Raw genomic sequence first — 57,671 nt, 5'->3', positions numbered from 1 at the left:
TTAGAAGAGCGCAAGATGAATCGGCTGACGCCGATATTCACGACGCAGCTCGCTTCCGCTCCCGGTGAAGGTTTGCCGCTGCCTGGGCAACATGACAAAAAGACGGTTCATCCAAGTAATAGCGAGAAAGTGTTTAGCATGCACAGTCCCTTTTTTCAAGGTGAAACGGTTGCGCCATCCATAGCGGCGGGGAGCGTTTCATGCCGAGAAATATAGAGAAAGGCTATCAAAACATATACTTGCCAATATTTCGAGAAAAACCGCCTTGCCAATAGTCAAACCCTTAAGGTTTGTCCATCCAGCATATTGAAGACGGTTTTCTTTCCTTGGTTCTCTTCGCTTAAGCTTGATTATTGCTTTCGAACAAACAGAATTCCTCTGGGGTAACAGTCTTTATTGCCGTGCTGGCAGGTATTCGTTATTTGGGATTAAAAAGGGTCGGATAGGATATACGGGATATTTCAATTTTCTCTCGATCACATTCGTTGGTTACAACTGTGCAACAGTACTGACCTGTCATTCTGAGCTATTATATCACAACGAAGCAATAAATAGTAAAGCTAACTTGGGTTGCCAGAATAGCAAAAAGAAGCATCGCCCGCGCCACTTGCGGGCGATGCTTCTTATATGGCATCACGAACCTACGGCAAACCGATCTGACGAAGCTCCGCCTTGCAGATGCTTGTTCACTTCCATTCTCATCTCGTCGATGTCGAATGGTTTAGTGAAATGCATTAATGCGCCAAGGTCGGTCGCTTCTTTAATCATGTCAAGCTCTCCGTATGCAGTCATCATGATGACTTTAATTGAAGAATCGATGGCTTTGATATGCTTCAAGATTTCGAGTCCGTCCATGCCAGGGATCTTCATGTCGAGCAACACGAGATCCGGAGACTCACGTCTCACGATCTCCAGGGCAATCTTGCCGTTCGCAGCCTGGAATGTATTGTAGCCTTCGCTACTGAAAACTTCCAAAAGCAAGACGCGTATACCGTTCTGATCGTCGACAATCAATACCTTTTTCTTATCCAAGCTTCCTCAACCTCCCACGAATGATCGTCAAACTGCTACTCAAGGCGATAAGAATGATTTTCAGTCATTTTTTAATACATATTCGTGAGGGTAAAGGGATTTTCCTGCTATTGCATACAAAAAATTACTGAAAGGGAGAAAGTATGACACTGTTGTGTTCGCTTTGTCGGAAATTAACGTGAGCTTCTCTCCGAATAAGCAAGAGATGCTTGTACGAAACCTTTGAACAACGGCTGCGGACGGTTAGGTCTCGACGTAAATTCCGGATGGAATTGAACGGCCAAGAACCATGGATGCTCCTTCAGTTCGACCATCTCAACTAGACGACCGTCAGGGGAGGTACCAGAGATGATCAGGCCAGCCGACTCAATTGCTTCTCTATATTCATTGTTAAACTCATACCGGTGGCGATGGCGCTCGTACACCAGCTCATCTCCATATTCACGTGCAGCGATTGTCTCAGGTACGATCTTACAAGGGTAGAGACCCAAACGCATCGTTCCGCCCAAGTCCTCGATGTCCTTCTGATCAGGCAGCAAATCAATAACAGGATATGGCGTTGATGAATTGATTTCGGAGCTGTTGGCGCCTGCGAGTCCAGCTACGTTGCGTGCATACTCGATAACGGCAACCTGCATGCCGAGACAAATACCGAAGAACGGCACTTTAGCTTCGCGTGCATAACGAATCGCGCAGATTTTGCCTTCGATGCCACGATCTCCAAATCCGCCAGGAACCAGGATGCCATGAACGCCATTCAGCGCGTCCGCTGCATTCTCGTCCGTCAGCTGTTCAGCATCGACCCAGCGAATCTTCACTTCGGAATCAGCCGAAATTCCAGCATGACCAAGCGATTCTACGATACTGAGGTAAGCGTCGTGCAGCGCAACGTACTTACCAACGATTGCGATCTCCGTCGTGTTGTGCAACGACTTGACACGATCCACAAGGCTTTCCCATTCGCGCATGTCGGGTTGATCCGTTACAAGCTTGAGATGATTCACAACATATTCGTCGAGCCCTTGCTCACGCAACATAAGCGGCACTTCGTACAATGTAGATGCATCGCGGCATTCGATAACCGCATTCTCATCAATATCACAGAACAAGCCGATCTTGCGCTTCATGTCCTCGGCAAGCGGATACTCCGTTCGGCACACTATCACGTTAGGCTGGATACCGATACTGCGGAGCTCCTTCACGCTATGTTGCGTCGGCTTCGTTTTCACTTCGCCGGCCGCCTTGATATAAGGAATAAGCGTAACGTGAATATACATCACATTGTCGCGTCCGATGTCACTTTTAATTTGGCGAATCGCTTCCAGGAACGGCAAGCTCTCGATGTCGCCCACAGTTCCGCCGATCTCTGTGATCACGACATCGGAACCATGCTCCTTGCCCGCACGGAAGACACGATCTTTGATTTCATTCGTGATATGTGGAATGACTTGAACGGTACCGCCTAAGTAATCGCCGCGACGTTCTTTGGTGATCACGTTCGAATAGATTTTGCCTGTGGTAACGTTACTGTTCTTGGACAGGTTAATATCAATGAACCGTTCGTAGTGTCCAAGGTCAAGGTCCGTCTCCGCACCATCGTCTGTTACGAAAACTTCCCCGTGTTGATAAGGACTCATTGTTCCGGGGTCAACGTTGATGTAAGGGTCGAACTTCTGAATAGTAACTTTAAGACCTCTGTTCTTAAGCAGTCTGCCCAGCGATGCTGCGGTAATCCCCTTGCCTAGGGAAGAGACTACGCCGCCGGTTACGAATATATATTTGGTCACTGTGATGATACCCTCCATACTCCTATGTTAATAAATAGTTTACCCAATTCTCTTCCTTATTCTTCTGTTGCATCCATGCTTGCAACAAACACACGCGCAAGGCTGCCGCCACCGTCTATAAAACGGCAGGGCGACAGCCCCTTTAAACAAAAAAAGTGACACCCGTAGCTACGGGGGCACTTTTCTCTTATCGCATAGTTATGCGTATTATTGGTTAACCGAATCTGAAGCCCATGCAATAGTTTACTCTGCCTTAATAGGACATGTCAAGCATTACAACGAGCACTTTGCATTACTTATCGTCGTCATCGAAAGACTCATCTTCCTCGTCTTCGTCGCCGTCGGACTCCTCGTCATCTTCATCTTCTTCCGAGATGTCTTCTTCCTCAATCTCGATATCCTCTTCAACTTCGGCCTCTTCTTCAGCTTCTTCAAACTCTTCGGAGTCCTCGTCGTAAGCATCGTAATCCTCTTCCGCCGCGAAGTCGTCTTCTTCCTCTTCGGCGAACAGATCATCATCATCCAGATCGTCGTCGTCGTTAATAATGCGGGTACGCTTCGCGTTGCCCACTGGATCCTCGGAGCGCTCTACAGGATACCAGCGTTTCAGCCCCCACATATTGCTGCCGACGCAAGCGAACCTGCCGTCGATGTTGATCTCCGTATATACCTGAGCGATGAATTGATTGATGCCCTCTTGGGATAGACCACGAATCTTGGCGATCTCCATCATCAAATCGCGGTAGTAGTATGGCGTATTAGCCGCCTTGAGCACTTCGAACGCCAAGTCGACCATCGGCATTTCTTTCACGCGTTCTGGATCTAGCTTCAACGTAATGTTGCTGCCGCTCATATGGACACATCCTCTCTCTATGCACTGAAATGATGTACGCTGCCGCACCAGATTTATCCTCGGCAAGTCGATCGCCCCCGACCCTCGTCAGGCGGGTGCTCTCCCTGCGCACGCTTTAGTCACACTATAGTAAAACCTATTTCATTCGAAAAAGCAAGTGCAAGCCATCTAACCTGCATTGGGATGGCATCCAGGCCTCACAACATGTGCTAAAACATTAGGAAGCGCAACAAAAAAGCGAAGGGAGCCTCCCTTCGCTTTGACTGTATCCATCCGACTCGCGTCGGAGATGTAAGAGCGTACCCAGCTCTTCCTTCATCCTATGAGCGAATGCGGATTTTGCCACGGCCTAGCGCCTATTTATTTCAAAAAAGGCAAGTGGCTCACGCCGGATAAGGGTCCCCTTCATACAATAGTTCAGCAACGTCCTTCGGGAGGGGGATCCCTATTGAATATCGACGCCATGATCCAGTGGTTACTGCAATCGCGCGCAATCGAATCTGTAGAAACTTCACAACGAATCATAAGATTCAAGCAAGGCAGCGACTATAGAAAGTTCTTGCGAAAGCTGTCACACGACGACTCGCTCCGAACGCTTCGCAAGCTTGTCAGCCCCCTGCCAATCATTAAGGGCTTTACTTGTCCGTTGCCCGCTTCCGCTATTCTGGATTCGGCAGGAGGACAAGTATGGATGGAGAAGGACTGCCTCATCAGCGTCAGCCCATCCTCACAGAAGAAGCAAGGGCCGCTGGACAACGGCATGCCTTGGGGTGTACAGCAGGTTAAGGCTCCTCTGGCTTGGGGCATTACAACGGGACATCGGGTCAAGGTTGGTGTCATCGATACCGGCGTAGACTTCAATCATCCCGATCTCAAACATTCGTTGCTTAGAGGCATCAATCTGCTTAGCCGCAGCAAAATGCCCTATGACGACAACGGCCACGGCACACATATCGCAGGAACAATAGCCGCCTCAAACAGCATGCATGGCATGATTGGCGTCGCGCCACGGGCGCTTATTGCCCCCGTCAAGGCCTTCGACCACAACGGGAGCGCTTTCGTTTCCGACATTATTCTCGGCATCGAGTGGTGCGTCCGCAACGGCATGGATGTCATCAACATGAGCTTCGGCATGAAGAACAGAAGCAAGGCGTTGCTCGGCGCCGTCACGAACGCATATAATTCCGGAGTGATCATCGTCGCCTCATCCGGCAACGACGGCAAGCTCCGATACGTCGATTATCCCGCTCGGTATCCGCAGACCATATCTGTAGGTGCAACAAACAAATTTCGCAAAGTCGCTCCCTTCAGTAACCGCGGCGCAAGCATCGACATCTATGCTCCAGGTGAAAAGATCATATCTGCTTGGCTGCGCGGCAATTACAATGAGATGAGCGGTACGTCCATGGCGACCTCGCATGTCAGCGGAGCAATCGCCTTGCTATTGTCTCTATATCCTCAATTGAGCCCCGGCGAGATCAAAACCATTATGAAACGCTCCATGCAGCCGCTGCGCAGTGGAAAAAACCGCAATACCAATGCAGGCGAGCTAGACATCATCAAAATGCTTGCAGCCGCGGAAAGATTGTAACCCCATATCTGCGGCATGCATAGACAAAAGAACCTCCCGTTCCGCCGCTAGACGGAAATGGGAGGTCGCCATAAAGAAATCTGTATTTTTACATCCGTTCTGGCGCGGAAACACCGACCAGTCGGAGCACGTTCGCGATCGACAAGCGTACGGCGCCAAGCAAGGCAAGACGTGACAGCGTCTGCTCAGCGTCATCCGTGATTACACGTTCCGCGCGATAGTAGCTATGGAAATCAGCCGCAAGCTCATAGACATAACGGATCAGGCGATGAGGGGCGTACCCTGCAGCCGCTTCAGTGATTTCCTGCGGCAGCTCGCCGATCTTGCGAATGAGGTCAAATTCCACCTCACTGTCCAGTTTACTTAACGAAACGCTCGGTAGATCCGTCATGTCGATACCTTGTTCTTCGGCCTGGCGGAAAATGCTGCAAATCCGCGCATGAGCGTATTGTACGTAGAAGACCGGATTCTCGTTCGATGTCGAAATCGCCAGATCCATGTCGAAGTCCAGATGAGAGTCCATACTTCTCATGGTGAAGAAGTAACGGATCGCATCGATGCCGACCTCGTCCATCAGATCTTCCATTGTGACTGCCTTGCCCGTCCGCTTGGACATCTTCATCTTCTCGCCGTTCTGGAACAAGCTAACCATCTGCGCAATTAACACGGTAAGTTTCGCAGGGTCGTTGCCCAGCGCTTCCATCGCCGCTTTAACGCGAGGAATGTAGCCGTGATGGTCCGCGCCCCAAATATTGATCATCCGATCAAAGCCGCGCCCAAATTTATCGCGGTGATACGCGATATCGGGAGTCAAGTACGTATAGGATCCGTCGTTCTTCACGAGCACACGATTCTTGTCGTCGCCGAACGGCATGGTGGACAGCCAAGTCGCTCCTTCTTCCTCGTACACATGACCCGACGCCTTGAGCGCATCCAATCCTTGCTCTACCAGTCCATTCTCGTACAAAGAGGTTTCACTATACCAGACGTCAAAGCCAACGCGGAACCTTGTAAGGTCGCGCTTGATCTTGTCCAGCTCCTTCTCAAGGCCAAAGCTGCGGAAGTAGGCGAATCTCTCTTCAGCTGACAGCTGGAGGAGGCGATCCCCCTCTTGCTCGGACAAGCCTTTGGCGAAGCCGATAATATCCTCTCCGTAATAGCCGTCTGCCGGCATCTCCGCTTCTTGTCCAAGCGCTTGGCGATAACGCGCATCCAGTGAAAGCGCCAGATTCTCCACTTGCTTGCCTGCGTCATTAATGTAGTATTCGCGTGTAACCTCATAGCCGGCATAATCAAGCACATTGCAAAGCGCGTCGCCAACTGCCGCCCCGCGGGCATGACCAAGGTGAAGACTGCCTGTCGGGTTAGCACTGACGAACTCCACTTGCACACGCTGTCCTTCGCCCATGTTTATGCGGCCGTAGTTCTCTCCCGCTTCCAGCGCGCCGCGCACAACTGGGTATAGATAACTTTTGTCCATCCGGAAGTTAATGAAGCCGGGACCCGCGATCTCTGCCGACTGGATCGATGCGCTCTCTGTATCCAGAAACTCGATGATCGTTTCCGCGATTTGGCGCGGGTTACGTTTGGCAAGCTTGGTCAGCTGCATCGCGGCATTGGTCGCAAGATCGCCATGGGTCTTATCCTTCGGCACTTCAAGCACAAACGCAGGAAGCTGCTCACGCTCTGCCAATCCAGCTGCGACTACCGCGTCCGCAATCGCATTTCTAACCAGCTCGTACATCACTTCTAACACATTTACATTCGTATTCATCTTTCAAGCTCCTCCTGTATATGGAGACGAATATGGAACCGTCCCGATAATCGTTCTTCGACAAGCAAGCCGTATGACCATTCTAGTGTAAAAGGCAGTTCGGACGGCAAACCGTTCTCGTCGCTCTCCGCTCCGCCTCCCTCAATAGTCAGCACCGTCGTTTCCGTCTCGAGCTGAAACGACGTCATAGCAGAACGATAACTGCCGTTTCTGCGCTGGCCTGCGACGAATAACTGCTCCATCTTAACCGCACCGTTACGAGTGAGTGCAAGCTCTCCTCGCGAATATTTGATTAAGGTGCGTACCTCACCCTCAGCCTCTGCATACCGAACATATACGGATCTGGCCTTGCGAAACCATTGTCCGCTATAAGTCTCTATTATTTTTTCTCCGTCTTGGACACTCTCGAGCGTCACAACAACGTTTTTCCCGCTTGCTTCCATATCCGTCAGTACTCCCGCGTAATTCGAAATGTTATGTTACTACTATATACAGGAAGTGACGTAATTTCAACGCTATCCGATCGGTTCGGTGCCGACCGCGTAAGGCACAATCGCTTTCCATACCTCGACTCGGTCCTCTAAATTACGCATATATTTGGTCGGAATCGGGCTGGTAGACGGCAGCTTGAGCAAGGCTACCTCTCGAGGCAAGGCTTCCTGTCGTTTCCCGAAATATTTGCGAAACGTCTCATACGCCTTGCTACCATTAAAGGCGATGCAGGCAATGCCGGGATAATGCTCCAATAAGTCAGGGAAGTTGTTCGGGAGCTCCTCCTTAATGTTGGCATCCAAGCTCCCCTCCCTCTCGCAGGAATAAATAACATCCCATAACGCAAGTCGATGAGCCTGCAAAAAATCCAGCCTCTGATCATAATCCTTGTCGGGCGAAGCGAAGAGCGGAACCGGAATCGTCATGGAAGGGTCTGATGATAAGTCTCCAAACAGCGCATAAATCACGCGCCAGAAATAATTATGCAGATTACCGTAGAATTGTCCATGCTCCAACGACTTCACGCTGGGCGCGGTACCTGCAATTAACACGCGGGCCCTGCTGTCTATGATAGGCGGGAACGAATAAATAAGTTTACCGCTCATCCACTGCTCACCTCCAGTCCTTAAGTAGCTCTACCATACCCCTAATAGGTTTCTAGTTCAAACCTTAGCAAAGGTCACCATCACCTACGGATGTTGTTAACCAGAACAGTTATCCCCAACTTTACACACAATCTATCCACATATAGAAGGGAATTATCATTACATTATCCTTTCCTAAACAAAAAAAGACCACCCCGCACAAGCGGAATGGCCAGATTAACCGTTCACTTACACCAAATAAAACGAACGAAGTCTCTCAAGCTGGTCAGCTCCCAAACCAAGCCCCTTCGTCCAATACTCTTCAAAACTGCCGTAACGTGCGTCGATCTCCTCGAATGAAGCAGCCAAATACGCAGGGCGCGCTTCCGACAGCGCAAGCAAGACTTCGCGCTTCAGCTTGCTCATGAGTGCTGCGTGCGGATTTTGATCGATTCTGCCACCCAACATCCCCGCCTGGAATCGCTCGGAGAACTGGTTCGTGATCACATAATCCTTTAAAATAACTTCTCTGTCGACACCTAGCGCTTGAAGAATGAGCCCAGCGAGGAAGCCTGTGCGGTCCTTGCCAGCCATACAATGGAACAGGAACGGAGCCCCTTCAAGCTCTAGAAGCTTGACAAAGAAGGAAGCCGACAGCTCTTTGTTGCCGACCATATGCCGGTTCATGTGCACCAGCATGTTCTCGTCAATATCCTCCAGCTTCATCATCTCGTCAGGATTAGCAGAAGACATAAAGGAAAGCTGTTCATTGCGCTCATTGCCGATACGGGGACTAGGACTCTGCAGCAATTCTGCGTCCGTACGAAGATCGCAGATCCATGTGATGTCCAGTTGTGTCAAGTAAGCAATATCCGCGTCAGTTAAGCGAGAAAGATCAGCCGATCTGAACAATTTGCCCCACTTCACGTGACGTCCATCTGCTCCCTCGTAGCCCCCCATATCACGGAAGTTCAAGGCGCCAAGCAATGGCAAGATACGCTCCGCAACAGACACGACCCCAAGCTCGCCGAATTTGACAAAATAATATCCTCTCGTACCCGGATTGGGATCCTGGAAGACTAGCTCCTGCGCCTGTGTCACTACCGCCACCAGATGCGCTTGGCTCTCATCCAGCTCTGGACGCTCGCTACGGAAGATCCATACCTTCTCCGTATCGACTGGCGGATTCCAGCTAAGGCGAAGCGCAAGGCCGTCCAGTCGCTCCATGGTTACGACCGTTTGTACGGATTGTTTGATCTGTTGTTCTGTATTCATCATTATCGTCTCCCTCATCTAAGGCCCGCCTTCTAGCAAGCTGATATAGTTATAAACCTCTAAGAACGTCTCCGCATCTTCAGCTTTAGCCGATTAGAGATGAGCTCTACACTAAACACCATGGCAAAAATCACAATGCCAACAAACAACGCCTGATCAAACTTGTAGCTGCGCATTGCGTGGGACAATTCGAAACCGATCCCTCCTGCGCCTACCGCGCCAAGTATCGTCGACTCGGCTAAGTCTCCTTCGAAACGCATGACGCACCATGCAAGCAGCGCGGACAACGCGCAGGGCAGTACGCCTTGCAATACAATCTGCAGCCAGCTCGCACCCGTTGAACGTAGTGCTTCTATTACCCCGTCATCCACTTCCTCCAGCGATTGCGCGAATACCTTCACCAAGCTCCCTGTTGCTCCCACCATGATCGCGAGCACACCGGGAAGCGGTCCCATACCAACCGCAACGATAAAGATAAGCGCCCAAATCAGTGTCGGAATCGCCCTAAGAAGCGAAGCTGCGCCGCGAACAGCGCTTGCTACGGCAGGATGTGGCGTAATATTGGATGCTGCGAGAAAGGCAAGGAAGAAGGCTGATACGATGGCTAGAACCGTACCAAGTATCGCAACTTGAATCGATTCCACAGCAGCAGCTAGCACATGCTTCCATTGCGAAGCGTCCGGAGGGAACATCAGCGAGGCCGTCTTCGCCAGCTTCTCGGCGCCTGTGAACAGCCGTCCATAGTCCAGCTCCAACTGAATTAGACTAAAAACGAAGAATGCTGCTGCGAAAGCCCCTATCCAGCCAAGTCTTATTTTTCCTTTTTTCCCCTTGCCGGGAGTTACCGCCTGAACGACTCTGCCCATATCGGAATTCCGCTCCGGATATTGAACTGATGATGCCATTAGATGATCCTCTCCCTAATCCGGTTTGTCAGAAATTCTGTGGCGAGCACAATCGCAAGTACGAGCATAACCGCCATGCTCACTTCCCTATATTGGAATAGTTTAATGCCCGATTGGATGGCGAAACCAAGTCCGCCGCCGCCTACCATGCCGACGATCGTAGAAGCCCGCACGTTGATCTCGAGGTTAAACAACGACCAGCCTACGAAGCTTGGCAGAAATTGCGGCAATACAGCTTGCCCGATAACCTGCCAATAACTTGCTCCCGCCGCACGGAGCGCCTCGACCTGTCCCATGTCGATCTCCTCCAACGACTCCGCATAACATCGTACGAGCATCCCAATCGATACGATAACCAGTGACAAGGTGCCTACTAGATTACCAAGCCCAAAGGACGCCACAAGCAAGATCGTCCAAATAATGACCGGAATATTGCGGAACAGTGCCGAAAAAGCCCGCAGCCCGATCGCTATGGAAGGATGAGGAGACGTCGTAGCTGCGGCAAAGATGGATAAGAATCCTGCGATAATCGAGCCTATAAACATGGCTACGAAGCTCATATAAATCGTATCCAGCGCAGGCTTGATCAGACCGGGGAAACTCGCAGCATCCGGCGGCAACAAATCCCCGAACAGAAATCTCGCTCCGTCGCCAACACCGCCAAGCAGCGCCGTTCCCGTGAACCCTGTCCCTGATGCGGACCACACGCATAACGCCAGAAGCAGGACCAGAAACACGATAAGCTGCGACCGTTTCGACTTGCTTATACGAAGCAATTGTTCGCTCTTCATGCTGTCGCTCATGCTTATGCCGTCTCCTTCTGCGGGGCCGGGGCTTCTGCACGCTCTTGAGCGCCTTCCGCAGGCTTGTTATAAATAAGTGCGATCATTTCGTCCGTCAGCTCGTCAGGCGTACCATCGAAAACCTTCTGGCCTTTGTGGATTCCTATAATGCGCGTCGCATACTTCTTGGCCATGTCGACCTGATGAAGATTGCATAGGCAGGCTATGCCGTCTTCCTTACAGAAGGTATACAGACTGCGCATGACCGTCTCCGAAGATGCTGGGTCGAGGCTTGCGATTGGCTCATCAGCTAGAATCAACTGCGGCTTCTGCGCGAGCGCTCTGGCAATACCCACTCGCTGCTGCTGACCGCCGCTGAGTTCATCTGCGCGCTTATGAATCTGCTCGCTAAGTCCAACGCGCTCGAGCAGTCTGGTCGCCTCTAGTACATCTGGCTTGGCGAACAACCCTAACGCTCCGCGCCAACTGCTCATATATCCTAGTCGCCCATGGAGGACATTGGTTAGCACCGAAGACCGCTCCACTAGATTGAAGCCTTGGAAGATCATGCTGATCTCCCGCCGAATTTGACGCAGCTTACGGTTACCTGCTCCTATCGTTCGGGCGCCATGGAAGACGATTTCACCCGAAGACGGCTCCACCATCCGGTTCAGACAGCGCAGCAGCGTGCTCTTGCCCGCCCCGCTCGGCCCAATGACCGCGATGAATTCCCCCGCTTCTACCTTCAAATTAATGCCGGACAAGCCGACCGTTCCGTCGGGATACACTTTCTTAAGCTCTTCAACCTGTAGTAATGCCATCTTCTTATGTCCTCCATTTCACTTATATAAGTTCTACTTCAGCATCTCTTCCGGCGACATCTCAAGCAGCTTCGCGACCTCGCGAACGCCGTCGAAATCAGTGTCCTCTGCCGGGAAGAAGCCCTTTGCGCCCATTCCTTCGAAATATGCCGGATTTTTCTCCGCATAACCAAGCGCGAATTCGCGCATTTTGTCTACAAGATCTTGCGGGAGTCCGTTACGATAAGCCAGTGCTCCTCCGCCAGGGATCGGGTCGGATTCGGCAATGACACGTACATCTTCCGCTTTGATCAATCCCGCTCCCGCTATCATAGCCACACACTGATCGCAAGTTGCCGCGCCGTCCGCATCTCCGTTAGCAATCGCGAGCAGCGACTTATCATGACCGCCGGAGAAGGATACGTTAGCGAAGAATTCCGGCACTTGATCATTGGTTAGATTAAGGAGCTTCATAAGCGTCGCTCTTGGATAAAGATGGCCTGTCGTAGAAGCCGGATCAGCGAACAAGAAGTTTTTGCCCTTCAAATCCTCCACCGATTGAGCTGGCGAATCCTTAGGCACGACGATAACGCTGTGGCCTTCCGAACCCGGTCCGTTGTTCATCGCCGCAAGGAGTTTCGCGTCGCTGCGCTCTACCGCGATAATGTAGCCGAATGGACCGTATGTTGTTAAATCGATTTTGCCTGAGCGCATAGCTTCGATCATCATATTGTAATCTTCGCCTTGGAACGTCTCGACCTTGATGCCAAGATATTCGCCGAGATCCGTAGCGAATTGGTCTGCGGTTCTACTCATCTCCCCGTCCTCCATCGGCAAGCTGCCGATTCGAAGCACGGAAGGCCATTCCGACTTACTTGAATCAGCGCCGCCATTCGTGCTGCTCGTTTCTTTGTTGCTGTTCACATTCTCCGTGTTGTTACTTCCGCAAGCTGATACCACCATAATTAATGCAGTCATTAACGCAATCATTGTCCATAATTTCTTCTTCAACACGATACAGCCCCCCAAATGGTATTGCGTCCGATTCCCCGTCACGGCTTTGAATCCGTTAGACAAATGTCCGCTTTAACTGGTACGCAACTAGAATACAAGTTGAATGTAATTACAATGTTTTCGATATCTTGAGAATTTATTAAGCGGTGAAATGTCTTGATTGTAGCCAATAACCGCTGTTAAGATGGTGTTAACCAATTGTCGAAAGGAACGGTCCTATGGCATCTCAAGTTACCCAATCGCTTGTCTCGACGGCCTATACCACGCTTAAGAACCGGATTGTACGCGGGCAATTGCTGCCGGGAACACTGCTTTCAGAGAACGAGATTGCCGACGAGCTCAAAATGAGCCGTACGCCCGTGCGAAACGCAATTACTCATCTGGAGTCGGAAGGATTCGTCACTTCGCTTAAAAATCGAGGCGTTCTAGTCAAAGAGATTTCACAGAAAGAATCGATGGATATGTACGAGGCGGTCATGGCGATGCTTGTGTACACGCTGGACGTGAAGAGCGAACGCAACATTGTGCTAAACATGGAGAAGCTAGAGGAATTTCTTCATAAGCAGATTCAAGCGGAGAAAGCGGATGACTATTTGGCCTATATGCAGAACTCCATGCTGTTCATCAAAGCGATCGTATCTTCCATTAACAACTTGGCGATGCTGGCCTCGATGGAAAGCTACGTCGACAAGCTGGCAATGGCCGCATACATCAACTATCTGAACACGCCTTACATTAAACATTACTCCGCCAACAATCTCAATCGCTCCATCTTCGAAGCGCTGCAGCGGGGCGACGATGACGAAGCTAGGCGCATTGCCAAAGGCGCTTTCGCTTACGCTCGCACCCGGGCGCTGGATGCTGGACGGTTCTGATTTATCCTGAATGACTTCTTTCCAAGCAAAAAGGTGCAGCCTTCACATAGTGAAGATTGCACCTTTTTCTATTGTATGAACTACATCCGCTCGATCACGAACGAGAACGACAACGCCTTGTCGGCCGGGATCGTGTATGGCTCGTGCACAGGCGCACCCCAGCTGTCGTCGCCGCCGACGCCCATCTGCTTGCCAGCCACAGTGATTACGGTGTAATGGACTTCTGGCAGCTCATAGACATGCTGCGCATTCTCCAGCTCGAACGCCGTATAAGGCGAGATGCCGCACTCCACCGGCGCTCCGTCCGCGACAATTCGAATTCCGCGTCCCAGCGAATCCGCCACGTCTACGCGACGCACACCCGTGCGGTTGCCTGACTCCTGCGGCATGACATAGCCGGATACATTCTCCGCTGCCGTTCCGTAGAACTCGCCAAGACGCGCTCCTTGCGAACGATCCGCGTAGTTTTCCTCCGGCCCAAGCGCCAGCCACTTGAGTTGGTCGTAGTCTGCCGACACCTTGAAGGATACCGCAAAGATCGGCAGCTTCGGCAGGTCGGAGACCCCATTATAATGGGCTTGCACCCTTACACTTCCATCCGGTCGAACCGTATAAGCAATACGCGTCTCAAGCTCGTCACTGACGGAGAAGCGGAACCGATAAGCTATCGTAAACGATCCGCCATCCCCGTTCTCCTCCATGTCAATGCCTACGCACTTGCGAGCAAGACTGGCAGCATACCATGCGCCTGCGTCATAGCCCTGCGCATAACCTCTGTCATTGTCCGTCGTAGCGCGCCAGAAGAGCGGTGCCGGCGGCGACGCGATCATTTCGCGACCTGCGTAGTTCAATGAAACTAGACTCATTGCCTGCTTAGAGAAGATGATGCTGAAGTCTCGTCCCTTGACACCGATGTTCACATCGCCATGGATGACCTTCAGCTTGGCTCCGGTAACTGCCCCAGCATCCGGAATGACGCAACCGTCCGGTCCGCACACGTCCGCCGATGCGTCGCCGGCGACAATGAACAGCCCGCCGCCATCTGCTGCGCTCGCGTTGTCCTCCACACGGAACACATGCTGACCAAAAGCCATTTCATGTCCAGCATCCGCCCATAACGTGCTTTCCTTAAGCAAGAAGGACGCATCCAGCGCGTATTCGCCAGGCACCAGCTCCAGTGCAGCTTCGGCAAATTGCGCAGCAACGTAAGCTTCGCCGCCCGCTGCAACGTTAACCTGCTCCACGCGGCGCAAGAGCTCCTGCCCATCCGATGAGAGGACAAATACGAGATCAAGCGCTGCTGTATCTGCGAACAGGTTTTCGTTGCGAATCGTTACGCCGTCACGATCTACAACTAGCTTTAGGTTCTGATACAGGAACTTCACTTCCTGCATCTTAGGTGACTCCTTACGATCAGCGTAGACAATCCCGTTAGTACAGAAGCCGTAATCCGTTGGGCGATCGCCGAAGTCGCCGCCATACGCAAGGAACTCCTTGCCGTAACGATCCTTCTTATAAACCGATTGATCGATATAATCCCAGATGAAGCCGCCTTGGTACATCGGATATTTGCGCTCGAGATCCGTATACAAGCTCATGCCGCCAAGCGAGTTGCCCATCGCATGCATATATTCGCAGCTTATATAAGGTTTGTCCGGATTGTTGTCCAAATAATTGGCGATGTCCGCAGGTTTCGCGTACATGCGGCTTTCCATATCACTCGCTTCGGAGAAGGCGCGATCATAGAACACACCTTCATAGTGGACGAGTCGACCGCTGTCAACCGAACGGAAGTAACGCGCTACGTTAACAAGTACATCGCCTACGTACGACTCGTTGCCGAGCGACCAGATCACGATACTTGGATGGTTTTTGTCCCGCTCGTACATCGAGATTGCGCGGTCCATGACGATATCCTGCCACTCCGGCAAGCTTCCTGGAACGTTCCAGGACGGCTCAACGGCGCCCATCTTCTGCCACGAGCCATGTGTCTCCAGATTCATCTCGTCGATGACATACACGCCATACAAGTCGCAAAGCTCATACCAATAGCTTTGATTCGGATAATGGGACGTCCGCACCGCATTCATATTGTTACGCTTGATCGTCTGGATATCCCACAGCATGTCTTCCTTCGTAATGGCACGACCAGTGCGCGGATTAAACTCATGGCGGTTAACGCCTTTGAACACAATCCGTTTGCCGTTGATCGTCATGATCTTGTCCTTCATCTCGAAGCGACGGAAACCGACACGACTAGGAATCGCCTCGATCAGCCCGCCTTCCGCATCCTGAATCTCAACGATCAACTCGTACAAGTACGGAACTTCGGCGCTCCACAGCAAAGGATTGGATAATTCCGTTTCGAGCACAGCAGTCGCGCCATCTCCGATCATGACCTCCGATGAAGCCACAACCTCGCCATCGGCGTCATACAGATTCATAACCGCCTTCGCGCCTTGCTGCGAATACTCCCCAAGCTTCAACCCCGCGCGAAGCGATCCTTGCGTCAGACTTTCGTCCAGCTCCGCTCTAACGTCGAGATCATAGACATGAATAGCAGGAACGGTATACAAATATACCTCGCGGAAAATGCCGGAGAACCGCCAGAAATCCTGATCCTCCAGCCAGCTGCCCGTACTCCGCTGGAACACTTCGACAGCCAGCTTATTCTCCCCTTGGCGCACATACGCTGTCAGATCGAATTCGGACGGTGTAAAGCTGTCCTCCGAATATCCGACGAACTCGCCGTTAAGCCAAACATAGAACGCTGTCTCTACACCTTGGAATGAGATGCGTAGCGGCTGTCCCGCCATATCGGCCGGCAGATCGAACAGCTTCACATAGCTGCCAACCGGGTTGTCTTCCTTGGAGATAAACGGAGGACGAAGCGCCTCATGTCCATCCCACGGATACATGGTATTGACGTACTGCATCTGACCGTAGCCCTGCGTCTGAATATGACCCGGCACCATAATATCGCCCCAGCCCGCAGTACTGAAGTCTTCGCGGTAGAACGTTTCGGGACGCAGCGCCGGGTTGCCCGCATAATGGAACTTCCAAGCGCCGTTCAGCGAGTGGCGCATCTCCATCGGCACGCGGCTTCGCGCTTCGGCGATTGTCCGGTAATAGGCATGGTCTGAGTGCGCCGGCAGGCGATTGACCGCGAATACGTTAACGTCCTCCAGCCAATCCAGAGATGGATTGGCTGCGGTAATGATAGCTTGTTTGCTGACAACTTGCGGATTTAATGTCATGTAGGTCTCTCTCCCTTATAGAGGTGGTTCACACGAACAAGAACAGGAACCTATACCTTTTCTTACTTCACCGATCCCGTCATACCTGCGACAAAATGTTTCTGCATCAGGAAGAACACGATCGCTGTTGGCAAGGTAGCAATTAGAATAACGGTCATGATTACGCCGTAATCTGGCGAATAACTGGAGCCCAAATTCGAAATCAGCAGCGGAATCGTCCGCTTCTCAGGCGATTGTAACACAACAAGCGGCCATAGGTAATTATTCCAGCTCGACATAAAGGTAATAATGGCAGCAGCGGCGTAAGTCGTCTTCATTGTCGGAACGTAGATCCGCAAGAAAACGCCAAGCTCGGAGAGTCCGTCGATCCGACCTGCCTCCAACATATCACGTGGGAACATCTTCGTGCTTTGGCGGAAGAAGAAGATCAGGAACGCGGTCGTCATCGTAGGCAGAATAACCGAAGAAATCGTGTCGATCCCGATAAAAGGCATGGTCTGCGAGATACTGCCGAACATCCGGTAGAGCGGCACCATAAGCGCGGCGAAAGGAATCATCATGGATAGCAGCAGGATGCTGAATACAACATCCTTCGCTTTGCTGCGGTAAATTTCGAAACCATAACCCGCTAACGATGCGATGAGCAAAGCAAGAATCGTAGTTGTAACCGAAATTTTGGCCGAATTGAGGAGTGCCGGCACCAAATCGACTGTATCGAACACTTTGCTCAGATTATCGAACAGATGGCTGCCCGGAAGCAGGCGTCCTTGCGTAACATCCACCGACTTGTTCGTCGCGCTCACGATCATCCACAGGAACGGGAATATTGATACAATCGCGGACAAGCTGAGGAACACATACATCAGCGTTCTTTTTACATTACGCATTTTTTTCACCCGCCAATCTGAACTGTAGAATCGAGAAGATCACGATCAGAATAACGATCGCATACGAGACGGTCGCCGCATAACCAAAGTCCGGCGTATATTTAAAGGACAGGTTATAGATGTACTGGGACAGCGTCATTGTCGCATTACCCGGTCCACCCTTCGTGATGTTCATCACCTCATCGAACAACTGTAACGTACCAATTGTAGATGTAATAGATGTAAACAAGATGATCGGTTTAAGCAAAGGAACCGTAATACTGCTGAACTGTCTGAACGCGGAGGCTCCGTCGATTCGAGCAGCTTCATAGATGGAATGATCGATATTTTGCAGGGCAGACAGATAAAAAATCATGTTATACCCTGTCCAACGCCATGTGATGGCGATTATGATCGTAATTTTGGCCCAGAACGGATCTGTAATCCATTCGATAGGAGCGTTCACGATATGCAAATTTAGCAGCATCGTGTTAATGAGGCCGTCTGGCCCGAACAAGTATTTGAAGATAACCGAATAAGCGACCAAAGAAGTAACGGCCGGAAGGAAAATCGCAGTACGGAAAAACCCTTTGAATTTCAAGTTCTTGTCATTGAGCAGTACCGAAATAAACATGGCGAGCAAGATCATGATTGGCACCTGAATGATCAGGTAAATAAACGTATTCTTTAATGCAGTGATAAATGTAGCGTCCGACAGCAGCCGTGTATAATTGTCGATGCCGACAAACGACAGGTTTGTGCCCGTTCCGGATTGGAACGACATAATAAGCGCCTGTACCATAGGGTAGAAATAAAACGCGCATATCATGATGATAGCTATGGCTACGAAAGACCAGCTGATTGTGTTCGTCTTCGCTTTCAAATTCATGGTCCTTGCCTCCTCTATTCCAAAAAGAAACCTTGAAACAGACCGCTTGCCACATTATCGTCGGGCAGCAAGCGGCTGTCCAAGGTTCTTGTTCTCTGTGTGGTTGTTCAAAAAGCCCGCTTCCCATTACGATGCTTCTCTAGAAGTTTACTCGGCATCGAATTTTGAATTCAGCCGAACCTTCCGGTGCTCACGTAGCTCTGCTACGCTCCGCTCCTCATGTTCTAACTTCTTTCAAACTTCTCGGTACTGAAAACCGAACTTTTTGAACTTCGATTTTTATATGCTTACTTAAGCTGCGAATCGGCTTGTTTCTGAGCGTCAGCAAGCACCGCGTCGATCGCTTTGCCGTTCAGGAAGTTCTGCATCTCGACAACAAGGATGTCCTCGATTGCATAAGTGTGCATACCATAGTTGACATTAGGAATTTCTGCCGTCCACTTTGCAAAGTCTTGTACGATCTCTTGTCCGCCGAAGAATTCGTTCTTCGCTTTGTATGCTTCGCCTTCGGATGCCGGCTTGTAAGTGCCGATTGCGCCCATTTCAGTTACAAGTGTTTGGTACAGCTCTACGTCGCTGCCCAGTGTAGCGCCAAGGAATTTCGCAGCTGCTTCTTTGCCTGGCACGTTCAGAACGTACCACGAGCTGCCGCCAAGGCTGGATGCATGAACCGATTTCTCGTTGTTCAGCTTAGGAAGCGGAACGATTGCCCATTTGCCGGATTGATCTGTACCAGCCGTGATGGAAGGCGTGAACCAGTTGCCTGTTGGAACGGATGCTGCTTCGCCGCTGTTGTAGTTCGCTACGAATTGGCTCCAGTCGGAGTGGATCTTCACGATGTTGGAATCCATCATTTTTTTGTATGTTTCAAACGCTTCTTGCAGCTCTACGTTGCCAGCCAGGTTAGCTGTTTTGCCATCTTCTTTCAGGTACCAAGAGCCTGCGGATTGGATCATAACGCGCAGGATACCAAGGTCGTTCGGGTCAAGAGACAACATGTCTTTGCCTGTTTTTTCTTTAACCGCTTGGCCGATCTCGATGTATTTGTCCCAAGTGATATCTTGCATATCAGCTGCCGAGTAGCCAGCTTGCTCCAAATAATCTGTTCTAACGTACAAGCCCGTTACGCCGGAGTCGAACGGAAGACCGTAGTTTACGCCGTCTACACTTGTAGGTCCAAGCTTGTATTCTGCGAAGTCAGCAGCCTTGAAGCTGTCTGTCAGCGGGTAGAACATATCCGGATAAGCTTGCAGGAAGCTTTGTGCGCGGTAGTCTTCGATCAGTACAATGTTCGGAAGACCTTTTGTTGTACCCGAGCTCATGCCCGTGTTCAGCTTTTGAACGATGTCGTTTTGTGCATTTTCGATAATTTCGACGTTAATATCGGAATTATTAGCCGCGTAAGCGTCCTTCGCGAAGTTCATCGCTTTAATATTGAAGTTCGGATCCCATGCCCATACCGTAACATCCGTTGTTTCTGCAGCGTTGTTACCGCCTGTGTTGTTGCCTTCGTTCGTTGTGTTGTTCGTGTTCGAAGAGCAAGCAGCCGTTACGACCATCATGCCTGCGAGCAGAAGGGCCATCATTTTTTTCATCTGTTTCAGACCTCCGTTTTTATATGTGCTGAAAGCGTTTGCCGCTCCCTGATAACATCTTAGCACTGGGTCCATACATGGCGTTATGAGGATCTTTGTCTTCAATTGTCGGATTGTTATCAGTTGTCGCGATCTAGCCTTCAGCCATTTGGAGTATCTTTAGATTATTGGACAATTTTTATTCCCGAGCTGTAATTTCACTCATTTTCACTCACTTTCACTCATTTTCACTCATCAGAGGGATACGTATCTTAATTCGTGTCCCTTCTCCGGGTTCACTTGTTACCGTAACGCCATAGCCGTCGCCATATAACAATTTGATCCGGTCGTGTACGTTCTTGACGCCAATTCCGGTGAACAGCTGGCGCTTGCCCTTCTGCCTAGCGAGCTTTTCTTTGTCCCGGGCAGCCAGATCGAAACCATCGCCATCATCTACCACTTCGCATACGAGCGCATCCGCTTCCTTGGACGCCATGAAGTAGATGTTGCCGGTCGCCTTCCGGTTGAAGCCGTGGAAGAAGGCATTCTCGATGAAAGGCTGGATCATCAGCTTGGGCACATGATAACCCATACAATCCGGCGCTACAAAATAGTTCATCTTAATCCGCTCGCCATAACGAACATGATTGATGAAGACGTAATTGCGCATATTGACCAGTTCCTGGCTCATTGTAATGGTCTCACTGACATTGCCGATCGCATTCTGCAAGAGCGAGATCAGTGCGTTAATCGTCTCTGCCGCCTTCTCCTTACTTCCTTGCTGCACCATAAACTTCACCGATGCTAATGTGTTGTATAGGAAATGCGGGTTGATCTGCTGCTGGAGCGCTTCCAGCTCCGCGTTGCGCTGCTGCTTCTGCGTATGCACGAGCTCCTTCACGTATTCCTGCAACTCGTCCATCATGGAGTTAAAGGCTTGCCCCAATTGTCTGGTCTCGTAGCTTCCGTTCACGGCGACATGATGATCGAATTCGTATTTGGAAATCGTCGAGATTTGTTTCACCAGCCGCGATAACGATTTCGTAAGCTGTCTGGAGATCAAGAACACGATAATAAGCGCGATGCCCACTATCGCTAGGACGCTAAAAAATATAGTCCGGGTATCCGTAAGCTGTCCGATCGCCGCTTCTTTGTCTACCAAGTTAACGACATAAAGCCCCAAAGAGGGGAGGAATCTGGATAGGACGATTTGATCCTTATCCATAATATGTACATTCACAGAGGCCAGCGACTGCTCTTCCATTTGTTTGGCGTGTGCAAGCAGCTCCGGCGACTCCATGCCGAGCCATGCGTTGCGATTAGCCGATACGATAACACCGTTACCGTCAATAACCGCGACATCATTGCCTAGGCTCGTGAAGCTTGCATAGAAGTTCCTGAATTCCTTCTCTTTTATAGCAAAATACACCGCTCCATAGACCAAGTCAGATGTTCTGTCGATCAGCGCCTTAGAGACAACAATCGTGGGATCCATACCTTGTGTACCTGATCGTTCTTCATCGTCATACTGGTAATGAATTTGTTTGGGCTCCTCAAGCGTGCTCAGCACGATAGGATGTTGTTTCATCTGCTCCTCGCTTAACCGCCACAGCGACGTATCGGTTGAGAAGCTTCGGCCGTTAACACCCGTTACAAATATTCCGACCTCGTAGGCTTCTAAGCTAGACTGAATCCGCTTTGTTTGCTGCACCATATTATAGTTCGCACGCTGGCTCTCAAGCGAATCGCCGTTAACACCGGTTAATACACTCCGCATTGTGCCGCTCTGCTGCATACTATTGGCCGCGGTGACAACCGCATAATTAAAGGCATCCATGCTGCTCGTAATTTGAGCGATAATCTTGGAGTTTGTAATACTGAACGTCTGCATAAACACCCGCTCGGATGTACGGATTGTCGTCCAGGTTGACGTAACAGAAACCGCTATAATGCTAACGACCATAATGATAAACATTTTGAAGAACAAACCATTATATTTGAATCGATCGAACCATCTAATCATGACAAACCTTTCTCCTCGCCAAAAAATTGTCTGCGATATCGGCTTGGCGACAATCCGGTGGATTTCTTGAACACCTTACAGAAGTAGCTGTGATCCGAATAACCAACCATGCCGCTGATCTCGGAGATCATAGCATCTCCTTTGCGAAGCAGCTCCTCCGCCTTCTCGATTCGCACCTTGTGCAAATAGTCTACGAATCCCTCGTTATTGTGGGCGGAGAAGTAGCTGGATAGATAGGATGGATTAAAGTGAAAATGTTTGGCCATATCCGTAAGATTCAGCGGTTCCGCGTAATGCTCATGAATGTAGTCCAGCAGCTTCTTCATGTTGGCGTTGCCAGGCAACGATGCTTTGTCAGAAATACAAGCCTCGGCTTCGCCTATATACCCCTCCAAGCATGCCATTGCCTCAGAGGCAGACCTCGCGTCCTCTACCGCTTTGAAGTGACGGTATTTCCCCTTCTCGAGCTCTTGCACATCGTATGCCATATTGCCGAGCAGAACCGTAATATTAAAAATGACATTGCCCAAAAACGACTTGAATTCAAACACGTCCGTTGTATAGTCGGCTGCCATCGCCGTCGCGTGGCTTCTCAGATAGTCGAATGCCTGCTGGAAGTAGCCGCGCTTAATCTCCTCTGTAAAGCGGTTTAAATGAAAACTTTCCGCTTGCGGAGCAACGGGCGGCAAGCTTCCTTCTGATAGCAACGCTTGCTGGGGAAGGTAGAACGCAAATCTAAGCAGTTTGAGCAGCGAGCCGTTGTAGGTGGCATGCAGCTCTGTTAGCTCCGAGAATGGAGCGGTAATGGCGATTGGAACGGCTATGCCTGATGCCTTTAAACTCAAAGCCGCTATATTCGCAGCCTCTATCAGCTTGTCCACCAACAACTTGTTTATGTTAATAAGCAGCGCCCTGATTGGCCCCTCGGACGAAAGTTGACGCATAACAAGGGTCGACCCCGCATCCCTCCCGAAGCCTTCTGTCAGCAGCTCGCCTATCCGCTCGTTAGAAATCGTCTTCCCGCTCTCAAGCCCGCGCGAGTCAAATCCGAGCAGCACGAAATCAGGATGAGGAAATACAGAACGCAGCTCCTCCTGCTGGAATTCCACTTCGTATCCCGACATCAATCGATCGATCCTCCGATCAATCGAATTGTTGATGCCATCGTTCGTTACTTCCTTCGACTTGCCTCCTAGAGACGGGATTCGCTCCGCCGTCATCTTGAGCACCGTGAGCAAATGATTGAGGTCTAGCTTGGGCTTGAGGATATAGTCAGCAACGCCGCTCTGGAACGTCGAACGGACATAATCGAATTCGCCGAAGCTGCTCAAAATAATGATTTCGATTTCGGGATACTGCCCTTTAATTTGTCTTGTCAGCTCTTCGCCATCCATGACCGGCATGACGATGTCGGTAATTACGATATGAGGTCGCAGCTCCACGATTCGCTCCAGCGCTTCGAGACCATTGGATGCTTCTCCAACGATGTGGAACCCTTCTTGCTCCCAATCCATAAAGTGTTTGATCCCTTGCCTGATCAGAATCTCATCATCTACGATGAGCACTTTGCAATAATCGTTTGTCGTCATGCCAGTCTCCTGCCTCCCATGCATGGTGCCTTTGACACTAGTATAGCCTTTCTGTGAGATAACCGTAATAGCTTGGCCGCATGCCGGCGTGCTGCCAATGCGAAACAAAAGAGCCCGCTCGCGGCCATTAACGACCGTAAACGGGCTCTTCCCTATATCGCAGCCATATGTTTATTTCACTAAATCTTCGACAAACTTAGGCAATACGAATGCTGCGCCGTGTAGACGAGGCGTGTAATATTTGGTGTCCAGCTCTGGAATGGAGGATTCTTCAACCTGAAGCGGATCATATTTCTTGCTGCCCATCGTGAAGGTCCAAAGGCCGCTCGGGTAAGTCGGGATGTTAGCTCCGTACACGCGCACGATCGGGAATACTTCCTTCACATCACGGTTAACGCTTTGGATCAGGTCCGCCTTGAACCAAGGGTTGTCCGTCTGCGCTACGAAGATACCGTCTTCCTTGAGCGCTTCGAAGATTCCTTGATAGAAGCCGCGTGTAAAGAGGTTAGCCGCAGGACCAACCGGCTCAGTGGAGTCAACCATAATGACATCGTAGGCGTTCTTGTGATCATGAATGTGCATGAAGCCGTCGCCTACAAGCACTTCGACACGCGGGTTGTCCAGCTCGCCCGCAATGCTAGGCAGATACTTCTTGGAATATTCGATAACCTTGCCGTCGATGTCGACAAGGACTGCTTTTTTCACTTTAGGATGTTTCATGACTTCGCGAATTACGCCGCCGTCGCCGCCGCCAACTACAAGGACATGCTCCGGGTTTGGATGTGTGGACAATACCGGATGCGCAACCATCTCATGGTACACAAACTCATCCTTTACGGTAGTCATGACCATGCCGTCCAAGACAAGCATCGTGCCGAACTCTTCCGTTTCGATCATATCCAGCTGTTGAAAGTCTGTTTGTTCATTGACGTACGTTTTCGTAATTTTCGCCGTTATGCCGAAGCTGTCGGTCTGTTTCTCGGTATACCACATTTCCATGGCGTTAATCCCTTCTTTCCTTCAATGGTTCAACCTGTATTATAGTATTTCAAGCGGAAAATGCAACCTTTTGCACCCCCTTTACAAAAATAATGCTGATGAATAGCACGTGCCTCATTTTTCCATACTACTAATACGTATTCGAAATCACACAGCATGCAACTTCGAAGGGGGCCGGCAGCATGACCAAGTCACCGAATCAGAAAGGCCAGCGGCAGGGCAAGCTGCGCCGCTCCGCTATATTCCCTCGCCTCTCGGAACGCCTGCTCGCGCCTTGGCTTCGGCTGCGCAAGTGGTCGCTCCGGACAGGTATCGCCGCGCTTGTCTGCCTTGCGCTGTTGACCTTGTTCTATCTATTTGTAAGGTCGCAGACTTTGCCGGTTTCTACCGTCAGTCAAACCTCGCAGATGCTTGATATACAAGGCAATGTGATCGACACATTCCACGCTGGAGAGAATCGCCGTTCAGTGGTGCTGGCCGACATCTCCCACACATTGATCGACGCTACGCTTGCAATCGAGGATCGACGCTTCTACGAGCACTCCGGCTTCGATCTCAAAGGGATGGCGCGCGCCGTTGTCGTGAATGTGCAGAGCATGTCAACGCGCCAAGGAGCCAGCACACTCACCCAGCAGCTCGCACGCAACCTTTACCTCACCCACGAGAGAACTTGGCAGCGCAAGATGAAGGAAGCTATGTATACGGCTCAGCTGGAGATGAACTATTCGAAAGACGAAATTCTAGCCATGTATCTGAATCAGATCTATTACGGACACGGCTCTTATGGGATCGAAGCGGCGGCGATGATGTATTTTGACAAACATGCTTCCGAGCTATCGCTTGCCGAAAGCGCCATGCTTGCCGGGATCCCCAAGGGACCCAAATATTATTCGCCATATATGAACATGAAGAATGCCAAGGACCGGCAATACGTCATCCTGGAAGCGATGAAGGAAGGCGGATCCATCACGCAGGAGCAGGCGCAACAGGCATATGCCGAGCTACTGGATTTCGAGCCGCTCGGCTCATCTGAGCAAGAGGGCTTCGCTCCTTACTTCCGCGATTATATTAGAAGCGTCGCTGTGGACAAGCTCGGTATTGACCCGAAGCTGCTGAATGAAGGCGGTATTACGATCTACACCACTCTCGATCAAGAGGTACAGGCCGCAGCCGAGGAATCCATTAAGAATGGCATGCCGGAAAGCTCGGAGCAGCAAGCCGCGCTTATCGCCATTGACCCTCGCAACGGCTATATCAAAGCGATGGTCGGCGGACGCGATTATAAGAAGAATCAGTATAACCGCGTGTTCGCCAGCACACGTCAGCCGGGGTCTTCGTTTAAGCCGTTTCTATATCTGACCGCGATTCGCAGCGGCTTTATGTCGCCGATCTCCCGCTTCAAGAGCGAACCGACCGTATTCAGTTATGACGAGGGCCGCAAAACATACGAGCCCGGCAATTACGGAGACAAATATACCGGAGATTATATCGATATGCGTCAAGCCATCAGCGGCTCCGATAACATCTACGCCGTGAATACGATCATGACCGTCGGCGCAGACAAGGTTATTGAGACGGCGCGTTCACTTGGTGTTGACAGTCCGCTATCCGCCGTCCCGTCTCTCGCGCTCGGAACATCTCCGGTCAGTCCGTTCGAGATGGCATCGGCCTATGGTACATTCGCGAACGGCGGAACGCATGTAGAGCCTGTTGCGATTCTTCGTATCGAGGATCGCAAGGGTGCCGTCCTCTACGAAGCGAAGCCTGGCTCGAAGTCCGTTATAACACCCGCTGAGGCCTATGTAATGACCAGCCTGCTGGAGAGCGTATTCGACGATGGCGGCACGGCCCACCGGGTAGCCGCGACGATCAAACGTCCCGTCGCCGGCAAGACCGGTACGACTTCGACCGATGCCTGGCTCGTTGGCTACACGCCTGAGTTAGCAACCGCGGTCTGGGTTGGCTTTGACAAGGATCGGCTGCTCACCGTCGCTGAAGCCCACCGGGCTGCCCCGATCTTTGCGAATTTTATCGAAGGGGCGCTGGCAGCGGTACCCCCGAAGATTTTCCCTGTTCCTGCTGGCGTCGTGAACGTCTATATCGAGCAGGAGACCGGCAAGCTCGCGGCAGAGGGCTGCGCCGGCACACGGCGGATCGAGTCATTCCTCGCAGGTACCGAGCCGACCGAGATTTGCGGCATTGTTGCAACAGAAGGCGCGGGCAATAGCGGCGGAGCTGGCGACAACGGCGCCAAAGCCGACAAACAACGCTCGTGGTGGCAGGATCTGAAGCGTTGGTGGACCAACTAAGCGGTTTCAACGCAAGAGATTAAGTGTAGTTTCTTCTTATAGGATAGCCCGGGGCAACCGGGCTATTTGCATTTTTGAGTCTATATGCAGGAGAGTGATGGTCACAAATCCATTATTTTTTGTCCAATTTATGTGCAAATCGTGAATTTTCTTTGAACAAACGACATAATATGTGGTATAGTGTGTAATAAGTAAGCACTTACATGTAGTCAGGAGTGTTTCATATGACAACGAAAACAGCAACTATCAGCTCACTTGGCCCAACCAAATCAGACGTCAAACGTCTTGTGAATGTTATGACCCTCATTGCCTGGGGTATCCTCAGCATCGGCGTCATCCTTTGTCTCATCAACATGAGCCACTTCAGTGATAAGAACATCGGACTTATGGTCGGCATTGGTTTCCTGATCGGCAGCGTACACATTTATGTGATCGGTACGGCTATTAGCCTCGTCCATGCCTGGAAGGCTGAGATGGCGAAGTCCAACGATTCGTCAGCGGAATAGGCATATTCTTTATAATTTCATCTACACAAAACTACGCGCACTGAAGAAGCGAGGGCGTTTCCCATGCCTCGCTTCTTTTCGTGTGCTTGCTATATACATACCTTTGCACACTATAAGATACGTTAAAAATAGAATTATAGGGGATTTTGAAAAGAAAACATTTTCATATATTCATATTCAAAGAATTGTAGTAAAATAGTCTCAATGAAATAATTACGAATTTTACCTGTTACAGGTAAATAGGAGGATTTTATGGATAACGTACTCGTTAAAACAGGACTTACGTCTCAGCAATTATCTTTAGTACAAGGTGAAGTTGAAAAAAATAAGAAAAATGCAGCTGTTATGTATTTATTATGGTTTTTCTTTGGCTCACTCGGTGGACATCGCTATTATTTAGGAGATGTAGGTAAAGGCATCGCGATGACTTTAACTCTTGGAGGGTTAGGTGTTTGGTCATTAATTGATGTATTTTTCATTGGCGGTAGGCTGAGAATAAAGACTGAGCGTATGGAGCTTGATGTCATCAACCGCGTTAAAGCAATGACATAACCAATACGAAAGTAACAAGAAGAGGCGATGTTGGGGATTATCCCTGCATCGTCTCTCTTCTTTTATATAGACTCAAATATGAAGGCAATGGCTTTCAGTTGTTTCACAAGCCTACATAAAAAGGTACATGTTTAAGTGGATCTCAATCTCTACCCAATGGAAGAATGTCTCATATGTCTAACTCGTGACTGACTCGTGACTAATCTTTGTCGGAACTTCGTCAAATTGTTTACATTGTGCTGAACCCCCGTGTTATTCTCGCATGAATTTGTTACATTATTCACAAGCTAATCAAATCGAGGAGTGGAACCGCAATGAGACGTTATTATCGAATGCTGGCAACAGCGCTCTTCCTGGCGATGGTTGCCGTGATCTCGGGCTGCAGCAGCGAGCAGTATATCGTGCTTGACCCGAAAGGACCGATCGGAGGCCATCAGAAGGATCTGATCATCATCTCTACCCTGCTATGTGCCGTCATCATCGTACCTGTCCTGATACTGACCGCAGTCATCGTATGGCGTTATCGCGATCGTCCCGGCCGCAAGGCGCGCTACACGCCAGAATGGGAGCATAGCACCAAGCTGGAAGTCACCTGGTGGACCATTCCGATTGTTATCATCGTCGCGCTTGCCGTTATTACGGCTATCTACACATACAAGCTTGAGCCGTCTAAGCCGATCGAATCCGCCAAAGAGCCGATTACGATCGAAGTTACGTCTCTCGACTGGAAGTGGCTGTTCACGTATCCGGGCGAAGATATTGCGACTGTCAACTATATCAAAATACCTGAGGACACGCCGATCCGTTTCCAACTGACGTCCGACAAGGCGATGAACTCCTTCTGGATTCCGCAGCTCGGCGGACAACTTTATACAATGTCAGGCATGGCTATGACTCTGTATCTACAAGCTGATGAACCTGGTGTCTACTATGGCTCCGGCGCTAACTTCAACGGTGAGGACTTCGCTCAAATGACCTTTGACGCGGAAGCCGTATCGGATGAAGAATACCAAGCTTGGGTACAAGAAGTGAAAGGCAATTCTCCTGCACTGACGCTGGACGGCTACGATAAGCTGAAGCAGCCTGGACGTTCCGAAGTCGAGACATTCTCTACCTTCCCGGAAGGACTGTTCCAATATATCGTGACGCAATACGTCGAAGACGGCAGCGGCGGCGCACATGCCCATCACGGTCAAAGCGGAGATAGCGGGCATTAGCGCCCGCTCATACGAAAGGAGAAAGCTTCATGTGGGATAAAATCAAAGAATTTTCATCCGAGTTTTTCGTGACGGGCGACCCGCTCATCCTCGGTGCACAAGTATCCATCGCGCTGACGCTCGTGGCGATTGTCTTCACGCTTTCCTATTTCAAAAAGTGGAAGTGGCTCTGGACGGAATGGCTCACCTCCGTCGATCATAAGAAGATCGGCATCATGTACATCATCGCATCGATTCTGATGCTGTTCCGCGGCGGCGTTGACGCCTTGCTCATGCGCGTTCAGCTAGCTGCGCCTGAGGTGGAATTCCTGCACGCGGACCACTACAATGCGATCTTCACAACGCATGGCGTCATTATGATTCTCTTTATGGCGATGCCGCTTATGTTCGGTTTATTCAATATCGTCGTTCCGCTCCAGATTGGCGCGCGCGACGTCGCGTTCCCGTTCCTGAACTCCCTAAGCTTCTGGATGTTCTTCTTCGGGGCCATGCTCTTCAACGTTTCGTTCATTATCGGCGGCTCTCCTGATGCAGGCTGGCTCGCTTATCCGCCGCTCTCGGAGCTGTCAGGCAGTCCCGGCGTCGGGCAAGACTTCTATATATGGGGCATACAGATATCCGGTATTGGCTCGCTCGCGACAGGGATTAACTTCGTCGTTACGATCCTTAAGATGCGCGCGCCTGGCATGAAACTGCTGAAGATGCCGATGTTCACTTGGTCGGTTCTATCTTCATGCGTCACCATCATGTTCGCATTCCCGATTCTGACCGTTACCTTATTCCTGTTATTCCTTGACCGCTATCTCGGGGCACACTTCTTCACGCTCGACGGCGGCGGCAATCCGATGATGTACCTCAACCTCATCTGGATGTGGGGTCATCCCGAAGTATATATCGTTATCCTGCCGGCATTCGGCATTTTCTCGGAGATCGTTGCCACCTTCTCCAAGAAAAAGCTGTTCGGCTACAAGTCGATGGTATTCGCACTTATGTCCATCAGCTTCTTCTCCTTCTTTACTTGGGCGCATCACTTCTTTACGATGGGCTCCGGCGCGAACGTCAACGCCTTCTTTGCCATAACGACCATGATTATCGCGATTCCGACAGGGGTCAAGGTGTTCAATTGGCTGTTCACCATGTACCGAGGCAAGCTGTCATTCCCGACACCGATGTTATGGACGATCGCCTTTATCCCATGTTTCGTCGTGGGTGGTATGACCGGGGTGCTCTTGTCTGTTGCTCCGGCTGACTTCCAGTTCCATAACAGCTACTTCCTGATCGCGCACTTCCACCAAGTGTTGATCGGCGGCGTTGTGTTCGGTTATTTCGCGGGTCTGTACTACTGGTGGCCCAAAATGTTCGGCTTTAAGCTCCACGAAGGTCTTGGCAAATGGGCTTTCTGGTTCTGGAATATCGGCTTCTATGTCTGCTTCATGCCGCAATACGCACTTGGTCTCATGGGTATGACACGCCGCTTCAACGAATACAACTTCGATATGGGCTGGCAGCCGCTTAACGTGGTGTCCACGGTCGGCGCCTTCTTGATGGGTATCGCGTTTATCTTCCAAGTCTGGCAGATCGCGCACAGCATCAAGTTCTTGAAGAAGGAAAAATCCGGCGATTCATGGGATGGACGCACGCTGGAATGGTCGATTCCATCGCCAGCCCCGATGTACAACTTTGCCAGAATTCCTGTCGTAACAAGCCAAGACGACTTCTGGGAGAAAAAACAGCGGGCGCTCAGAGGCGAAAAAGATGCTCCGGAAGTCATCGCGGCGGAGCAAGCTCCTCTGGAGCCGATCCACATGCCGAAAAACTCCGGTATCCCGTTCATCATGTCGCTTTGCTGGTTCGTCGCCGGCTTCGGCTTTGTCTGGGATTGGAAATGGATGATCTTTACCGGCATGGCTGGCGTGATCATCTGTATGTTAGCAAGATCGTTTACCTACGATACCGACTACTATATTCCTGTTGAAGAAGTGCGGCGTACGGAAGCCGCGGCAAGGGGGGCTCACTAATGGCACTACTGAACAAATTCCTGTCCGGCGGCAAGAGTCAGCCTCTTGCCGCGGCCCATGGCCACAGCGGCGGCGGACATGCAGCGCATGGCGGCCATGACGCCCACGGACACGACCATCACGACCTAGAAGGCATGAAGGTATTCGGCTTCTGGCTGTTCCTTATTACCGACGTTATCCTGTTCGGCACGCTGTTCGCAACATTCGTCGTCCTTCGCCTCAACACGGCAGGCGGACCGACGGGTGCTGATCTGATCGAGCTGCCAGGTATCATCGCCTCCACATTCATCTTGCTTACAAGCAGCTTTACCAGCGGCGTCGCGTTGCTGGAGATGAATAGAGGCAACAAAAAAGGTCTTATTACCTGGCTTATCATAACCGCGCTGCTTGGCGCCTCCTTTATCTACCTTGAGGTAACGGAGTTTATCCACTTGGTTCATGAAGGTGCAGCTATTGGCACCAGCGCATATTGGTCTGCATTCTTTACGCTAGTCGGCACACACGGTCTACACGTATCGGTCGGTCTGGTGTGGATGACGGCATTGATTATCCAGCTTGCAAGACGCGGGATTACCGACGTGACCAAACGTAAGGTCAACGTGATCAGCTTGTACTGGCATTTCCTCGACGTCGTCTGGATCTTTGTCTTCACGATTGTCTACCTGATGGGGGTGATGTAAGATGGCGAACAACCATAACACTCCTGCCGGCAACGGACACGGACACGGACACGACGCGCATGGCGGCGGCCACAGCGGCTCGCTGAAGTCTTATGTCATTGGCTTCATCTTGTCGATCTTGCTTACGATTATCCCGCTTGTCGTTGTCATGAACGAGATGTTCAGCAAACAAGTCAACACGATTATCATACTCGTCATGGCGATTCTGCAATTCGCTGTGCAGCTCCTCTTCTTCATGCATATCCGTGACGAAGAGAAACCTCGCTTCAACCTGATTGCTCTGATCTTCGGACTCGTCATCATGATGACGATCGTTGCAGGCTCGATCTGGATTATGACGTATAACACGGTGGCCGGCTAACGAACGCCTCGTGTTAACAAGAAACCGCCCTTACGGCTTCCAACGTGGAAGTGAAGGGCGGCTTTTTTTGTTCCATGCTGCATGCTGGTATCCGAAGCCTGGCGCGACACCGTCGTGTTACTTTTTCCCAATAGGGTCGAATCGGATCGACAAGTGTAGGCATACCTTACTAAATCAAGTAGAATACCTTTAGTTGATACAATCTCATAACCACGAATAGGAGCTGTCATCATTGTCGCAACCGACGCAACTGAAGAAACAAACCGTTACTCATCGATATACCGGAGAAACGATCTCATTCCTGGAGTCGAACAAGGACTATCTGCTCATTGAGGTGACATTGCCGGCAGGGGCATCCGGCCCTCCACTACATTACCATGACCGGTTCACAGAAGAATTTACGGTAATGGAAGGCGAGCTGGCCGTTACGCATGAAGGTAAGCAACAGGCATTGAAGCCTGGAACCTCCTTGCTAGTGCCGCACAGTGAGTCGCATACCTTTAACAACCGCTCCGACCGCCCCGTTCGCTTCCAGGTTCGGCTTTCGCCGGGAGGCGGCTTCGAGAAATCCGTTCGTATCCATTACGGTCTCATGGATGACGGTTTGACCGATGCCAAGGGCAATCCCAAAAACATCTTCTTTGCATTCTATATTTTACAGCTGCAAAATACACTAATCGCTGGCATGCCATTGTGGCTGCAACGTCCTATGTTTGCCGCAGCTGTCGGACTCGGCAGACTTACCGGATCGTTCAAGCGGTTGGACAAATATTTGGATTAATTTCTTTTACTTCAAATAACCGCTCACGATTATTATAGCTACGCCTACGAGCATCACTGCCATAATCGAATAACCGAAGTAGCGAAGCGGCTTCGGCATCACATTCATGTCCACCCTGCGCATCGGCCCGCCTCCTTCTGTGCGCTGAAGGCCTTCCAGAAGATCATCCTTGTAAGGCTCCTCCGGAATAAACGGACGGGACGGCTGGGATTCGTGGATATTAGGAGTTTCGTTCTTCATATCGATTTTCCTCCCTTGTCAGTATAAGTATAGTCTAACCTTATGTTCCTGATTATGGAAACTAATATTTGTAATCGGCGTATATATGAATATGACTATGGCTTCGAAGCGACTAGGAGGAATGGGTATGTTTCTTTTTCTTTGGCTGATCGTATTCGTCGTGGGCATCGCTGTCTTGTACAATGGAAGAGAACGTGACGAAGAGTTGCTCATCTTAAAGCTCATTGGCTATTATTTTCTCGGTACGTTCTACATCGCAATTAACGGTCTCGCCCTGCCTGTCGGATTTGTCATCAGCTTATTCCTGAAACCCCGTGACAATCGAGGCGTGAAACGCGGGGCATCCATCTTCGGGTTGGTGCTAATGATCATCGGACAATTTATCATGTAAGGAAATAGGCGGCCATCGTGCCGCCTTTTTGTGTTAGTCCACGCGTCGCTGCTGCTGCATGTGTAGCATGTCCTGCTCCTGTGATTGCAAACGCGATGCAAGCTGGCTCAGATCGCTCCTCAACGCAAGCGTATATTCCTCGACCTCTCCAACAAACTTCAGCATGACGAAACCGAATCCCGTCAGCAGCAGACCCGCAACAGGAATATCTCTACGGAAAAGCTCCATACATATCCAGACGCAGCTTATGAAAATAAGGAAATATAAGACCCGTTTGATCCAATCGAAATTCATATTAAAGCTCCTTCCGATTCCAGAGCTTGCTTGGCAGATCCTGTTTCCCGTACAACCGATCAAATTCCGGAGCCGTCATGCCGTAATGAATTTCATCGTGGTATTCGCCATTGGTATAAATCATCTCTCTGAGACAACCTTCCTGTACGAAGCCGAGCTTATTATGGAGCTGGATTGAAGCCGGGTTAAACGAATAGACATGCGGCGTTGCCTTATGATAGTTCAGCTCGTGGAAGTAGAAGCGCAGCACCGATACGACCATCTCCGCTCCATATCCTTTCGATCGTTGCTCCGGCAGCAAGGATATGCCATATTTGAAGTTGCCGTAACGCTTATTGCAGGCGAAAGTGTTGATCGTCCCGACGAGCTCTCCATCATGCGTCTCGGCCACCCACCGGAACGCGTCGCCCATCCGATTGCGCTGCTCGGCCTCCAGCCACTGGATCTGCTTCTCTGGCGATTGCGGGAAGTGAATCATATCCACCAGCCGATTCACCTCGTCGTCCAGCGCTTGAAACAATGTAATATCCGATGATTGCAGTGCTCTTAACGTCAGTCTGTCCGATCGCCAATAATGAAAGGGCATGTTCATCCTCTTTTCGTCCAATAATAGGGAAATGGCATATGCATTCATTATACTATATCGGAAAAAGTCACGGCACATGATCAAGGGTACGCCCTTTGGGAGCTTCGAATATCCCCTTGGAAAGGGTATAATACTAGAAAACATGTCTGAATCTGCGGGTGATACGATTGAACGAATCAACGAATAGTACACTATCGTCTGCGGCTGGTTGGAGCTTTGATAACAGCTACGCCGGTCTGCCGTCAAATTTGTTTACGGAGCAGCTGCCGACTCCAGTCGAAGAGCCACAGATTATTGTGCTGAATCGTCCGCTTGCGGGCGAGCTAGGGCTCGATGCAGAAGCATTATCGGGCATCGAGGGGGCTGCCGTGCTGGCGGGAAACTCCATCCCCGAAGGGGCGTTGCCTCTGGCGCAAGCTTATGCGGGGCATCAATTCGGGAACTTCACGATGCTGGGGGATGGCAGGGCCATTCTGCTTGGCGAGCAAATAGTGCCGGACGGACGAAGGTTCGACGTCCAGTTCAAGGGAGCTGGCGCTACGCCATACTCGAGACGCGGCGATGGACGGGCCGCGCTTGGCCCCATGCTGCGCGAATACATGATCAGCGAGGCGATGCACGCGCTGGGCATCCCGACGACCCGCAGCCTGGCGGTCGTGGCGACGGGCGAGCCCGTCTTCCGCGAAACCGTGCTGCCGGGTGCAGTGCTGACTCGCGTCGCGGCCAGCCATCTGCGCGTCGGCACGTTCCAGTACGCCGCCAATTGGGGCGGCGCTGAGGCGCTATACGCGCTGGCGGATTATGCGCTGGAGCGGCACTATCCCGGCATCTCGCTGGATGACGGGCGTTATTTGGCGCTGCTGCGCGGGGTCATTGGCCGTCAGGCGGAGCTGATCGCGAAGTGGATGCTCGTCGGCTTTGTCCATGGCGTCATGAACACCGACAATATGACGATTAGCGGCGAGACGATCGACTACGGACCTTGCGCGTTTCTGGATGCCTTTGACCCCAAGACGGTGTTCAGCTCGATCGATGCCAACGGCCGCTACGCCTATGGGAACCAGCCGTATATCGGCGTATGGAACTTGGCGCGGCTCGCGGAATCACTGCTGCCGTTGCTCCATGACGACGAGGAGCAAGCGGTTAAGCTCGCCGAGGAGGCGCTGAGTGAGTTCACGGACTTGTATCACGGCCACTGGATGGCGGGAATGCGCGGCAAGCTGGGATTGTTCGGAACAGAGGATGAGGACGAGACACTGGCGAAGGATCTGCTTGGCCTGATGCAGCAGCATCGCGCCGACTATACGAATACGTTCGTGTCGCTGACGTTCGGACGGTTGGAAGGCGAAGGTTTGTGGATGGATGAGGCGTTTGCCGCTTGGAAGGTACGGTGGCAGGTGCGTCAGAGCCGGCATCGCGGGGCGGACGAGGATTCGTTGGCGTTAATGAAAACAAGCAACCCTGCCGTCATTCCGCGTAATCACAGGGTCGAAGAAGCGCTGGCGGCTGCGGTAGAGGGCGATTTGAGCGTGATGGAGGGGCTGCTCAGCGTGTTGGCGGATCCGTATGCGCATTCGCCAGAACAGGCGGAGTATGCGCCGGTGCCGGAGGGCTGCGGGCCTTATCGGACGTTTTGCGGGACGTAGGGGAATAGAAATTGAGAAGCTCGAATCAGGTTAATGTAACCCGATTCGAGCTTCTCGACCGTATCTAATAAGCTTACTGAAAACGACAAGATAATTATGTCAAAATCGAATCTTCATCCATGTTCAATTTGCTCATCGTATTCAGGACTATTAAATTCCTCCCCTCGAAACTTTTCTGGTTCATAGCGAACACTCTCGAAGATGGAGTTGTACAATGGCATAACTTCTTTCCTTACCTCAGGGTGATACATTAGAATTAAATAACTTTCAGAATCTTTATAAGTCAATTCAAAATAATCATATTGTCTCCCGCCAGAAACCTCACTTACAACATATTCTGCATATTTGCTAAATTCATCGTCTATAAACGAAGAGTCCTCTGGAAGTGTTGCAAAAGATTTACCAAGGAGCTTAATCTCCGCTCGGTCATCTTGCGTCTGAAAATTATATCCTCCCTCCAATGTCTTTACTACTTTTATTTGAGGAGGAATATAAAATCCAAAGTTTGAATACATCGTACTTGCCCATCTTGCTTTTACATTTTCTCCACCTAAATTCATATCGACTGTAGTTTCTCCTGTAAACTCTTGAATATCCTTTATTAATTTGTCTTTTTTCGAATCTTTTGGAGAAACGTCTGAGGTCGGGCCAGGGCTTCCGATTGGACTTGAAGATACATTGCTGTTATTGCTCGGTTGTAGGCTTGGTGGTGTAGTCGGAGCTATGTTTCCCTCTAAGGAATTTCCGCTACACGCTCCTAAAACTGCCATAAAGCCGAGTAACAGGGATATTTTAAAAAGATGTTTCATAAATACCTCCTATTCAATTTGGTTTGGAAATCATTTCACCTCTTTATACTTCTACGAATAGGAAGATTTCCCCTGTTTTTAGATCAATTTAAACTATTTATGTTCTAAGGATCTTTGATTAATTCCATTCTTTTTCAAGGTATATTTCCTTCCTTTTTAAAAAAATAGAAACGAATCAGAAACATAATCGCTCTTGAGAAGTCCACAGTATGCAATGATCTTTGAGGTGAATCTGAAGCGAATATTAAAACTGGTCGATTGAGAATTACAAAAAAACGCCGAAAAAGGGCATCTGCTCGTTTATTTACGAGGCAGGTGCCCTTTTATTATAAGCATTGTCTTGCAAAAATAAAAAATACGTAGTTATTTCAGTGGTCTCAAAATATGGATTAGTTTTATAGTCATTTAACTAAGTCCTATTACGAATAAGTTTTTACGTGGAAGTGGTCAGTATGGTTAGCGAGATACTGACGTTTGGTTAACGACAGCCCGTGATCTGTATAAAAGTAAACCAATTGAACATTCGAGTTAGCCTCACAAGCAAGGAGAAACGCCTTCTCTTGTGCTACAGTTAAGCCTGCATTCCTAAAATCAATTTCCTTACCGGACTGATGTGAATCATGAAACGGAATATCTTTCCCATCAATGAGAGAGGCATTATTAACCTCAATTTTTTTAGAAGTTGCGGTGTAGTATGCTTGAGCCAAAGACTCTACCGTGTTAAACGTGCTTGGTGTTACCCAGGACAGATCCTGTTTATATGTTGCATTTGCCGCTAGGCCGGCAACAGTATCACCCATCAAAGTGTAGTGATACGACGAATTAATCAACCTGACAAAACCTTTAGACGAAACGCCAACCTCGGCAGCCATGAAGTTTCTAGTCTTTTGGCCATAAATTCCATCTGCAGTGATGCCGACAACTTCTTGGAACTTCATTAGATTCTGTTTCGTCCCGCTATCGAATGTAGTCGATGTATTACCAGTCATCGAAGGTAGGGAACCGAACAAAAATGACTCAACCGCAGTCCCAAGCTGAGTGCGGAAATCCCGAATGTTTTGCTTAAGCGAAGGAATTTCAGCATGAACATTCCCTTGTTGGTAGCTAGATTGAAAGCTGGTGCTAAATGCAGCGTTAGAAGTAGTTGTTCCTATAGCGCAAATGTTGTCGTGTCCGTAGGACATGTGATCATCTCTTTTCATATTAGAATTTTAAATATTGGAGGGCACTTTCCCTTCGATCCCTCATCAAAGGAAAGCTTCAAATATTCAATACTATTAAAGTGAAAAAAGGCAATCAAAAAACAACCACAGGAAATACTATATTAAAATCGTCTTATACTTATCACCTCTTAAATTTAACTGCTGGCGGTAGCAGATCGCTCGGGTGGCTCGAAGCATGCCTAGAAAGAATATAAACTTCATAACAACAACTGCTGTCCGAATATGATCTGGCTATGGAGTAGTTACAGGTAATCAAGGATGAAGTAGAGGCCGCTCTAGCCTTATCCAACTAGCCAGGCCTTATCTCACATTAAGTGGATAGTATCTTGTTTGTCGTCAACACTTTAGATGAAACTGGTAACTCAAAGGCTTTGCACTTGACGATTCGTTGTTACAACATGCCGGTCTCAATTGTGAAGATCAGTGCTAAAATCCCCAATATTAACGGTTGAAAATCCCCCCACTAGAAGCCGACATACTCTCCGGAGGGAGAGAGTCGAGATTGGTGAAGAACGGTAAGTTTTTTAAAGATGAAGGATATGCGGTAAAGAGGCATCAGCATCACGCAGATTGCCGACGAGTTGGGAAGAGATCGCAAAACGGTGCGCAAGTGGCTTCAGACAGACGAACCTAACGGCTACGCAAAGCGCAAGCCGGTGATGACGGGGAAGCGGGGGCTTACAAAGTCTACGTACGAAAGCGCATGACGGAGGGCTGTCTGAATGCCAGCGTCCTTCTCGACGAGATCCGGGCGAAAGGTTACGCGGGCGGCAGCACCATGCTTCGTCTCTTCATGCAGACCCTGAGGCGGCAATGCAATCGAAAGCCACTGAACGGTTCGAAACGGAGCCCGGCGAGCAAGCGCAGGTGGATTGTGGCGAATTTAAAGTCGCGCAAAACGACCAGATGAAGAAACTGTATGCGTTCATCATGGTGCTTGGCTACTCGCGGTCGATGTTACGTGGAGTTTGCGGAGGACAGCAAGCTGGACACGCTGATGGGCTGTCACGCACGCGCCTTTGCGTATCTCGGCGGCGTGACCCGTACCTGCCTCTATGACAATATGAAAAAGGTCGTGGTCAGTCAGGACGAAAATGGCAATCTCGTCTGGAACGAGCAGTTTGCGCGCTTTGCCGGGCATTATGGCTTCACGCTGCGTCGCTGCAAACCGTATCGGGCGCGGACCAAAGGCAAAGTGGAGAACGGCGTCGGTTACGTGCGCAAGAACTTTTGGCCGCGTGTGCGCACGTTCACCGGGCTTGCGGATTTAAATGCGCAAGCGCGTCACTGGCTGGAGACCGTCGCCAACAAACGGCTGCACGGCAAGACCTTCCAGGTCCCCTGGGAGGTGCGAGAGCAAGAGATGCTAAGCCCGGTCACCGAAGCTCGCTTCGCTTATGCCGAGCGGCATTCACGCAAGGGTTCCAGCGACTGCTATGTCTCATTCGAGGCGAATCGTTACAGCGTTCCGTTCCAATACGTTGGCGCTGTCGTGGAATTCGAGGATGAGAAGAACGGCCAACTGCGTTTCCACTGCGGCGGCCAGCTCATTGCTGAGCATCCAAAGTCCATGGGGCGCCACCAGATCATCAGCATTAAAAAACACTTCGAGGGCATATGCAACACATCGAGTCGTCCGGTTGGAGAGCCCACCATTAAAGCACGCCATCGTCCCGATGGAAAAACCTACTTACACAAACTTCTTGACGCTACCCTGTATGCTCACTGTTTGCCTATTCAGACGGCTCGTCCCATTCTATCAGGCATACGTTTTATACTACTTCTGAAAACCTTCGAATAAGCGAGTATTTGCGATAACGTGACGAGTTAAAATAACTACCTACTTAAGCCGTGATTTACTCGGGGTCCTTATCAAAATACTCTTTCTCTGAAATAGATTTTGCACCCAGCCATGACGAACCCTTAAATAACTGGCGAAAGATTGATGTGTATTCAGGTAAATAATCCAAATCATAAATGAGAATCTTCTGAATCATTTTTTCAATGATGATCTGTTCCAAATCATCCTTACGATCATTCTTAATTTTATTCTTAGCAGAATTAATTGCTGGTCTGAATAATAAAATGATTTTTTGAAGTGCCTCTTTGTCACCTTTTTGTGACTTTTCAACCAAATCATAAAATTCATCAATCATGGCGTTCTCCGTTCGTATTTTTAATAATGACTTCGGTTAGTTTTAAGATGCTTGCTGTCAATGTTTCAAGCTTTTTCTCAAATCTTAGTAATAAATAAGTTGTGATTACGATTGGAAACCCCACCTGGCTAATAGCCGAAAATACTGATGAAAACACTTCTGCTTCACTCATCCCTTCTCCCGCCCTCCATTAATTTTGATTTCATTTTCTTTAACGCTAGATTCCTTGTCTTAAATATAGCTTGAGGAGATACACCTATTAATGATGCGATCTCATTATCCTGAAAACAATGAGCATACGATAATGTGATTACAAACTTCTGTTTTGGAGTTAAGGCCTCGAAAGCTATAGCAAGTAATTCATTAGATAGTGATGTATAAAAGTCATTCGGATCCTTAATGAGTTCTTCTACCACCCTATTATTTCTCGATAAAAGAAATTCGCCTATTGTGCCTGATTTTTTCTCATTATTTAGGAACGGTTGATCAAATATTAATACGTTTCTATGGTCATTCTTTTTATAATATCGGATCTGATCAATAAGACAGTATTTGATTGTTGAAGAGAGATATTTGACGAACCGTATACGGAAATAGAACTTTCGAAACCGAATCTCTAATTCGTATTTTGCACCTTCATCTCCAGATAAGGCATTTAAAAGATACATCATATTCTGTTCGGATGATAAAAAACTGCTTATAATTTTACCAGGGAAGGAATCCTTACTCTGGTACATGTGTTCACTCATCTGTTCTGTTGCTCTATTTTGAGACATCATTCATCCCCCCCCCGTGTATGAGATTCATATCTAATAAAATGAAGAGTTTTCGAGAAAAACAACCTTTACGAGATCGTACGTTCTTGTTTTTTGCATTGAAAAACCCCCTCCAAAAAGTTCCTAAGAGGGGGTTGCGCGTTTTAGTTATTGAATTTCATCCATAGTAAATCTGTGATTAGATACAGAAAAATCATGTTCAGTCGAATCTGCACCTTTTTTGTAAGAAAAGTCAATCGATATCACGAATGAACCAAGTCCCATTCTCTTTACCTAGTATATAATTAGTGAAGGTTTCCACATCTTCTTCACCCCATTTGCGTCGGTCTACTTGTAATATTACAATGTCGTCTCTCTGATCGACGACTTTAATCAGTTCTATTGATACGACCGGCAATGGGGGAATATCGGCTTGCATGGACTGTTTTGAATTTCTGAGCTTATCATAAGCTTCCTCGTCACCAATAGCAATCGCTTTTATATCTTGATTGATTACCTTCACCCATTCAAGCTGCTCACCCGAATATTCAGATTCATTAATAAGTTGCGGGTTAATCATTTCACTTGGACCTGGACGATATGAAGTATCGACTGTCCAATCGACAATAACCCATCCATTTCCTTTCTTCTCAAATGAATACAAAGCGTACTGTGGCTCTGACGGGTTATCATTGAACCTATAGTCTACTCGAATCGCTCCGCTGACATCTGTTGACTGTTCGACCTCAATAAATTTGACAGACTTAATTGGACCCGTAATCATCACGGAAGGATCTGGGCTTACTCCTCTAAGAGTAGAAGCAGTTTCTACATCCTGTTCGTTAATCGCTGTAATATCCTGGTTGATCATCTTAATCCACGCCATTTGATTACCAACAAAATTTTCCTCGTCAATTAACTCAACTTTTATTACGGTCCTCTCTTGTTTTTCATTTTCCTTTTCAGTTTCAGAGGTACTCGGTGTCTTGGTATGTGTGGGTGACACTTGAGAAGGATTAGGTTCTATAGATGGTTCATTTGAGGTGCAAGCCGTTAAACTTATCAAGCAAATTATAACTACGACACTTAACAACTTCATACTATACCTCCTTATTTTCCAAACTTGTTACTTAGACGTTCATTATGAGTATAATGTTACCAGAAAAAGACACCTCATGTACAAATGTACAATAAGGTGTCTTCAGAAACCGTTTAAGTCCAACTCGTTGGATTTACAGAAACCATTGTTTTCGTAGGACGAGCATCGTTACTCGGATCCCAATTCAGCATTTGTCCATTAGATGTTTTGTACCTCATTTGAGACGATCCACCACCATCGAGATAAATACCTTTAGTACAACCTTTGAACTCAAGAAATGCTTTCATATACCATGGAGTTTCATTTGCAAATACACAGAGAAAAATTTTACCATTAGGAAGGAGGCCGATTGCTGTACGAGGTCTATTATTAGGACTTACATACAGAATACCCTCTTTCGCAATTACATCATTGACACCAGAGGCTTTTTCATTGACATCAAGTTTTTGATAAAAGCTTTGGAAAGAGTCTCCCTCATTTAAAAATAGGCTTAATCCACCGATTGCCCATGTCACCTGCCCGTTTGGGTAAGGTGGAATCGAGAGATCGTCACGGAAATGATGGACTACTGCTGCCGTAGTTGAGTTTGTTCCATACACGTTAAGTCGGTAAAAGGTTCCACGATTTAGAACCTTGCTCGCTGTTCCATTAATAGTACCTGTACCACTACTTCCAACAGCTGAGTTGTTTTTAATGGCTATCCCAAGTAGGGTGGAACCGCTGAAAAAAGTACCATTTACTCCGAATTTTCCAGAAGACATTACTGTACCAGCGATTGCATCGACAGAAACGCTCGATACGTCAGCCTCAATGCATTTAACCGTGTTGCCGTTCCAAGTTGTTTGAGAATAAGTTGCTGTTGTCATTTACATCACCTCATCATTTTTTTAGGATTCAAGTATGTGGCCATCAACTTGTTCCTTATATGTAAAGGTGAAATCAAATAAAGGAAAATCAACCCATTTAAATCTTTTTTCCTCTTATACTAAAGTTAGCTCATCAGACACGTCCTCATCTTGAAAACCATTGGTATGCGCAACCTACAAGCTCGCTATCCATCGATGCCAGCGTCATCGGCGCCTCCTAGGATAAAGTCACCTTCAAAAGCCGCCAGTCCGCCTCATCCTAAGCGCCATTTGACATCTACAGCTCAATGGATATTTACCTCCTAGCCCCCGCTAGTACACATCAAAAAAGAACATTTGTTCGTATTTCGACAACTAAAGCTTAACACGGGAACAGCCCCGCGTGTCCCCCAAACTACCACCAATCATCCACCATGAATTACAAAAAAAGAAAAATCCTTTATCCGAGCCACCCGTTACGGACTGGTTCGATAAAGGATTTAGCGATGTAATCAAATGCCTGGCATTAAGAAAAACGGATGACGGCCCGCCATGACCATTATGCAAAGACGCGCCGCCTAGTCTTTGCCACTCTCCCAGTAGAGCAGTCCCCATAGCTTCAGCGTAATCGCGACCGAGCATACTCCATCGCCTATGCGGCGGTCGAGCGTTGAGCTTTTTTCTCCCCTCCTCATATAATATAGCGTTTCGGAATACGAATGCCCCTTCAAGTAGCGCAGCGTCACCGCCTGTCTAGCTTCTTCGTCCCGAATCATTGCAACCGCCCGCTCGATCGCATTACTGACGATTTCGCACTCTTCTGCGGCAAGCTTCTGATTATGCGCGACTTGCACGGCGTTGGCGGTACGGTTGCCATATATCTCGTCGCCGTCGATTCGTCTCGTCCGCTCGCTTTCATACAGAGTCGTCTTGATCAGCTCTTCATGCTCCCGGTAATCCCGCACCACGAGCTTTAGCTGTATATAGTTTCGCAATATGCGCTGCGCTTGCTGCTTCTCCTCCGGTGTCGGCTTCGCGAGTACGTTCTTCGTTACTTGTCCTTTCAATGCGATCTCCTCCAATGTACAAGATTCTTGTACTTTTTGTCCTCATATTAAGGACAAGAGTCTTGCATGTCAATTCAAAAGTACAAGATCCTTGTTTTTGTTGCAAAAAAACAGAATTAATGTACAATATACTTGTACTTTACCTTTTGCGAATCATTTGTCATGCTAGGAGAGATTCCTGTGTTCAGAGCCGATCGGTTAACGGAACGAAGAAAGCTTCATAAGCTCACGCAAGAGCAGCTTGCGAGACTAGTTGACCTGACCAAGGCCGCGATCGGCAACTACGAGCAAGGACGAAGCGCCCCGCCGTACGAGACGTTGATCGTTCTCGTGGACGCGCTTCAGACCAATGCGGATTATTTGCTGGGACTTACGGACGATCCAGAAGCGAAGACGCCAGTCAAACCGAATTCCGACAATCACCCGGATTCGAATCATCCCTCTAATGATGCAAGAGACCGGTCCGCTATTAGCAAGCATCAAGGGACCCTCTCGGAACCCGGCATCTACATCGCCTACCTCGGCGGACCGCCGGAAGAGATGGACGAGGAAGAAGCCGAGCATCTAAAGCGCGAGCTGGAGATGTTCCGCGCATTTAAGGAGAAACGGCGCAGAGACAGAGAAGCTGGCGGCAATGATCCAGCTTGAAGCCACCGTACCTAGCGCGCTCTTCTAGCGAATTGAATATACACGCAACATCAATTAGTAAAACCCCCAGCGGGTTTTATTTTTGGCCATACATACGAACATACATTCTTGTATTTGGGAGGTCGTCATGGAAGAGCTGGATTTCGAGCTGTACCGTCCGACGGACATGGAGCTTTGGATTGGGTCAATCTACGAAAGAAACGGCATTCATTATCCGGGGGATCTGGATGATTGGGATCATATTGCCTCGCTATTCGGCGTTCATCTGGCATATACAGAAGGAGAGACCAAGGTCATTTATGACGAAGACGGGGATTGCATGATTTTCTTGAATATGCATCTGGAGCAGTCAGAGCAGCGCCTCGCATTCTTCCATGAGCTTAGCCACCCCGCGCTTCACGCGGGAGATCAACGTCAGCTGCCGCCTGCCTTTGTCCATCTGCAAGAATCGCAGGCCGCCCACTTTCAGCTCTATAGCGCAATTCCTTATCCGATGCTAAGGGAACTCGATCATCTTCGTGAGCAGCCCCACTACCATCGGCTGATCGCCGGAGCGTTCGGCGTGCCGCTGGCTTTTGCGGAAACCCGACTGGAGCGAATCGCTGCACGGATGCGACAGGAGAAATCTGATCTCAACCTCCGTGCCAAGCTGGCCTCTCTATCGGCCAAAGTGTGCGGCTACGATAATCCGGAAGCCGCCGAGCGGCTTCTTGCACAATTGGCACGTCAGACGGCACAAAGGAAAAGGAACGATGCGTCTAGAAGACATTCCAACTAAGGTATTGGAAAGGAGTTGCAGCGGTCGTGGAGTTAACAATGAACGTCTATTATGAAGAAGACGGAGACAGTGGTCTGCATATCCCCATCTGGATTTTGCTTCATCCTGCCGCAGGATTGGACTGGAGCACAACACTCTACATACGACTTGATGGACCGTTCCAAGCTCAAGGACTAGACGAATGGGATGCGGAGTTGCTTGCCATTAGCGTACCGAGTCACGTCTACGTCAGACATCCCCAGAATCCTGCTTTGCTCGGTATCCATCTGCCATCGCTGCGAATTTATATCGACCGGCAGACCTCAATTGCGTTTGATCCCGTCAGCCATCTGGATATTGACCGTCTCCTGCTTCGTATCTCCGATGTGGAAGACGTACTGCAATACAATGTGCGGGCCGTGCTGCCTAGACACTTGGCGGGCACGCGCTAGACACGTACGAATCCGCCCAGACTGCAGAGAGCTCCAAGATGATCCGTTCGCAAGCCGGTGCACCTATTTCCACCTACCATCACGCAGTAATGTTCGATTCATAGTCAACTTCTCCCTATCCGCTGCAGCCGATCGTACATGATAATGCAGGTAGAACGAATCCAGGGAGGATCGTAATATGGATACAAACAGAAACCATGTAATAAAAGGCAAAGAAAGCAATTCAGCAAAGCGGTTTGAGATTACGCTGCGGCCGCTGCGTCTGCCTGAGGATTATGCGCCTCTCGCAGCATTGTTAAATGAATATTGGCCGGAGCCGACATCCGCCGAACGGTTGGAGCAAGAGGATGGCAAGTTATACGAGACGGGCCATACCTGGAGAGATGACAACGGACTGCTGGCAGGGTATGACCGCACTAGATATGTGGCTGTCACGGAGCATGGAGAACTGATCGGATATGTATGGTCGTGGCGGGCTCCTTGGACGGAGCCGGGCTATCTATGCAACACGCTGGTCGTCAAGCAAACGTACCGCGAGCAAGGTGTAGGAGAAGCGCTGCTGCGTCATGCTTACGCATGGGCCACGGAGCTGGGCGCATCTTCGCTGATCACCGAGGTGTGGGACGACCATCCGGAAGCCCTGCACTTCGCACTTCGCCGCGGTTTCATGGTGGAGAGACATAGTTACCAATCCGTGCTTCGGTTGAATCAAGTACCCGCACATATTCACGCAATGGATCCGCAAGCCTTGCTCACATCCAATGGACTTCGACTGCTTACCCTTGCAGACGAGCCCGGAGAGGAGAGCAAGCATAAGCTCTTCGAGTTGGCGGCGGCCACGATGATCGATATACCTAGCTTCCTTGGCGATATACCTGATTTCGATCAGTGGAAGAAGTGGTATCTCGAGGTTGACGGCCATAAGCCTGAATTGACATGGATTGCGGCTGACGGCGCTCGGTTCGTTGGAATGACCAATGTGCTTCACATCGAAGCAACGAACGGCTTGTATCATGAATATACAGGGGTTGACAGAGAATACAGGAGCAAAGGGGTTGCGTTGGCACTCAAGCTTCAGTCGATTCGCGCGGGTATTGAAATCGGCGGCGATTACATCAGGACGGACAATGACTCCATGAACGCTCCTATCCTGGCGATCAACCGCAAACTCGGCTATGAGCCTCTGCGAGGCATGTACCGGATCCTGGCGTCGTTGGAAAAGGTGCAGGAAGCGCTGGAATAGACGCCATAAAGGATCAGCGACTCCTATAACACAAACACCATTGCTGTCATTCTAATGGACACCAACATTCCTTAACACGCGGGATTGGCATTTATTCGCCACGTCCCGCGACTTTGGGGCATGTATGTCCATTAGAATCTGTGCATGGTCATCTTTCGCTCATGTACAATCAATGAAAATATACAATCAATGAAAATTCGTATTATTGCCTCTTAACGTGCAGCCCCTTAGGCAACGCAAGCATCAGCATCGGTCTTACAGCATCCGTCACAAGACCTCCATCCCTGCGCGGAACGGAGCCTACGACGATAAACATCGTGTCGCCAACGATCTCCGTACGCCATATCTCTGTATCAATCGAAGAGAGGGGTTGCTCCGACCAGTAACGAATCTGCCCCATCAAACGAACCTCGCGCGTCTCCGTCTCGCTGATCGAAACGCCATCCGTCGCTTGAACGACGATCTTCTTTACTTCAGCCGGTACAGACACGCCTTCCGTTTCCACGAATGCGGTGCGCTGCGTCATCCCCACACTCGTCCGTAATTCATCAAAGACGCCCGTCGACATAAGCAGCGCGAGCACCAGACTAGCCGCACCGATCATGCCCACAAAAAACACACTAATCCAATCATATCTGACTATCGTATCCCGGCTGCCCGACATCTTGAGATACAGCAGCAGCTCGAGGCCAAGCAATATAAAAACAACAGGCGCGACCCAAAGCAAAAGCTCATACGCCTCAACATCCTGCCACAACGAGACGGCAAACGCTGTACCCATTAAGATAAGCGTGACACCCATCGACAATGAACCAACGCGCCACTGACGGATACTCTTGTTGCCCGGCAGCCCCGATGATGGTCCATGTACAGGCGGAAGATTTAATGAATGCGTCGTACTCATGACGGTTCCCCTCCTTTGTCCCGCTCAGATGGTGCTTCCCCGCCCGACAAAGCAGCCCCGATCACGCTGCGACTGCCGAAGGCCAGCCTGAGCCCGAATACGATCATAACAAACGCAATGACCGCCGTTGGGAACATAAATTTGTAGGTCACATAATGGTTCACGATCTCAGGGTAATAACCGCTGATCGCTCGAATAATAATGCGATCAATCAGGAAGTACGCTCCGAAGCCAAGCAGCGCAATACCGAACCAACGTTGGTAAGGCACAAACATCGGCAGCAGCGGCTCATCACTGAGCTCGCCCCTTTGATAGCGCCCAATTTGCTGCAGGGCGTCAAAAAACGCGAAGCACCAGTAAAGCGGCAACAAAAACAGGAACAAGGACAACCTCAGATTATCCATCACATATATAGATAGAAGGAATCCGCCCATAAATTGCAGACCACGCTTCTGCAAACCCAGATAGAGATGACCAGCGCCTGGGAAGATCGCTAGAGAGATAGCGAGCACTTTATTCTTAACCCCTGAAGCGATATGCGACTCAAAGCCTTCAAACAGCGATTTGTCCTGAAGCTGCTCGCCCCGTTGCTTGGCCTGTAACAGCTGTACGGCGTCAAACATGCTGTAGATCCAGATCACCGGCAGAGCAAGCAGGAATACCAATATAGCCCCTGAACTCATGACCGCGCTGATGAACACGATGATCGCGAACAATCCGATAAACGAGATCAGAAACGTAATGCCGCGCTGCGTCAGTCCCAGGTACATATGGCCGAGACCAGGAATGATCGACATCATAATTGTTTTCGATTTCATTTGCTCTTGCTCGTAGTGATGCTGGTTTCCGTAGCTATTCGCATACTCCGAGCCGCCGGGCTGCGGACCATAAGCTGTTCCGCCGCCGCTTGGGTCGAAATACGCGGCATGCTCGCCATAGGCCGGCACGCTTCTCAGCGCCGGCGCTTTGCCGGAGATCAGCGTGAAGATCATATCGAACATGTTGATGGCCCCCACGCCAAACGCCAGCATGAGCAAGACGATAATCTCGTCGCCGCCGCTCATCGAGCCGAACAAGACGGCCAGCATCAATAAGCCGAAAAACAATCCCGCGTAAATCAGGCAGCGAATCGGCCTGCCCAAGTAACCGTGACCCGCTCCGGGAATAAACGAGAGGAAAAACGCGGCCGCTTTACTTTTTCGTACCATTCTAATTCCTTCCTTTCCTTGTTTGCATCCTTATTTGAACCTGGAGGCCTGTATGCCGTCGAGCCATCCGCCCGTGCGATTAACCAGCTGCTCGGACCAGCTCGGCTGGTTTTCCCAGGCTTTGTCGATATCGGATTGCGAAGGCATCGCGACGCGGCTTTCGTCCAGCTTCTCCAGACTTTGCGAGAATCCGGCAAGCGCGCCCGATGCTAGCAGCAATAACGTAATGGACGCCGCGATCGTATACTGCCAAGCGGGCTTCTGGATCCAGGGAACGCGCCTTGCCGCAGGCTTCTGTTGAACGGCTGGCCGATGCGAGGCAGACAGCTTAGCAGGCTCGGCAAGCTTAAGCTCTTCGATGACACGCTCTTCCAACGCTTGCCAATCCGACAAGGGAAGCCCCCGCTCTTCGGTGTCCGCCCGATTCGTTTCGCTCTCCAGCATGCTCATGAACAGCTCCAGACATTGCCTGCAATGAAGCAACTCCGCATCCACCCGTTCGCGTTCCGCCCCCCTAAGCGTACCGCTCGCGTATTTCCGCATGTCTTCTTCCGCAATATGCATCGCACGTGATTCCTTCATCATTCGAAATCCTCCTTTCGCCAGTGCCGCCTCATCCAATTTCTCGCCCGGTACAGCCGGGACTCCACGCTCTTGCGCTCTAGTCCGGTGTCGACCGCGATCTGCTCGTAGCTCTTCTCTTCCATATAAAAGGCTTCGACGACCTCGCGATAATGCTCCGGCATGCCGCTAACTCGCTCGTGCAGCATGCGTCTCCGCTCTTCGGTCATGGCAACCTCTTCGGCCGCCGGTGATGGTACTGCACTTAACATGCCTATGGCAGCTCGTTCGGCCGTCCCATGCTGTACAGCTTCTTCCCCGCCGCCCGCCAGATGCTCCGGCCTTCTCGCTTTGCTGCGCTTGTAATCGATGGCCCTGTTCACCGCAATTCGTGTAATCCAGGTTTTGAATCCGTCATGACGATAATCCGGGAGGGAGCGATAAATACGGAGCAGAGCTTCCTGTGTGACGTCTTCCGCATCATGCGGCGACTGCAGCACGGCGTAAACGGTATGATAAATATAAGAACCATAAGCCTGCACGAACGGTCGATACTGCTCGGGCCCGCCGCCCTGCAAAGCCTTGATCCACGCCTCGTCGTGAATGTCGCTCTCCCCCTTCCCGTATATATAGACGTCAGTGGATGGATAAACCCTGCGCTATTTCAAAAAAAACTTTCCATCGCGCGTTTCATTCCTATATTTGAACAAAACAAAGGCTGCCCTGACGGCTTCTACGAAGCCCGGGCAGCCTTCTTGTTGTACATTCGATGTAACCTTGCCGCTATTGCAGCTTTTCCTTTAATTCCTCCGGCGAGCGATCCCACCACTCCGCGTTATGCTCTTCGAGCAGCTTGCGCAAAGCGGCCTTCTCCGTCTCACCCAGGTTGTCCAACATGTATCTACGCTTGAGGGCGTAATCAAGACGGTTAACGTGATCAGCGAGAATTTTCCAGCCCCGCTTCGCCTCCGTATCAACGAGCATCTCGCAGGAAGTCACACCCGCGTAATAAGAGCCCTCTTCATTACGGTCGACGGCTACCCAGACAACAAAACAAGGGCGGCCATTCGGCGTGTCTTCTTTGTTCGGCGAGAATTTGATTCCGCGCTCGACCTTGCTCTTGGCGTGCATAATACCAACGTCGATATAAGCCACTCCATCGTCAATCATAACGCAAGCCACGTCGCTAAGATCGATGGACCCCGCTCCGAAACCTTTATGTTTCTTGTTGCTCACCACGTTGAGCGACAAGGATTTTTTCTCCTTGGGCGCCGCTTCTTCCGGCGTATTTCCTTGCTCCGTCACGCTTATCCCACCTTCCCATACAATAATTCCATTTTAGCTAATAATCTTGGAATTGCAAACATATACATGCTGTAGATGCTTGTCAACGGGAGGGAAACGTTCAATGACTCCACGCAATGTCAAACGCCTATTATTCGGTTTGCTCGCAACCGTATTGCTTGTCATATCCGTGCAATACGGCTTCGGGAACGCTTGGCAATCACAGTATACATACGCTTTCGCCCCTGCCGCCGGTGGTACCAAGACCGCTCCGCCTGCCGCGAATTCGGTCAAGCCGCAGGTCGTCCAACAGCCGGACAAGGCAACCTCGCAGCCAGAGAGCCTGAGCAAGCGCGTCGTCGAATACCACATCGATGTTACCCTCCGCGAGGATGGTCAGCATCTCGACGGGGTACAAGATGTTACCTGGACGAACCCAGGCCGCAAATCCGTTTCAGAAATCTATTTCCATCTGTACCCCAACGCGTTCCAGTCATCCAAGACAACCTTTATGACAGAGTCGGGCGGCAAGCTCCGCCAAGACAAAGCAACGTTGAACAGCCGGAGCCATATCGAATTGCTCTCTCTGAAGACGCTGGAGGGCGAAAGCTTGCTCCCGCGCCTGCAATTCATGCAGCCTGACGACGGCAACGTCAACGACTACACACTCGTTCGTCTAAGACTGCCGGAGCCTGTGGCCCCTGGCAAATCGGTTACGCTGAAGATGAGCTACGAGGTGAAGCTCCCTGAAGTGTTCGCCCGAATGGGTTACTCCGGCGACTTTGTTATGGCGGGGCAATGGTTCCCTAAGCTTGCCGTCTACGAGACCGTTGGTATGCGCGGTCGGACGAGTGAGGGCTGGAATGTTCACCAGTATCATGGCAACTCTGAATTCTACAGCGACTTCGGCATCTACAGCGTAAAGATCAGAGTACCGGAGACGTATACCGTCGCCGCAACAGGCTTCCAAACCAAGCCGATCGTCACGAAGGAAGGACAGAAGATCTTCCAATTCTACGCAGAGGATGTCCACGACTTTGCTTGGGCGGCTTCACCGGATTTTGTCTTCGAGGAGACGGCTTATTCGGACAAAGGGATCCCCGGCGTTCGAATCAAGTTGTATCTCGACCCGCTCCATGCTGATCTCAAGGATCGTTACTTCCATGCGGCCAAGTCGGCGCTCTCAAGCTATGCGAAGTGGTACGGCTCCTACCCTTATAATACGTTGTCGATTGTCGTTCCGCCTGCTGGAGCAAACGGCGCAGGCGGCATGGAATACCCGACGCTCGTGACCTCGTTCGCAGCCATGAGCGCAAGTCCGGGCTACGACCTGGAGCGAACGGTCGTCCATGAGATCGGCCACCAATATTGGTACGGCATGGTAGCCTCCAACGAATTCGAAGAGGCGTGGCTTGACGAAGGATTCACCTCCTACGCCGAAGACAAAGTGATGGAGGCCGCATACGGCATCATCCCTAACTTGAAGCTCGAGGCCAGCTACATGACAGATCCCGCTCCGCTCAAGCAGCCGTCATGGGCATACACCGACTCGAGCCATTACGCCGAGAATGTCTATATGCGCGCCAAGCTGGTACTCATCGACATCGAGAACAAGGTCGGCGACAAAGTCATGGATCGTATCATGCGCACCTACTTCCAGAAGTATAAGTTCAAGCATCCAACGACAGGCGACTTCCAGCGGGTGGTTGAACAAGTAACGAAGGCAAAGTGGACGGACTACTTCAACCAATATGTCTATAGCAACCGCACCGCCGACATCTCCGTTGAAGCGATCGAGGTGAGGAAGGTCGTCCAAGATGGCGAGACGGTCTACGAATCCGATGTGCTGATCCAGCGTAATGGCGGCTTGACCGGCCCACTGCCCATCCTGCTGAGCTTCGCGGACGGCTCGACGTTATGGCGAGAGTGGTCGAACACCGAAACCCATATCCAATTCTCTGAAGTGTCGGTCTCTCCGCTGCAATCCGTTACGGTTGACCCCGACCAGACGAATGTGCTGGACAACAAACTCATTAACAACTTTATGCTGGCGGAACTGCCTAACGAGTCCCGAACGCGCTGGAATCTCGCAGCGACCAAGCTGATCGAGGGCATACTCGGCGCACTTAGCTGGTAGTGTCGCAACTACCTCTTATTATCCACTCGCAGTCAAGGAGCGATTACCGATGAAAACTCATATTTCACAAGGGTGGCGGTTGACCTTCAAGCACTTCCACCTGGTCTTGCTCTTATTCGTCTATCAGTTAGCATGGGGCTTCTATCTATACCGCGCCGTCGACGAAATCGTTTCCCCGCTGCTCCGGCGTCTGCCTGCTGTCGGCTCCTCGAGCGAGGTGATGCGCCACTTTGTAACGGAAGCTCAAATTCAATTATTCAAAACCGATCTCATCGAACCCTATCTCTGGACGCTCGCGATCCTATTCATCATCCGTATGCTGCTTACACCGCTCTTTAACGCGGGACTCTTCTATTCCTTCCATGAACAAAGCCGCTCCGGCGGTACAACTAGATTCCTGGAAGGCATCAAACGCACCTGGAAACCGCTCATGCTCCTCTATGCCGTTCAAGCTTCATTGACAGCGGCTCCCGGCATTTGGCTCTTGCCCCGCGGACTCGATGCGTTAGTCTACAGCGCTTCTTATGAGGAGCTTGCGCTGACCTTGCTTCCCGGCGCACTGGCTTGGATCGTTTGGGGAACGCTGCTGCACCTATTGTTCCTCGCCATGCAATTCGGCGCTGCCGCCGGAGAAGGAATATTCGTTTCACTGTGGCGATCCATCCGGGGTTTCCTCCCTTATATGACTGTTTCGCTTGTCATGTGGGGGATCGGCGCCGGGCTGGGGCTTGCGGTAAGCAGCCTCTCGGTTGTGTGGGCCGGTCTAATCGCATTGATCGTGCATCAAGGCTATTATTTCGTCAAAACGCTCGTAAAGGTGTGGACGATTGCCGCTCAATTCGACAGCCTTCAGGCGATCAGAAGCGAATAATACCGATTGCGTACAGCAGCACGATGAGAATGAGCACCGGCACGACATAACGAAGCATCCCTAACCATATTCGTGTCATCACAGGAGATAGTGCCGCTTCCTTGGCAGCCTGCTTCCACACATATCCGGCGAACCAAACATTGATAAGCCCGCTGACTGGCAGCAACACATTAGAACAAATAAATTCGGCCCAATCGAACAAGGTTCGACCGCCGGGAACGAGCCAGCCTTGCGCATCGCCCCCAAGCGACAGCCCAAAGGGCAATCCGACGAGGAAGCACAATAAGCCAACTAGCATCGCCGACGTTCGTCGCCCGATTCTGAAGTAATCATGGACAAACGACACGCTCACCTCCAGTATGGATACGGCGGACGTCAATGCCGCAAATGCCAGCACCACAAAAAACAAACCTCCGATCAGAGAACCAAACGGCATTGCGGCAAATGCGGCGGGAAGGGCAATAAAAACGAGGCCGGGACCTTCACCCGGCTCAATACCGTAGATGAACACCGTCGGAAATATGATCAAGCCTGCCAGCAGCGCATACAGCGCGTTGCCTCCTGCGACAGCAATGGTTGCTGTTCCAAGCGACTGCCGCTTATCCACATAAGCGCCGTACGTCATCATGATGCCCATCCCAAGCGACATCGAGAAAAACGCCTGTCCCAATGCAACCAACACGGATTCTGCTGTTAAACCCCCGAAGTCCGGCTCGAGGAAAAAAGCTACCCCTTCTCCGGACCCCTCGTGCAGCAGTGCGTGGGCTGCAAGCAGCAGCATCAGCACAACCAAACTCGGAATGAGATAGTTGTTCAATTTCTCGATGCCCCCGGAGACACCTTTGATCAGAACGCTTACCGAAATCAACATCAGAATGAATTGCCAGAATACAGACATCCCGCTGCCTACGAAGTTGCCGAAGATATCTCCATATCCCCCGGAATGAAACAATCCCCCCGTGAATGACAGCATGGCGTAATGCAGCGTCCACCCTGCCACAACGGCGTAATACGCCATAATGAAGAAGGAGCCTGCAATCGCAATAAACCCAAGCGATCCCCGCCATCGGCTGCCGCTTAACTTCGTGAGCGACGAATATACGCTCCCCCTGCCTCCACGACCAATGGCAAGCTCCGCAAGCAGCACGGGCAACCCCACCAGAATGAGGCACACGATAAACAGCAGGAAAAATGCCGCCCCGCCATGTATCCCCGTAATATAAGGGAACTTCCACATGTTCCCTAGTCCGACTGCACTGCCTATCGCCGCTAGGATAAATCCTCCGCGCGAGAAAGAGTCACCGGATTTCGCCCCATTTGTTTGCTCGTTACCGCTACTTTTGGCCATAAAAAAACCACCCATCAACTAAATTGTCACTAACGGGTAGTATATCCTTATTTATTCGGTTGTCAGCGCAGCTCAAATTTGGGATTGGGATCTGTGTTCGGCGCTTCTATCTCTAGGCTTCCCCAGTCTGGTAACCTCGCACGTCCTTGAGGCGCAAATAATCGCCTAACATCGCTACCCGCCAAGGCACGATCATACCAAACGCCAATAGGAAGAACAGAGCTCCCGTCTGCGGGATCGACATATATTGTTCAACGACTCCGTGCAGCAACAAACGAATAAAGAATAAGGTTGCCATAATTGCGATAAACGCTTTGGAGCGCCGGACAAAGATGTGCTCCTCCACCCGTTCTAATCGAGTCGTTACGATCAGCGGGAATGAAAAGATGAGGAGTCCCGTCCCGAATGCACATACGCCCCAAAGCCACGAAATATGGGTGACGGGGAACGCGAACATCGCGAACCCCGTTGCCATGCCGAGCGGCGGTATAATGATTTTTTTGAGTGTTGTCGGCTTCTTGCCTGCCCGGATTCGAAGGATAATCAAGGTGATTCCCGCCATCGCGGAGAACACAAGCGAGAGCACCTGAATGATCGGATTGGACCACACTTGCATGAACCTCCCTTAATACGATCCGCGAATAAACGCGTGGACATGTTCCTTATAAAATTCGCGAATGCGGTCCATCTCATCGTCCGAGAAGGACTGGACATGCAGCGCGGATAGATTATCTTGCACTTGCGCGACTGATTTGAAACCTGGAATGACGCAACTGATTGCCTCATGATCCAGCAGCCAGCGCAGCGATGCTCGTGTCATATTGTCGCGGCCTGATTCGATCCATCTGAGCTGCTCGGCAAGCTCGACGCCTTTGGCGAAGCCAAGACCGGCGAATGTCTCGCCGACGTTGAACGCCTCACCATTTTCATTGAAGCGTCGATGGTCGCTTTCCTCGAACTTTGCCGCGGAGGCTGCGGCAAACTTGCCTGTCAGCAGACCGCTAGCCAGCGGCAGTCTTACTAATATCCCTACGCCCTTCTCTTGAGCGGCGCCGAGGAGACGCTCTGCCGGCTTCTGACGGAACATGTTGAAGATCACCTGCAAAGCACGAACATTAGGCTGCTCCAAGCAAAATAACCCTTCTTCGACGGACTCGACGCTAACGCCGTATTCGCGGATCTTTCCCTCTTGCTTCAGCTTGTCCAGCACGCCGAAAACACTGCCCTCTTGTAGAATCGCCATCGGCGGGCAATGAATTTGATACAGATCAATTCTCTCGCGCCCCAGCCGAGACAGGCTGCCCTCCAAATACGTGCGAACAGAGGCTTCCGAATAGGTAGCCGGATCATGAATATCGCCAGCTCTGCAGAACTTAGTCGCGATGTATATACGATCCTCTTTGCCCTTGGTCGCTTGCGCAAGCAATTGCTCGCTGTGACCGTCGCCGTATACGTCCGCTGTGTCGAAGAAGTTGACGCCGTTCTCCATTGCCGTCTCCAGCGCGCGGAGCGATTCTGCATCGTCTTTGCTCCCCCAGGAACCGCCTATGGCCCAAGTACCGAAGCTTATTTCACTGACTTGCATATCGGATGAGCCAAGTGCTCGATAATTCATAGGAAAGTACCGCCTCTCATTAGAGATGATGCAACACACCTACAGTTTACCCTTCTACCGGGCTGCAAGCAAATTTCTTCATGCATGGCGGATCTACTGCTGAAGCTCGTCTGCCAAGCGATAGCCGCTTCCGCGAACGGTGACGAT

General features: G+C 50.3%; 58 protein-coding genes (1 of these 58 cut by a window edge). 20 read left to right on the top strand and 38 right to left on the bottom strand.

Features of this window, described 5'->3' with window-relative positions; all coding sequences use genetic code 11:
* Positions 1–15: 15 nt before the first annotated feature.
* Complete coding sequence (locus ACX1C1_RS09210; protein ID WP_458956795.1) at positions 16–216, top strand: hypothetical protein; 201 nt, start codon at positions 16–18, stop codon at positions 214–216.
* A gap of 417 nt (positions 217–633) precedes the next feature.
* On the opposite strand, the gene ACX1C1_RS09205 is transcribed toward ACX1C1_RS09210, so the two are convergent.
* The 3 genes from ACX1C1_RS09205 to rpoE all read right to left on the bottom strand — a co-directional run bounded on the left by ACX1C1_RS09205 (position 634) and on the right by rpoE (position 3,672).
* On the bottom strand, positions 634–1,032 hold the full coding sequence (locus ACX1C1_RS09205) for a response regulator (protein ID WP_458956794.1): 399 nt from the start codon (positions 1,030–1,032) through the stop codon (positions 634–636).
* Positions 1,033–1,205: 173 nt separating this feature from the next.
* Positions 1,206–2,819 carry a CTP synthase gene (locus tag ACX1C1_RS09200; RefSeq protein WP_458956793.1) on the bottom strand — a complete coding sequence of 538 codons (1,614 nt, stop codon included), beginning with the start codon at positions 2,817–2,819 and terminating at the stop codon, positions 1,206–1,208.
* A 292-nt stretch (positions 2,820–3,111) separates the two neighbouring features.
* On the bottom strand, positions 3,112–3,672 hold the full coding sequence (gene rpoE, locus ACX1C1_RS09195) for a DNA-directed RNA polymerase subunit delta (RefSeq protein WP_458956792.1): 561 nt from the start codon (positions 3,670–3,672) through the stop codon (positions 3,112–3,114).
* 448 nt (positions 3,673–4,120) lie between these two features.
* Here rpoE and ACX1C1_RS09190 point away from each other — a divergent pair, with 448 nt between their 5' ends.
* Positions 4,121–5,263, top strand: coding sequence for a S8 family peptidase (locus ACX1C1_RS09190; protein WP_458956791.1), 1,143 nt, complete (start codon positions 4,121–4,123; stop codon positions 5,261–5,263).
* Positions 5,264–5,351: 88 nt separating this feature from the next.
* Here ACX1C1_RS09190 and argS read toward each other — a convergent pair whose 3' ends face one another.
* From argS to ACX1C1_RS09150, 8 genes are all read right to left on the bottom strand, one after another.
* Positions 5,352–7,037 carry an arginine--tRNA ligase gene (gene argS, locus ACX1C1_RS09185; RefSeq protein ID WP_458956790.1) on the bottom strand — a complete coding sequence of 562 codons (1,686 nt, stop codon included), beginning with the start codon at positions 7,035–7,037 and terminating at the stop codon, positions 5,352–5,354.
* On the bottom strand, positions 7,034–7,480 hold the full coding sequence (locus tag ACX1C1_RS09180; RefSeq protein WP_458956789.1) for a YwiB family protein: 447 nt from the start codon (positions 7,478–7,480) through the stop codon (positions 7,034–7,036). The genes argS and ACX1C1_RS09180 overlap by 4 nt, the downstream gene beginning before the upstream one ends.
* A gap of 72 nt (positions 7,481–7,552) precedes the next feature.
* Positions 7,553–8,134 (bottom strand): DNA-deoxyinosine glycosylase, encoded by a 582-nt coding sequence (locus ACX1C1_RS09175; protein ID WP_458956788.1) that lies wholly within the window; start codon positions 8,132–8,134, stop codon positions 7,553–7,555.
* Between the two features lie 228 nt (positions 8,135–8,362).
* Positions 8,363–9,406: a tyrosine-protein phosphatase gene (locus ACX1C1_RS09170; RefSeq protein WP_458956787.1), complete on the bottom strand. Its 1,044-nt coding sequence runs from the start codon at positions 9,404–9,406 to the stop codon at positions 8,363–8,365.
* A 41-nt stretch (positions 9,407–9,447) separates the two neighbouring features.
* Positions 9,448–10,293, bottom strand: coding sequence for a phosphonate ABC transporter, permease protein PhnE (phnE, locus tag ACX1C1_RS09165; RefSeq protein ID WP_458956786.1), 846 nt, complete (start codon positions 10,291–10,293; stop codon positions 9,448–9,450).
* Positions 10,293–11,096 (bottom strand): phosphonate ABC transporter, permease protein PhnE, encoded by an 804-nt coding sequence (phnE, locus tag ACX1C1_RS09160; protein ID WP_458956785.1) that lies wholly within the window; start codon positions 11,094–11,096, stop codon positions 10,293–10,295. The genes phnE (ACX1C1_RS09165) and phnE (ACX1C1_RS09160) overlap by 1 nt, the downstream gene beginning before the upstream one ends.
* Before the next feature lie 2 nt (positions 11,097–11,098).
* Entirely contained in the window at positions 11,099–11,896 is a 798-nt protein-coding gene (gene phnC / locus ACX1C1_RS09155; protein WP_458956784.1) for a phosphonate ABC transporter ATP-binding protein, read from the bottom strand.
* A 33-nt stretch (positions 11,897–11,929) separates the two neighbouring features.
* Positions 11,930–12,889, bottom strand: a complete 960-nt coding sequence (locus ACX1C1_RS09150; protein WP_458956783.1) for a phosphate/phosphite/phosphonate ABC transporter substrate-binding protein — start codon at positions 12,887–12,889, stop codon at positions 11,930–11,932.
* A gap of 218 nt (positions 12,890–13,107) precedes the next feature.
* Between ACX1C1_RS09150 and ACX1C1_RS09145 the strand changes: the two genes are divergently transcribed.
* Complete coding sequence (locus ACX1C1_RS09145) at positions 13,108–13,764, top strand: GntR family transcriptional regulator (RefSeq protein WP_458956782.1); 657 nt, start codon at positions 13,108–13,110, stop codon at positions 13,762–13,764.
* 80 nt (positions 13,765–13,844) lie between these two features.
* On the opposite strand, the gene lacZ is transcribed toward ACX1C1_RS09145, so the two are convergent.
* The 7 genes from lacZ to speE form a co-directional block, all read right to left on the bottom strand.
* Complete coding sequence (lacZ, locus tag ACX1C1_RS09140) at positions 13,845–17,021, bottom strand: beta-galactosidase, LacZ type (RefSeq protein ID WP_458956781.1); 3,177 nt, start codon at positions 17,019–17,021, stop codon at positions 13,845–13,847.
* A 62-nt stretch (positions 17,022–17,083) separates the two neighbouring features.
* Positions 17,084–17,908 (bottom strand): carbohydrate ABC transporter permease, encoded by an 825-nt coding sequence (locus ACX1C1_RS09135; RefSeq protein ID WP_458956780.1) that lies wholly within the window; start codon positions 17,906–17,908, stop codon positions 17,084–17,086.
* A complete protein-coding gene (locus ACX1C1_RS09130) occupies positions 17,901–18,776 on the bottom strand; it encodes a carbohydrate ABC transporter permease (protein WP_458956779.1) in 876 nt (291 codons plus the stop codon). The genes ACX1C1_RS09135 and ACX1C1_RS09130 overlap by 8 nt, the downstream gene beginning before the upstream one ends.
* 287 nt (positions 18,777–19,063) lie before the next feature.
* Entirely contained in the window at positions 19,064–20,371 is a 1,308-nt protein-coding gene (locus ACX1C1_RS09125) for an ABC transporter substrate-binding protein (RefSeq protein ID WP_458956778.1), read from the bottom strand.
* 217 nt (positions 20,372–20,588) lie between these two features.
* Entirely contained in the window at positions 20,589–22,373 is a 1,785-nt protein-coding gene (locus ACX1C1_RS09120) for a cache domain-containing sensor histidine kinase (RefSeq protein WP_458956777.1), read from the bottom strand.
* Complete coding sequence (locus ACX1C1_RS09115; protein WP_458956776.1) at positions 22,370–23,962, bottom strand: response regulator; 1,593 nt, start codon at positions 23,960–23,962, stop codon at positions 22,370–22,372. The genes ACX1C1_RS09120 and ACX1C1_RS09115 overlap by 4 nt, the downstream gene beginning before the upstream one ends.
* A 171-nt stretch (positions 23,963–24,133) precedes the next feature.
* Complete coding sequence (gene speE, locus ACX1C1_RS09110; RefSeq protein ID WP_458956775.1) at positions 24,134–24,961, bottom strand: polyamine aminopropyltransferase; 828 nt, start codon at positions 24,959–24,961, stop codon at positions 24,134–24,136.
* A gap of 182 nt (positions 24,962–25,143) precedes the next feature.
* On the opposite strand from speE, the gene ACX1C1_RS09105 reads away from it, so the two are divergent.
* From ACX1C1_RS09105 to ACX1C1_RS09070, 8 genes are all read left to right on the top strand, one after another.
* On the top strand, positions 25,144–27,270 hold the full coding sequence (locus ACX1C1_RS09105; protein ID WP_458956774.1) for a transglycosylase domain-containing protein: 2,127 nt from the start codon (positions 25,144–25,146) through the stop codon (positions 27,268–27,270).
* 224 nt (positions 27,271–27,494) lie between these two features.
* Entirely contained in the window at positions 27,495–27,776 is a 282-nt protein-coding gene (locus ACX1C1_RS09100) for a hypothetical protein (protein WP_458956773.1), read from the top strand.
* Positions 27,777–28,028: 252 nt separating this feature from the next.
* The gene (locus ACX1C1_RS09095) at positions 28,029–28,328 is read left to right on the top strand and encodes a TM2 domain-containing protein (protein WP_458956772.1); all 300 of its coding nucleotides are present in this window, start codon (positions 28,029–28,031) and stop codon (positions 28,326–28,328) included.
* A gap of 314 nt (positions 28,329–28,642) precedes the next feature.
* Complete coding sequence (gene cyoA, locus ACX1C1_RS09090; protein WP_458956771.1) at positions 28,643–29,545, top strand: ubiquinol oxidase subunit II; 903 nt, start codon at positions 28,643–28,645, stop codon at positions 29,543–29,545.
* 29 nt (positions 29,546–29,574) lie between these two features.
* Entirely contained in the window at positions 29,575–31,563 is a 1,989-nt protein-coding gene (locus tag ACX1C1_RS09085) for a cbb3-type cytochrome c oxidase subunit I (protein WP_458956770.1), read from the top strand.
* A complete protein-coding gene (cyoC, locus tag ACX1C1_RS09080) occupies positions 31,563–32,243 on the top strand; it encodes a cytochrome o ubiquinol oxidase subunit III (protein WP_458956769.1) in 681 nt (226 codons plus the stop codon). Before ACX1C1_RS09085 ends, cyoC begins: the two co-directional genes overlap by 1 nt.
* Position 32,244: 1 nt before the next feature.
* Complete coding sequence (gene cyoD / locus ACX1C1_RS09075; protein WP_458956768.1) at positions 32,245–32,604, top strand: cytochrome o ubiquinol oxidase subunit IV; 360 nt, start codon at positions 32,245–32,247, stop codon at positions 32,602–32,604.
* 232 nt (positions 32,605–32,836) lie between these two features.
* Entirely contained in the window at positions 32,837–33,385 is a 549-nt protein-coding gene (locus ACX1C1_RS09070; RefSeq protein ID WP_458956767.1) for a cupin domain-containing protein, read from the top strand.
* Between the two features lie 6 nt (positions 33,386–33,391).
* Here the strand turns inward: ACX1C1_RS09070 and ACX1C1_RS09065 are convergent, their stop codons facing one another.
* Positions 33,392–33,625 (bottom strand): hypothetical protein, encoded by a 234-nt coding sequence (locus tag ACX1C1_RS09065; RefSeq protein WP_458956766.1) that lies wholly within the window; start codon positions 33,623–33,625, stop codon positions 33,392–33,394.
* 127 nt (positions 33,626–33,752) lie between these two features.
* Between ACX1C1_RS09065 and ACX1C1_RS09060 the strand changes: the two genes are divergently transcribed.
* The gene (locus ACX1C1_RS09060) at positions 33,753–34,016 is read left to right on the top strand and encodes a hypothetical protein (protein WP_458956765.1); all 264 of its coding nucleotides are present in this window, start codon (positions 33,753–33,755) and stop codon (positions 34,014–34,016) included.
* Positions 34,017–34,049: 33 nt separating this feature from the next.
* Here ACX1C1_RS09060 and ACX1C1_RS09055 read toward each other — a convergent pair whose 3' ends face one another.
* Both ACX1C1_RS09055 and ACX1C1_RS09050 read right to left on the bottom strand, forming a co-directional pair.
* On the bottom strand, positions 34,050–34,310 hold the full coding sequence (locus ACX1C1_RS09055) for a hypothetical protein (protein ID WP_458956764.1): 261 nt from the start codon (positions 34,308–34,310) through the stop codon (positions 34,050–34,052).
* Between the two features lies 1 nt (position 34,311).
* Positions 34,312–34,896, bottom strand: coding sequence for a GNAT family N-acetyltransferase (locus ACX1C1_RS09050; RefSeq protein WP_458956763.1), 585 nt, complete (start codon positions 34,894–34,896; stop codon positions 34,312–34,314).
* Between the two features lie 167 nt (positions 34,897–35,063).
* On the opposite strand from ACX1C1_RS09050, the gene ACX1C1_RS09045 reads away from it, so the two are divergent.
* Entirely contained in the window at positions 35,064–36,542 is a 1,479-nt protein-coding gene (locus tag ACX1C1_RS09045) for a protein adenylyltransferase SelO (protein WP_458956762.1), read from the top strand.
* 113 nt (positions 36,543–36,655) lie between these two features.
* On the opposite strand, the gene ACX1C1_RS09040 is transcribed toward ACX1C1_RS09045, so the two are convergent.
* Both ACX1C1_RS09040 and ACX1C1_RS09035 read right to left on the bottom strand, forming a co-directional pair.
* Complete coding sequence (locus tag ACX1C1_RS09040) at positions 36,656–37,351, bottom strand: hypothetical protein (RefSeq protein ID WP_458956761.1); 696 nt, start codon at positions 37,349–37,351, stop codon at positions 36,656–36,658.
* Between the two features lie 419 nt (positions 37,352–37,770).
* Complete coding sequence (locus ACX1C1_RS09035; RefSeq protein WP_458956760.1) at positions 37,771–38,535, bottom strand: peptidoglycan-binding protein; 765 nt, start codon at positions 38,533–38,535, stop codon at positions 37,771–37,773.
* Between the two features lie 1,000 nt (positions 38,536–39,535).
* On the opposite strand from ACX1C1_RS09035, the gene ACX1C1_RS09030 reads away from it, so the two are divergent.
* Positions 39,536–40,375: a Mu transposase domain-containing protein gene (locus tag ACX1C1_RS09030; RefSeq protein ID WP_458956759.1), complete on the top strand. Its 840-nt coding sequence runs from the start codon at positions 39,536–39,538 to the stop codon at positions 40,373–40,375.
* A 55-nt stretch (positions 40,376–40,430) separates the two neighbouring features.
* Here ACX1C1_RS09030 and ACX1C1_RS09025 read toward each other — a convergent pair whose 3' ends face one another.
* From ACX1C1_RS09025 to ACX1C1_RS09000, 6 genes are all read right to left on the bottom strand, one after another.
* A complete protein-coding gene (locus ACX1C1_RS09025; RefSeq protein ID WP_458956758.1) occupies positions 40,431–40,730 on the bottom strand; it encodes a helix-turn-helix domain-containing protein in 300 nt (99 codons plus the stop codon).
* A complete protein-coding gene (locus ACX1C1_RS09020; RefSeq protein ID WP_458956757.1) occupies positions 40,723–40,902 on the bottom strand; it encodes a YvrJ family protein in 180 nt (59 codons plus the stop codon). Before ACX1C1_RS09020 ends, ACX1C1_RS09025 begins: the two co-directional genes overlap by 8 nt.
* Entirely contained in the window at positions 40,895–41,509 is a 615-nt protein-coding gene (locus ACX1C1_RS09015; protein WP_458956756.1) for a sigma-70 RNA polymerase sigma factor region 4 domain-containing protein, read from the bottom strand. Before ACX1C1_RS09015 ends, ACX1C1_RS09020 begins: the two co-directional genes overlap by 8 nt.
* 229 nt (positions 41,510–41,738) lie before the next feature.
* Positions 41,739–42,584, bottom strand: coding sequence for a hypothetical protein (locus tag ACX1C1_RS09010; RefSeq protein WP_458956755.1), 846 nt, complete (start codon positions 42,582–42,584; stop codon positions 41,739–41,741).
* Positions 42,585–42,697: 113 nt separating this feature from the next.
* A complete protein-coding gene (locus ACX1C1_RS09005) occupies positions 42,698–43,450 on the bottom strand; it encodes a phosphodiester glycosidase family protein (RefSeq protein WP_458956754.1) in 753 nt (250 codons plus the stop codon).
* A gap of 557 nt (positions 43,451–44,007) precedes the next feature.
* Entirely contained in the window at positions 44,008–44,496 is a 489-nt protein-coding gene (locus ACX1C1_RS09000; RefSeq protein ID WP_458956753.1) for a hypothetical protein, read from the bottom strand.
* Positions 44,497–44,676: 180 nt separating this feature from the next.
* Here ACX1C1_RS09000 and ACX1C1_RS08995 point away from each other — a divergent pair, with 180 nt between their 5' ends.
* The 4 genes from ACX1C1_RS08995 to ACX1C1_RS08980 all read left to right on the top strand — a co-directional run bounded on the left by ACX1C1_RS08995 (position 44,677) and on the right by ACX1C1_RS08980 (position 47,596).
* Positions 44,677–45,144: a helix-turn-helix domain-containing protein gene (locus tag ACX1C1_RS08995; protein WP_458956752.1), complete on the top strand. Its 468-nt coding sequence runs from the start codon at positions 44,677–44,679 to the stop codon at positions 45,142–45,144.
* A gap of 127 nt (positions 45,145–45,271) precedes the next feature.
* Entirely contained in the window at positions 45,272–45,922 is a 651-nt protein-coding gene (locus tag ACX1C1_RS08990) for an ImmA/IrrE family metallo-endopeptidase (protein ID WP_458956751.1), read from the top strand.
* A gap of 26 nt (positions 45,923–45,948) precedes the next feature.
* Entirely contained in the window at positions 45,949–46,353 is a 405-nt protein-coding gene (locus ACX1C1_RS08985; RefSeq protein WP_458956750.1) for a hypothetical protein, read from the top strand.
* A 178-nt stretch (positions 46,354–46,531) separates the two neighbouring features.
* The gene (locus tag ACX1C1_RS08980) at positions 46,532–47,596 is read left to right on the top strand and encodes a GNAT family N-acetyltransferase (protein ID WP_458956749.1); all 1,065 of its coding nucleotides are present in this window, start codon (positions 46,532–46,534) and stop codon (positions 47,594–47,596) included.
* A gap of 202 nt (positions 47,597–47,798) precedes the next feature.
* Here the strand turns inward: ACX1C1_RS08980 and ACX1C1_RS08975 are convergent, their stop codons facing one another.
* The 5 genes from ACX1C1_RS08975 to ACX1C1_RS08955 all read right to left on the bottom strand — a co-directional run bounded on the left by ACX1C1_RS08975 (position 47,799) and on the right by ACX1C1_RS08955 (position 51,574).
* A complete protein-coding gene (locus ACX1C1_RS08975) occupies positions 47,799–48,500 on the bottom strand; it encodes a hypothetical protein (protein WP_458956748.1) in 702 nt (233 codons plus the stop codon).
* Positions 48,497–49,708 carry a hypothetical protein gene (locus ACX1C1_RS08970; protein ID WP_458956747.1) on the bottom strand — a complete coding sequence of 404 codons (1,212 nt, stop codon included), beginning with the start codon at positions 49,706–49,708 and terminating at the stop codon, positions 48,497–48,499. The genes ACX1C1_RS08975 and ACX1C1_RS08970 overlap by 4 nt, the downstream gene beginning before the upstream one ends.
* 30 nt (positions 49,709–49,738) lie before the next feature.
* Positions 49,739–50,293 carry a hypothetical protein gene (locus tag ACX1C1_RS08965; protein WP_458956746.1) on the bottom strand — a complete coding sequence of 185 codons (555 nt, stop codon included), beginning with the start codon at positions 50,291–50,293 and terminating at the stop codon, positions 49,739–49,741.
* Positions 50,290–50,847: an RNA polymerase sigma factor gene (locus ACX1C1_RS08960; RefSeq protein WP_458956745.1), complete on the bottom strand. Its 558-nt coding sequence runs from the start codon at positions 50,845–50,847 to the stop codon at positions 50,290–50,292. The genes ACX1C1_RS08965 and ACX1C1_RS08960 overlap by 4 nt, the downstream gene beginning before the upstream one ends.
* Positions 50,848–51,052: 205 nt before the next feature.
* Complete coding sequence (locus ACX1C1_RS08955) at positions 51,053–51,574, bottom strand: YwhD family protein (protein ID WP_458956744.1); 522 nt, start codon at positions 51,572–51,574, stop codon at positions 51,053–51,055.
* A 103-nt stretch (positions 51,575–51,677) separates the two neighbouring features.
* Between ACX1C1_RS08955 and ACX1C1_RS08950 the strand changes: the two genes are divergently transcribed.
* Together ACX1C1_RS08950 and ACX1C1_RS08945 are read left to right on the top strand one after the other, a co-directional pair.
* Positions 51,678–53,690: a M1 family metallopeptidase gene (locus ACX1C1_RS08950; protein WP_458956743.1), complete on the top strand. Its 2,013-nt coding sequence runs from the start codon at positions 51,678–51,680 to the stop codon at positions 53,688–53,690.
* Between the two features lie 49 nt (positions 53,691–53,739).
* On the top strand, positions 53,740–54,561 hold the full coding sequence (locus ACX1C1_RS08945; protein WP_458956742.1) for a hypothetical protein: 822 nt from the start codon (positions 53,740–53,742) through the stop codon (positions 54,559–54,561).
* Here the strand turns inward: ACX1C1_RS08945 and ACX1C1_RS08940 are convergent.
* The 4 genes from ACX1C1_RS08940 to ACX1C1_RS08925 all read right to left on the bottom strand — a co-directional run.
* Entirely contained in the window at positions 54,548–55,909 is a 1,362-nt protein-coding gene (locus ACX1C1_RS08940) for a sodium-dependent transporter (RefSeq protein ID WP_458956741.1), read from the bottom strand. The genes ACX1C1_RS08945 and ACX1C1_RS08940 overlap by 14 nt on opposite strands.
* A gap of 112 nt (positions 55,910–56,021) precedes the next feature.
* Positions 56,022–56,525, bottom strand: a complete 504-nt coding sequence (locus ACX1C1_RS08935) for a CcdC family protein (protein WP_458956740.1) — start codon at positions 56,523–56,525, stop codon at positions 56,022–56,024.
* 9 nt (positions 56,526–56,534) lie between these two features.
* The gene (locus tag ACX1C1_RS08930) at positions 56,535–57,524 is read right to left on the bottom strand and encodes an aldo/keto reductase (RefSeq protein ID WP_458956739.1); all 990 of its coding nucleotides are present in this window, start codon (positions 57,522–57,524) and stop codon (positions 56,535–56,537) included.
* A 93-nt stretch (positions 57,525–57,617) separates the two neighbouring features.
* Positions 57,618–57,671, bottom strand: partial view of a winged helix-turn-helix transcriptional regulator gene (locus ACX1C1_RS08925; RefSeq protein WP_458956738.1) — the 3' portion only. It continues 771 nt past the right edge of the window; only the last 54 of its 825 coding nucleotides appear in the window; its start codon lies off the right edge, out of view — the gene reads right to left on this strand; the stop codon is at positions 57,618–57,620.

The organism is Paenibacillus sp. strain BS8-2, from assembly GCF_054483835.1.
Note: the sequence above shows the minus strand (reverse complement) of the source record. Positions and strands in the feature narration are given on the sequence as shown.

Coding starts and splice junctions, on each gene's coding strand:
- ACX1C1_RS09210 (WP_458956795.1), top strand. CDS start 16: ATGAATCGGCTGACGCCGATATTCACGACGCAGCTCGCTTCCGCTCCC.
- rpoE (WP_458956792.1), bottom strand. CDS start 3,672: ATGAGCGGCAGCAACATTACGTTGAAGCTAGATCCAGAACGCGTGAAA.
- argS (WP_458956790.1), bottom strand. CDS start 7,037: ATGAATACGAATGTAAATGTGTTAGAAGTGATGTACGAGCTGGTTAGA.
- ACX1C1_RS09180 (WP_458956789.1), bottom strand. CDS start 7,480: ATGGAAGCAAGCGGGAAAAACGTTGTTGTGACGCTCGAGAGTGTCCAA.
- ACX1C1_RS09175 (WP_458956788.1), bottom strand. CDS start 8,134: ATGAGCGGTAAACTTATTTATTCGTTCCCGCCTATCATAGACAGCAGG.
- ACX1C1_RS09170 (WP_458956787.1), bottom strand. CDS start 9,406: ATGAGGGAGACGATAATGATGAATACAGAACAACAGATCAAACAATCC.
- phnE (WP_458956786.1), bottom strand. CDS start 10,293: ATGGCATCATCAGTTCAATATCCGGAGCGGAATTCCGATATGGGCAGA.
- phnE (WP_458956785.1), bottom strand. CDS start 11,096: ATGAGCGACAGCATGAAGAGCGAACAATTGCTTCGTATAAGCAAGTCG.
- phnC (WP_458956784.1), bottom strand. CDS start 11,896: ATGGCATTACTACAGGTTGAAGAGCTTAAGAAAGTGTATCCCGACGGA.
- ACX1C1_RS09145 (WP_458956782.1), top strand. CDS start 13,108: ATGGCATCTCAAGTTACCCAATCGCTTGTCTCGACGGCCTATACCACG.
- lacZ (WP_458956781.1), bottom strand. CDS start 17,021: ATGACATTAAATCCGCAAGTTGTCAGCAAACAAGCTATCATTACCGCA.
- ACX1C1_RS09135 (WP_458956780.1), bottom strand. CDS start 17,908: ATGCGTAATGTAAAAAGAACGCTGATGTATGTGTTCCTCAGCTTGTCC.
- ACX1C1_RS09130 (WP_458956779.1), bottom strand. CDS start 18,776: ATGAATTTGAAAGCGAAGACGAACACAATCAGCTGGTCTTTCGTAGCC.
- ACX1C1_RS09125 (WP_458956778.1), bottom strand. CDS start 20,371: ATGAAAAAAATGATGGCCCTTCTGCTCGCAGGCATGATGGTCGTAACG.
- ACX1C1_RS09120 (WP_458956777.1), bottom strand. CDS start 22,373: ATGATTAGATGGTTCGATCGATTCAAATATAATGGTTTGTTCTTCAAA.
- ACX1C1_RS09115 (WP_458956776.1), bottom strand. CDS start 23,962: ATGACGACAAACGATTATTGCAAAGTGCTCATCGTAGATGATGAGATT.
- speE (WP_458956775.1), bottom strand. CDS start 24,961: ATGGAAATGTGGTATACCGAGAAACAGACCGACAGCTTCGGCATAACG.
- ACX1C1_RS09105 (WP_458956774.1), top strand. CDS start 25,144: ATGACCAAGTCACCGAATCAGAAAGGCCAGCGGCAGGGCAAGCTGCGC.
- ACX1C1_RS09100 (WP_458956773.1), top strand. CDS start 27,495: ATGACAACGAAAACAGCAACTATCAGCTCACTTGGCCCAACCAAATCA.
- ACX1C1_RS09095 (WP_458956772.1), top strand. CDS start 28,029: ATGGATAACGTACTCGTTAAAACAGGACTTACGTCTCAGCAATTATCT.
- cyoA (WP_458956771.1), top strand. CDS start 28,643: ATGAGACGTTATTATCGAATGCTGGCAACAGCGCTCTTCCTGGCGATG.
- ACX1C1_RS09085 (WP_458956770.1), top strand. CDS start 29,575: ATGTGGGATAAAATCAAAGAATTTTCATCCGAGTTTTTCGTGACGGGC.
- cyoC (WP_458956769.1), top strand. CDS start 31,563: ATGGCACTACTGAACAAATTCCTGTCCGGCGGCAAGAGTCAGCCTCTT.
- cyoD (WP_458956768.1), top strand. CDS start 32,245: ATGGCGAACAACCATAACACTCCTGCCGGCAACGGACACGGACACGGA.
- ACX1C1_RS09065 (WP_458956766.1), bottom strand. CDS start 33,625: ATGAAGAACGAAACTCCTAATATCCACGAATCCCAGCCGTCCCGTCCG.
- ACX1C1_RS09060 (WP_458956765.1), top strand. CDS start 33,753: ATGTTTCTTTTTCTTTGGCTGATCGTATTCGTCGTGGGCATCGCTGTC.
- ACX1C1_RS09055 (WP_458956764.1), bottom strand. CDS start 34,310: ATGAATTTCGATTGGATCAAACGGGTCTTATATTTCCTTATTTTCATA.
- ACX1C1_RS09050 (WP_458956763.1), bottom strand. CDS start 34,896: ATGCCCTTTCATTATTGGCGATCGGACAGACTGACGTTAAGAGCACTG.
- ACX1C1_RS09040 (WP_458956761.1), bottom strand. CDS start 37,351: ATGAAACATCTTTTTAAAATATCCCTGTTACTCGGCTTTATGGCAGTT.
- ACX1C1_RS09035 (WP_458956760.1), bottom strand. CDS start 38,535: ATGTCCTACGGACACGACAACATTTGCGCTATAGGAACAACTACTTCT.
- ACX1C1_RS09025 (WP_458956758.1), bottom strand. CDS start 40,730: ATGATTGATGAATTTTATGATTTGGTTGAAAAGTCACAAAAAGGTGAC.
- ACX1C1_RS09020 (WP_458956757.1), bottom strand. CDS start 40,902: ATGAGTGAAGCAGAAGTGTTTTCATCAGTATTTTCGGCTATTAGCCAG.
- ACX1C1_RS09015 (WP_458956756.1), bottom strand. CDS start 41,509: ATGATGTCTCAAAATAGAGCAACAGAACAGATGAGTGAACACATGTAC.
- ACX1C1_RS09010 (WP_458956755.1), bottom strand. CDS start 42,584: ATGAAGTTGTTAAGTGTCGTAGTTATAATTTGCTTGATAAGTTTAACG.
- ACX1C1_RS09005 (WP_458956754.1), bottom strand. CDS start 43,450: ATGACAACAGCAACTTATTCTCAAACAACTTGGAACGGCAACACGGTT.
- ACX1C1_RS08990 (WP_458956751.1), top strand. CDS start 45,272: ATGGAAGAGCTGGATTTCGAGCTGTACCGTCCGACGGACATGGAGCTT.
- ACX1C1_RS08980 (WP_458956749.1), top strand. CDS start 46,532: ATGGATACAAACAGAAACCATGTAATAAAAGGCAAAGAAAGCAATTCA.
- ACX1C1_RS08975 (WP_458956748.1), bottom strand. CDS start 48,500: ATGAGTACGACGCATTCATTAAATCTTCCGCCTGTACATGGACCATCA.
- ACX1C1_RS08970 (WP_458956747.1), bottom strand. CDS start 49,708: ATGGTACGAAAAAGTAAAGCGGCCGCGTTTTTCCTCTCGTTTATTCCC.
- ACX1C1_RS08965 (WP_458956746.1), bottom strand. CDS start 50,293: ATGATGAAGGAATCACGTGCGATGCATATTGCGGAAGAAGACATGCGG.
- ACX1C1_RS08950 (WP_458956743.1), top strand. CDS start 51,678: ATGACTCCACGCAATGTCAAACGCCTATTATTCGGTTTGCTCGCAACC.
- ACX1C1_RS08945 (WP_458956742.1), top strand. CDS start 53,740: ATGAAAACTCATATTTCACAAGGGTGGCGGTTGACCTTCAAGCACTTC.
- ACX1C1_RS08940 (WP_458956741.1), bottom strand. CDS start 55,909: ATGGCCAAAAGTAGCGGTAACGAGCAAACAAATGGGGCGAAATCCGGT.
- ACX1C1_RS08935 (WP_458956740.1), bottom strand. CDS start 56,525: ATGCAAGTGTGGTCCAATCCGATCATTCAGGTGCTCTCGCTTGTGTTC.
- ACX1C1_RS08930 (WP_458956739.1), bottom strand. CDS start 57,524: ATGAATTATCGAGCACTTGGCTCATCCGATATGCAAGTCAGTGAAATA.